A 57,440-nucleotide genomic window follows, 5' to 3' on the forward strand; every position below is an offset into this window, starting at 1 on the left:
CATGGCTGTACCGCGACGCCGCCGCGGCCGCGCAATAGGCTTTGCCAGTCACCGGAGAACGACCATGTCCACCGAACTGCTGCTCGCCTTCATCGCCTTCGCCTTCGTCACCTCGATAACGCCGGGGCCCAACAACATGATGCTGCTCGCCTCCGGGGTGAACTTCGGTGTGCGCCGCAGCATTCCGCACATGCTCGGCATCAGCCTCGGTTTCATGCTGCTGGTGGCCGCCGTGGGTCTGGGCCTCGGCCAGGTGTTCCAGCGCTTGCCGGTGCTGCACGATGTGCTGCGCTATGTCGGCGCCGCGTACCTGCTTTACCTGGCCTGGAAGATCGCCCAGTCCGGCGCGCCGCAAAGCCGTGAGAACCCCGAAGCCAAGCCGTTCACCTTCATACAGGCAGCGGCCTTTCAATGGGTCAATCCCAAGGCCTGGATCATGGCCATCGGCGCCATCACCACCTATACACCGCAGGATGGCTTCTTCAGCAACGTGCTGCTGATCGCCGCCCTGTTCGCACTGGTCAACTGCCCCAGCGTGGGTTTGTGGACCGTGGCCGGCAGTATGCTGCGCAAGTGGCTGAACAACCCACGTGCGCTGCGCGCCTTCAACATCGGCATGGCCCTGCTGCTGGTAGCCTCGCTCTATCCCATCATCGTCGACACTGGAATGTTCTGATGCAAGACGCCCTCCCTACTCGTCTGCGCCCACTGGCAGACACCTCGACCTCGGCCGTGGTCGCCGGCTTCATCGCCATGCTCACTGGCTACACCAGCTCCCTGGTGCTGATGTTCCAGGCTGGCCAGGCGGCCGGTCTCAGCAACGGGCAGATCTCCTCGTGGATCTGGGCACTGTCGATCGGCATGGCGCTGTGCTGCATCGTGCTCTCGCTGCGCTACCGCGCGCCGGTGATGATCGCCTGGTCCACCCCTGGCGCTGCGCTGCTGATCACCAGCCTGCCGCAGGTGTCCTACGGTGAGGCCATCGGCGCCTATATCCTGGCCTCTGGGCTGATCGTGCTGATCGGCCTGACCGGCACCTTCGACCGCCTGATGCGCCGCATCCCCGCCTCCATCGCCGCGGCTCTGCTGGCCGGCGTGCTGTTCAAGATCGGCCTGGAAATCTGCGTGGCGGCCGAGCAACAGCCGATTCTGGTGATAGCCATGCTGCTCGCCTACCTGCTCGGCAAGCGTCTGTGGCCGCGTTACGCAGTGCTCTGCGCGCTGATCGTCGGCAGCGTGCTGGCTGGCGCCTTCGGCCTGCTGGACTTCACCGGCTTCCAGCTGCAGCTGGCCACGCCTGAATGGACCACTCCCAGCTTCTCGCTGGCTGCTGCGATCAGCATCGGCATTCCGCTGTTCATCGTCGCCATGGCCTCGCAGAACCTGCCAGGCATGGCCGTGCTGCGCGCCAATGGCTACGACGTGCCCGCCTCACCGCTGCTGACCAGCACCGGCCTGATGTCGATCCTGATGGCGCCGTTCGGCAGTCACGGCATTCATATGGCTGCCATCAGCGCCGCCATCTGCGCCGGCCCGGAGGCCCATGAAGACCCACGCAAGCGCTACACCGCGGCAGTCTGGTGCGGAGTGTTCTACGCCATCGCCGGCATCTTCGGCGCCACCCTGGCCTCGCTGTTCTCGGCGTTACCGGCGGCGCTGATCCTGTCCATCGCTGCGCTGGCCCTGTTCGCCTCGATCATCGGCGGGCTGACTCAGGCCATGAGCGAGCCCAGCGAGCGCGAAGCGGCGCTGATCACCTTCCTGGTCACCGCCTCGGGCATGACCCTGGCCGGCGTGGGCTCGGCGTTCTGGGGCATCGTCGCCGGCCTGCTGACCCTGGCGATCCTCAACGCGGGCAAACGCACGGCCTGATTCCGAGGCTCATGAAAAAGGCGCCAGATGGCGCCTTTTTCATGTTCATGGCCGGTCGATCAGATCGCCGTGGCGCCACCATCTACCGCCAACGCCTGACCAGTGGTGAACGCCGCATGGTCGCTGCACAGATAGAGCACGGCAGCCGCGATCTCTTCGACCTTGCCGATGCGCCCTACCGGGTGCATCGCGGCAGCGAACTCGGCCTTCCTCGGATCGGCTTCGTAGGCACGGCGGAACATGTCGGTGTCGATCACGGCCGGGCACACCGCGTTCACCCGCACCTTCTTCTTCGCATACTCGACCGCCGCCGACTTGGTCAGGCCGATCACCGCGTGCTTGGAGGCTGCATAGATGCTCATCTTCGGCGCAGCCCCCAGGCCGGCTACCGAAGCGGTGTTGACGATGGCGCCGCCGCCCTGGGCCAGCAGCAACGGGATCTGGTGTTTCATGCACAGCCACACGCCCTTGACGTTGACACCGATGATGGCGTCGAACTCGGCCTCGCTGCCGTCGGCCAGCTTACCCTGCTCGATCTCGATACCGGCGTTGTTGAAGGCGTAGTCCAGGCGGCCGTACTGCGCCACGGTAGCGTCCATCAGCGCCTTGACCTCGGCATCGCGGGTCACGTCGCAACGCACGAAACAGGCCTCGCCACCGGCTGCGCGAATCAACTCGACGGTGGCTTCGCCAGCAGCCACATCGACATCGGAAACCACCACTTGGAGTCCTTCGCCAGCGAAGGCCAGGGCGGTGGCTCGGCCAATACCGGCGGCAGCGCCGGTGACCAGGGCGACCTGGCCGGAGAACGTCATGCTCATGTCTGCTTCCTCGCAGCGATTCTCGTTGAATTGGCGAGGAGTCTAGCCAGGCGACAGCGCGCAGAGCAGCACTATCAGACTCTGGAGTAGCAGGTCATGCAAAGCGCTGATGGCGCAGCGCTCTGCCTAACGGTAAATGGCTCAGCCTTGCAGTTCGGCAACCACTGCGGCCAGCGCCTGCGCCGGGTCGGCGGCCTGGCTGATCGGGCGGCCGATCACCAGATAATCGGAGCCGGCGTCCAGCGCCTGACGCGGGGTGAGGATGCGCTTCTGGTCGTCTGCACTGCTGCCGGCAGGACGAATGCCTGGCGTCACCAACTGCAGGCGCGGCTGCGCAACCTTCAGCGCGCGGGCTTCCTGCGCCGAACAGACCAGACCATCGAGCCCGGCATCGGCAGCCAGGCCAGCCAGGCGCAGCACCTGCTCCTGCGGCGGCACGTCCAGGCCGATACCGGCCAGATCCTGCTGCTCCATGCTGGTCAGCACCGTCACGCCGATCAGCAGCGGCTTGGCGCCAGCGAGCTTGTCCAGCTCGTTACGGCACGCCGCCATCATGCGCAGGCCGCCGGAGCAGTGCACGTTGACCATCCACACGCCCATTTCCGCTGCGGCCTTGACCGCCATCGCCGTGGTGTTGGGGATGTCGTGGAATTTCAGATCGAGGAACAGCTCGAAACCCTTGGCCTGCAAGGCCTCGACCACTTGCGGACCACTGCGGGTGAACAGCTCCTTGCCGACCTTGACCCGGCACAGCGCCGGATCGAGCTGATCGGCCAAAGCCAGAGCGGCATCACGGCTGGGAAAGTCGAGGGCGACGATGATCGGGGTTTGGCAGGCGGGCATGGGCGGGTCTCGAACAGGATGAAAAACGCCGCGCATTGTAGCGCAAAGCGTGCTGGCGCTGGTCGCGACTGAAGCCCGACTCCAGGCGGGTCTGTAGTCCGGATGCAATCAGGGCCTTTGGCTTCGGCACAAAGGCATCGCGGCATTGCGCTTCAGCCGCGAAAGATCAGGGCAGCCAGACGCTCAGGCGATCAAACGTTCACGCAGGCGCCCAAGCATGCCCATCAGGCTGCCCACCTTTTCCTGTTCACGTTCGTCACGGGGCACCTCGGCCAGGCGACTGACCATCTGCTGCGGCTGGGTACGCCAGAGCTGCGCCTGTTCGGCAGCGGCTTTCAGCCCCTTCTCGAACAAACCACGACGAATGGGCTTGGGCAGGTAGCGGAAAACCTGCGCCTCGTTGACCAGACGCAACAGCGCCTGGGTGTCCTGAAACGGCGTGACCACCAGGCTGAGCAGCCGTGGATGAGCCTGTGCCAGCGTCTTGAGCAACGGCGCGGTATCATCACCCGCCAGCTTGAGGTCACTGACCAGAATGTCCACGCTCTCGTTGTTGAGCTGCAGCATGGCCTCGGCCAGGTTGCGCGCGCGCAGCAGGCGGTGCCCGCCCGCGGCACAGAACTCGCCGACCACGTCGAGGGTGCCCTGCTCATCATCGAGCAGCAGGAGCGACAGCGGTGCACTCAACGCCTCGCTGGCCACGGCTGGCAACGGCAACGCCTGGCGTACCGCCAGTTCGGCGGCCTGACGCAGGGTGAAGGCCATCTCCTGCGGGTCCCAGGGTTTGGTCAGGTAGCGGAAGATGCCGCCATTGTTCAGCGCCTCCACCGCCGCATCCAGATCGGAATAGCCGGTCAACAGAATGCGCAGCGTGTTCGGCGCGATTTCGCGTGCTTCAGCCAGCAACTGTGCGCCACTCATCTGCGGCATGCGCTGATCGCTGACCAGCACATGAATCTGCTCCTCGCGCAGGCGCTGTAACGCGCGTAGCGGGTCGCTCTCGGTCAGGACCTCGTAATGGCGGCGAAACTGCATCGCAAGGCTACGCAGAATGCGCTCCTCGTCATCGACGAAGAGAATGCGAACGGGTGCAGACATCAGGCGCTCCTTTTCATGGCGACGGTAGCGGGCAGCGGCAGGCTGATCAGAAAACGCGTGCCACGCCCTGGTTCGGAGGCAACGCGAATCTGCCCGCCGTGGTCCTGGACGATCTTGTAGCTGATGGACAAACCAAGCCCGGTGCCCTGGCCGACCGGCTTGGTGGTGAAGAAGGGGTCGAAGATCTTCGCCATGACCTCGGACGGCATACCGCGTCCGTTGTCCTGCAGCGAGATATGGATGCCCTGCTCATCCGCCCAACTGCGAATCTGGATGCGCCCCAGGCCATCGATGGCCTGGGCGGCGTTGGTCAGCAGGTTGAGCAGTACCTGGTTGATCTGCGACGGCGCGCAGGCGATGCGTGGCAACTCGCCGAGCTGCTGCACCACCTCGACCTTGTCCTTGATGTGGTTACGGGCAATCAGCAGGGCGCTGCGGATGCAATCGTTGAGGTCGACCTCCTCGCTCATGGCGCGGTCGAGACGAGCGAAATCCTTGAGCCCTACCACCAGCTCGGCAATCTGCTCAAGGCCGTACAGGGTGTCACCATAGAGTTGCTGCAGATCCTCGGCCAGCAGCTCCGGCGCCGCGTGCTGGCGGGCCTGCTCGGCAACCTGCAGCGCCTGAGCGAGGCTCGCCTCGTCGCAATCGGGGTCGTTCAGGCACTGCCCCAGTCGCGCCTGCGCAGCGGCCAATTCGAACAGCGGCTCGCTCAGTTCACGCAGCAGTTGCACGTTGTTCTTCACATAACCCAGCGGCGTGTTCAGCTCGTGGGCGACGCCCGCGACCATCTGCCCGAGCGAGGCCATCTTCTCCGATTGCAGCAACTGCGCTTGGGACTCCTTGAGGTCCACCAGCGCCTGACGCAGCACGCGGTTGCGCTGGGCGACGCGCGCCTCCATGGCCTTGAGCAGGTCCAGCACCGTGCCCTGGCCGCAGTACCCGCCCTGAGCATCAATCAGGATGAAGTCTTCGGTGATCGGGTACTGCAACTGCGCGGTGACCTGTTTGGCAGCATCCTCGAGGCTGGTTTGCAGACTGACGATCAGCGGCGCTTCGTTCATCACCTCACCCACCGGATGACGACCACGCAGGTCGCGCCCGAAGCGCTGCATGAAGATGTCCTGCAGCGTGGCGCGGCTGACCAGACCAAGCGGCCGATTGTGCTCGTCCACCACCGGCAAAGAGAGAAAGGCGCGGTGTTCCGCCGCCAGGAACAGATCGGCGACTTCATTGATGCTCATCGATGCGGCGAGCGGCGTGACGGCTCGCATCAGCGATTGCAGCGCTCTGGCATGGGTCACGAACGGCCTCCCCGTGCTATTGGAAAGCCAATATTCAAGCAGTGCCAGGTTGCCATCATGTGACAGGCATCACAGGCCTCTGCGCCTGCAAGCCGTACAGCGCCGCGCTCGCAGCTGCAGATGCCGCAGCAGCCAGCCTGACAAGCAGGTTGCGAGCGGGTATGGTGGAAGTCCAACCCACGAGAGGAATCGATCATGCCCTGGTACGCCTGGCTCATCCTGATCCTGGCCTTGGGCTCCATTCTCGGCAGCATCTTGATGCTGCGTGACACGGCGAAGAAACTGCCGTTGACCGAGGAACAGCTCAAGCGCATCCACGAGCGCAATATCGAGCAGGACGCCAAGGATCGCCGCGAAGGCTGAGTGCCCTCTTCACGCCTGCCCCCAAACGGCCTGCTAGACTGCGCCTCCTTCCCCGAGGAGGCGCCATGCCCCTGCATCTGCGACTGCTGCTACCCGCTTTCACCCTGGCGCTGGGTCATGCGCTGGGCTTCATCGATCCCATCGGCCTGGTACTTGGCGCGGCCGCCAGCGCGCTGATTCTGCTCGGTGATCGGCGCCTGCCGGATGGCGCCTGGCGGATTCTGGTGCTGGCCAGCGGTATCGCACTGGCCGCACACCTGGTACCTGGTTTCAGCCCCTGGGCACTGTGGCAGCCACGCTCAATCAGCCCTGACGCACCGCCCTATGCCTTGCGCCTGTCCTGGGACAAACTGCTACTCGGTAGCGCCCTGCTGGCCTGGTGGCTGGGGCAACCGTCCAAGCCCGCGCGCTCCGTGCAAGGTGCGGCACTGAGCTGCCTCGTTACGCTGCTGGCGGTGCCAGTGCTGGCGATGCTGGTCGGTCTGCTGGCGTGGCAGCCGAAATGGCCGGAGGGCCTGCTGCTGTGGTTACTGGTGAACCTGGGGGTGGCCGTACTGGCCGAGGAGCTGTTGTTTCGCGGCGTGCTTCAGCCTGCGCTGGTCAACCGCCTGGGGACCTGGCCTGGCCTGTTGCTGACAGCAGCCCTGTTCGGTGCCGTGCACCTTCCCTTCAGCCCACTGTTCGCCTTGCTGGCAACCCTAGCTGGCCTCGGTTACGGCCTGGCCTTCCACTACAGCGGCCGCCTGAGCCTGGCGATCGCGCTGCATGGTGCCGTCAATCTTCTGCATCTGTTGCTATTGAGCTATCCGCTACGACTGCTTTGACCTCGATACGGTAAGGCGAAAAGATGCGCTGCAACTCGCCATCGGCGCGTAGTTTGTCGAGCAATGCGGCGAAGCGCTCAGGGCTGATCGGCGCGCCGCCGCGGATCATCGCATGATGGCGGTAGACCTGATCGACGCGCTCGGAAATCAGCAACTGGCGCGCATGCTCACGATTGCGCTTGATGAAGTCGTAGAGATTGGAGCGCGTCACCAGTGCGATATCGGCACGGCCCCGCACCACCATCAGCAGGTTGCTGTCGTGTGAATGCCCGAGATTGGCGTTGAAGGTACGGGTGAGGAAGTCCGGGTCACTGTTGAACTGGGCGAAGCCATAGTGATAACCGCGATACAGGGCCAGGCGCTTGCCTTCGAGTTGGTCGAAGTACTCCTGGCCACGCAGTTCCTCGTCGCGGGCAACGAACAGCTCGGCGTCTTCCAGGCCCATGTCGACAGCGGCGGCATCGATGCCCTGCCAGCCCCAATCCGGATTCTCGAAAATCGCCATGTCGATGCGTCCGCGCTGCAGGTCGTCGAAGCGACGCACGATAGCCGTGGGCACCATGGTGAACTGATAGTCGCCCTGAGCTCGGTTGAGCGATTCGAGCAGTTGCGGCAGAAGCCCGCTCGACTCCAGCGAATTGGACTTGATCACGTAGGGAGGAAAATACGCACCGCCCACCTTGACCACTTCGGCAGCACAAGCGTAACCCGCGAACAGGAAACCCAGGGCAATCCAACATCCATGAATCCAGTGCCGCAAGTGCCGCATGTCGAATCCCCAAAAATTCCTTCTTTTAGTGTGATGCAGCCTACTCCAGTCTCTCCTGACCGACCAGATGGTTTTTCGCTACACAGACACTTTGTTGCGCAATGCCAGACGATAACTCCCAAGTTCCCCGGGTAGCCCGCACTGGCCCGGGGTCAGCCCCGTGAACAGGCGGAATATCGCAGCAAATACCTGCCCGCCAGGCTGACGCAATGGTAAGGAGGCACAAGCGACTCAGGCGTCCTTGCACACCAGTGACAGCGCTTCTTCGGCCAGTTGATCCAGACTCATCGGCCCCTGCGGTCGGAACCAGGTGTTGGTCCAGCTCAGGGCGCCGGTGAGAAAACGCCGCTGAATGAACGGATCACCCTTGAAGTAACCCGCGTCGCGCGCCTCGCCAAGCACCTCCAGCCAGATCTGCTCATAGGTGTCACGCAACGCCAGCACCTGCGCCTGGCCCTCTTCCGACAGCGAACGCCATTCGTAAACCAGTACCGCCATGGCTTCACCGGTACCGCCCATGATCGACTGCAGCTCGCAGCGGATCAGCGCCAGCAAGCGCTCACGCGTGCCCCGCGCCGAGGCCAGCGCATCGCGCATCAGCGCGGTGTTGTAGACGATGGTTTCCTCCATCACCGAACGCAGGATTTCCTCCTTGCTCTTGAAGTGATGAAAGATGCTGCCCGACTGAATGCCGATGGCCGCGGCCAGATCACGCACGGTGGTGCGCTCGTAGCCCTTGCTGCGAAACAGATGGGCTGCCATCTGCAACAGCTTGCCGCGCGCGCTCTGCGGATCGGTCACCTGGCCACTTTCGACCAACTCCTGCATCACGGCCTGGGCTCTGTGTTCGTCCACGCTGACTGCTCCCCTTAGTTGCCCTGCTCGGCGATTGTTCTGATGAATTCTTCATGCTGCCGGCAAGTGCTTGTCTTGCTTGATGAAATGTATGCGGCGGCAGGCAACCAAGCAAGCGCTTGGGCGCATTTTTGGCCAGTTTGCCCTCTTCTGCCGCTTTTCAACCAAGCGCTTGCTTGGTAATGTCGGCTCACCTTCTCAATGTGTGCCGGGCCAATTCCAATGAGCAAAACCGTACGCATCGGCTGCGCCTCCGCATTCTGGGGCGACACCTCCACCGCCGCCGCCCAGTTGGTGCGCGGTACCGACCTGGGTTATCTGGTGTTCGACTACCTGGCCGAGATCACCATGTCGATCATGGCCGGCGCGCGCATGAAGAAGCCGGACGACGGCTACGCCCGCGATTTCGTCGAAGTGCTCACACCGCTGCTGGGCGAGCTGGCGGCGAAGAACATCCGCGTCATCAGCAATGCCGGCGGGGTCAACCCGATGGCCTGCGCGGCCGCCCTAAGCGCTGCGTGCGAACAGGCCGGGGTAAAGCTGAAGATAGCCGTGCTGCACGGCGACAACCTGCAGCCCCAGCTCGGCGAGTTGGTCAAGGCCGGCACCCGCGAGATGTTCACCGGCGCCGCACTGCCGCCTTTCTGCGTTTCGGTCAACGCCTACCTGGGCGCACCGGGCATCGTCGCCGCGCTGGAACTGGGCGCCGACATCGTCATCACCGGTCGCGTAGTCGACAGCGCCGTGGTCAGCGCCGCGCTGGTGCACGAATTCGGCTGGGCCTGGAATGATTACGACAAGCTGGCCCAAGCGGCACTGGCCGGGCACATCATCGAGTGCGGTGCGCAGTGCACCGGTGGCAACTTCACCGACTGGCGCGACGTGCCGGACTACGAGCACATCGGTTTCCCCGTCGTCGAAGTCGAAGACGACGGTCGCTTCGTCGTGACCAAGCCGGAGGGTTCCGGCGGCTTGGTCACGCCTTTTACCGTTGGCGAGCAGATGCTCTACGAGATCGGCGACCCACGCGCCTATCTGCTGCCGGATGTGATCTGCGATTTCACCCAGGTCGAGCTGAGCCAGGTCGGCGATAACCGCGTACAACTCCAGGGCGCACGCGGCCTGCCGCCCACCGATCAGTACAAGGTCAGCGCCACCCACCCGGACGGTTTCCGCTGCACCGCCAGCTTCCTGCTGGCCGGCATCGACGCCGTGGCCAAAGCCGAACGCGTCGCCCAGGCGATCATCAACAAGACCGATGAGCTGTTCGCTGAACGCGGCTGGGGCCGTTATCAGGAGGTCAGCGTCGAGCTGCTCGGCAGCGAAGCCACCTATGGCGCCCAAGGCCGGCGCCGGGATAGCCGCGAGGTGGTGGTGAAGATCGCCGCGCGCCACGCCAGGAAGGAAGCGCTGATACTCTTCTCCCGCGAGATCGCCCAGGCCGCCACCGGCATGGCGCCCGGTCTGACCGGCATCGTCGGCGGCCGCCCCACTGTCTACCCGGTGATCCGGCTGTTCAGCTTCCTGGTGGACAAGAGCGCCTGCAGCCTGGAAGTGGAGATTGACGGCGAGCGCCAGCCGGTCGCCCTGCCCCAGGTCGATGGCTTCGATCCGGCGCAGCTCCGTGCGCCCGCCGCGCTGCCCGTGCCGATGGGCGAAGCCGACGCCGCAGTGCCGCTGATCCGCCTGGCCGTGGCCCGCTCCGGCGACAAGGGCAACCACAGCAACATCGGCGTGATGGCGAGAAAGCCCGAATACCTGGCGTGGATAGCCGCTGCACTGACGCCTGAAGCCGTGGCCAACTGGATGGCGCATACCCTGGACGCCGAGCAGGGCCGCGTTAGCCGCTGGTACCTGCCAGGCAGCCACAGCCTCAACTTCCTGCTGGAGAACGCGCTGGGCGGTGGCGGCGTTGCCAGCCTGCGCATCGACCCGCAGGGCAAGGCTTTCGCCCAGCAACTGCTGGAATTTCCGGTGCCAGTGCCCAGCGCGCTGGCTGAAGCGCTGTAGGTGCTAATCGTAGGGTGGATGACGCTTCATCCATCCACCGGCTTCTGGTGGAAAACGCTTCGCGGTTTTCCACCCTACATGCTGTAGGAACCGAGAAGGACAATAAGAACCATGAGCTACGACTCCGTATTCAAACCTGGCCTGTTCGCTGACCAGACCATTCTGGTCACTGGCGGCGGCAGCGGCATTGGCCGCTGCGTAGCCCACGAACTGGCTCACCTCGGCGCCCACCTGGTGCTGGTCGGGCGCAAGCAGGACAAGCTGGAGAAAACCTGCGCCGAGATCATCGAGGACGGAGGTAGCGCCAGCTTTCAGGTCTGCGACATCCGCGACGAAGACGCGGTCAAGGCCATGGTCGCTACGGTGATTCAGGAACGCGGGCGCATCCATCAGCTGGTCAACAACGCAGGCGGTCAGTTCCCCGCGCCGCTGATCGGCATCAACCAGAAAGGCTTCGAGACCGTGGTGCGCACCAATCTGGTGGGCGGCTTTCTGGTCGCCAAGGAAGTCTTCCTGCAGAGCATGAGCAAGCACGGCGGCAGCATCGTCAACATGCTCGCCGACATGTGGGGCGGCATGCCCGGGATGGGGCACTCCGGCGCGGCCCGCGCGGGCATGGAGAACTTCACCAAGACTGCGGCCTACGAATGGGGCCACGCCGGTGTGCGAGTCAACGCCGTGGCGCCGGGCTGGATCGCCTCCAGTGGCATGGACACCTACCCCGAATCGATGAAGAACATGATCCGCAACCTCAAGGATCACGTACCGCTGCAGCGTATCGGTAGCGAGTCCGAGGTGGCCGCGGCCATCGTTTTCCTGCTCAGCCCCGGCGCCAATTTCATCAGCGGCAACACCATCCGCATCGATGGCGCCGCCAGTCAGGGCACCCGTGCCTGGACACTGGGCAAGGCGAAAAACAGCGAGTCCTACAACGGTTTCCATCGGGCCTACCTGCCCGACGTGCTGAAAGATCAGGAGTAAGGCGATGCCTGTGATCCAATCGGAAATCGATGTGCATGGCGCAGCCTTCGCGCAGAACCGCGAAGCCATGCTCGCGGCCATCGCGACCTTCCGCGATGTCGAACAGAAGGTGTTGGACAAGGCCCAGGAGGCCAAGGCCAAGTTCGACAAACGCGGCCAGTTGCTGCCGCGTGAACGCATCAGCCTGCTGCTCGATACCGGCGCGCCCTTTCTCGAACTGGCCTCGTTGGCCGGCTACAAGCTGCACGACGACAAGGATGGCAGCCAGGCCGGCGGCGGCCTGATCGCCGGTATCGGCTACATCGCCGGGGTGCGTTGCCTGGTGATCGCCAACAACAGCGCGATCAAGGGCGGCACCATCTCCCCCAGCGGCCTGAAGAAGTCGCTGCGCCTGCAGCAGATCGCCTTCGAGAACAAGCTGCCAGTGGTGACCCTGGCCGAGAGCGGCGGCGCCAACCTCAACTACGCCGCCGACATCTTCGTCGAAGGCGCGCGCGGCTTCGCCAACCAGGCGCGCATGTCGGCCATGGGCCTGCCGCAGATCACCGTAGTGCACGGCTCCAGCACCGCTGGCGGGGCTTACCAGCCGGGCCTGTCGGATTACGTGGTGGTGGTGCGCGGCAAGGCCAAGATGTTCCTTGCCGGCCCTCCTCTGCTTAAAGCAGCCACCGGCGAGATCGCCACCGACGAGCAACTCGGCGGCGCCGAGATGCATGCTCAGGTCGCCGGCACCGCCGAGTACCTGGCCGAGAACGACGCCGACGGCGTGCGCCTGGCACGCGAGATCATCGCCATGCTTCCTTGGAACCAGCAGTTGCCGGCGCGTCCGACGAAGACCTGGCGCGAGCCGCTGTACCCGACCGAGGAACTGCTCGGCCTGGTACCGGCCGACACCAAGAAGCCCTACGACGTGCGCGAGATCATCGCGCGCCTCGCCGATGGTTCGGAATTTCTCGACTTCAAGAACGAGTTCGACAGCCAGACCGTCTGCGGCCACCTGCAGATCGAAGGCCAGGCCTGCGGCCTGATCGGCAACAACGGCCCGATCACCTCGCAGGGCGCGGCCAAGGCAGCGCAGTTCATCCAACTGTGCGAGCAGAGCAACACGCCGATCCTGTTCTTCCACAACACCACCGGCTTCATGGTCGGCACCGAGTCCGAGCGCAGCGGCGTAATCAAGCACGGCTCGAAGATGATCCAGGCCGTGGCCAACGCCACCGTGCCCAAGCTGACCATCGTCGTCGGCGGCTCCTACGGCGCCGGCAACTACGCCATGTGCGGCAGAGGACTGGATCCGCGCTTTATCTTCGCCTGGCCCAACAGCAAGACCGCCGTGATGGGCGGCGCCCAGGCCGGCAAGGTGCTGCGCATCGTCACCGAGGAGAAACACGCCAAGGAAGGCAAGGAAGCCGATCCGAAAATGCTCGACATGCTGGAGACCGTGACCGCACAAAAGCTCGACAGCCAGTCCACTGCACTGTACGGCACCGCCAGCCTGTGGGACGACGGCCTGATCGACCCGCGCGACACGCGCAAGCTGCTGGGCTTTTTGCTGGACATCTGCGCCGAAGCCAACTTGCGACCGCTGAAGAAGAGCAGCTTCGGCGTCGCGCGTTTCTGACCTCAATACAAGATCCGGTGCGCACGGCGCACCCTACGGAGAACAACAATGATCTTTACCCAGGAACACGAGGAACTCCGCCGCACCGTGCGCAACTTCGTCGACAAGGAAATCAATCCGCATGTCGACGAGTGGGAAAAGGCAGGCCATTTCCCCATCCACGACATTTTCAGGAAGGCTGGCGAGCTGGGCCTGCTGGGCATCTCCAAGCCGGAGAAATTCGGCGGCATGGGCCTGGACTACAGCTACTCCATCGTCGCTGCCGAAGAGTTCGGCACCATTCATTGCGGTGGCATCCCCATGTCCATCGGCGTGCAGACCGACATGTGCACCCCGGCCTTGGCGCGCTTCGGCTCCGACGAGTTGCGCGACGAGTTCCTGCGCCCGGCCATCAGCGGTGAGATGGTCGGCTGCATCGGCGTCTCCGAAGTCGGTGCCGGCTCCGACGTGGCGGGCCTGAAGACCACCGCGCGCAAGGACGGTGACGACTACGTGATCAACGGCAGCAAGATGTGGATCACCAACTCGCCCTCCGCCGACTTCATCTGCCTGCTGGCCAACACCTCGGACGACAAGCCGCACGTCAACAAGTCGCTGATCATGGTGCCGATGAAGACGCCGGGCGTCAGCGTCAGCCCGCATCTGGACAAGCTCGGCATGCGCAGTTCGGAAACCGCCCAGGTGTTCTTCGACAACGTGCGCGTACCACAGCGCTACCGCATCGGCCACGAAGGCGCCGGCTTCATGATGCAGATGCTGCAGTTTCAGGAAGAGCGCCTGTTCGGCGCGGCCAACATGATCAAGGGCCTGGAGCACTGCGTCGACACCACCATCGACTACTGCAAGCAGCGCCACACCTTCGGCCAGCCACTGATCGACAATCAGGTCATTCACTTCCGCCTGGCCGAACTGCAGACCGAGATCGAGTGCCTGCGCGCGCTGGTGTACCAGGCCACCGAGCAGTACGTGAAGGGCCGCGACGTGACCAAGCTGGCGTCGATGGCCAAGCTCAAAGCCGGTCGCCTGGGCCGTGAGGTGTCCGACGCCTGCCTGCAGTATTGGGGTGGCATGGGCTTCATGTGGGACAACCCGGTGTCACGCGCCTACCGCGACGTGCGCCTGGTCAGCATTGGCGGCGGTGCCGACGAAATCATGCTCGGCATCATCTGCAAGCTGATGGGCATTCTGCCTGGGAAGAAAAAATAGTCGGGAACGATTTTTAACGTCGCGTAGCGACGGCCCGGAGGGTGGCCGCCAGGAACGGCAGGCCATAAAGAAAAGCTGAACGTAGGGTGGATCACGCTCTATCGATCCACCATGACGGTGGACGTAAAAGGCGACGTCCACCCTACGCAGCGTAGGTGCGGCCTGCGCCGCGAACCACCGAAATCAAGGGTGTATCCATGAGCGACCTGCCCCACTGCGAAACCCTGCTGCTCAACCTCGAAAATGGCGTGCTGCACATCACCCTTAACCGCCCGGACAGCCGCAATGCCATGAGCCTGGCCATGGTCGGCGAACTGCGCGCCACCCTGGAAGCGGTGCGCCATGAGCCGAACGTGCGCGCCCTCGTACTGCGCGGCGCCGGCGGCCACTTCTGCGCCGGTGGCGACATCAAGGACATGGCCGGCGCTCGTGCCAAGGGCGGCGACGCCTACCGCGAGCTGAACCGCGCCTTCGGTGCACTGCTGGAAGAGGCCCAGGCCGCACCGCAGGTAGTGGTTGCCGTGCTGGAAGGTGCTGTACTGGGTGGCGGCTTCGGCCTGGCCTGCGTATCCGATGTGGCCATCGCCGCCAGCGGCGCCAAATTCGGCCTGCCGGAAACCACGCTGGGCATCCTGCCGGCGCAGATCGCCCCCTTCGTCGTGCAGCGCATCGGCCTCACCCAGGCGCGCCGCCTGGCCCTGACCGCCGCCCGCTTCGATGGTGCCGAGGCCCTGCGCCTGGGCCTGGTGCACTACTGCGAGCACGATGACGCCGCCCTGCAACAGCGCCTGGCCGAAACCCTGGAACAGATTCGCCAGTGCGCGCCCCAGGCCAACGCCCAGACCAAAGCCCTGCTGCTGGCCAGCGAAAGCGAAGCCCTCGGCCCGCTGCTCGACCGCGCCGCCGAACAGTTCGCCGCCGCCGTCACCGGCGCCGAGGGGATCGAGGGCACCATGGCCTTCGTGCAGAAGCGCAAGCCCAAGTGGGCGCAGTAATAGCTCCCCTCTCCCAAAGGGGAGAGGGAACAAATAGACCGTAGCCCGGATGCAATCCGGGAACGCTCACCAAAATGATTCCCCGGATTACATCCGGGCTACGTAGAGCAGGAGCACGAAGATGCCCGCATTCAACAAGATCCTGATCGCCAACCGCGGCGAGATCGCCTGCCGGGTGATGCGCACCGCCGTCGAGCTCGGCTACCGCACCGTGGCGGTGTACTCCGAGGCCGATGCCGACGCCCGCCACGTACAGCTCGCCGACGAAGCCGTGTGCATCGGCCCGGCCCAGGTCAACCAGTCCTACCTGCGCATCGAGGCCATCATCGAGGCCGCGCGCAAGACCGGCGCCGACGCCATCCACCCCGGCTACGGCTTCCTCTCCGAGAACGCCGACTTCGCCCGCGCCTGTGAAGCAGCCGGCATCGTCTTTATCGGCCCGACCGCTTCCGCCATCCACCTGATGGGCAGCAAGCGCCTGTCGAAGATCGCCATGCTGGAAGCCGGTGTGCCCTGCATTCCCGGCTACGAAGGCGCCGCCCAGGACGACGAGACCCTGGCCAGCGAAGCCGAGCGCATCGGCTACCCGCTGATGATCAAGGCCAGCGCCGGTGGTGGCGGTCGCGGCATGCGCCTGGTAGAGGAATCCGCCGAACTGCTGGGGCAGATCCGTACCGCCCGCTCGGAGGCGCAGAATGCCTTCGGCTCCGGCGAGCTGATTCTCGAACGCGCGGTGATCCGCCCACGCCATGTCGAAATCCAGGTCTTCGGCGACCAGCACGGCAACATCGTCTACCTCGGCGAGCGCGACTGCTCGGTGCAGCGTCGCCACCAGAAAGTGGTCGAGGAAGCGCCCTGCCCGGTGATGACGCCCGAACTGCGCCGCGCCATGGGCGAGTCGGCGGTCAAGGCTGCAGCCTCGGTCAACTACGTCGGCGCCGGCACCGTGGAATTTCTGCTCGATCAGAGCGGTGAGTTCTTCTTCCTGGAAATGAACACCCGCCTGCAGGTCGAACATCCGGTCACCGAACTGATCACCGGGCAGGATCTGGTGGCCTGGCAGATTCGCGTAGCGGAAGGCCAGCCCCTACCGTTGCAGCAGGAAGAAATCTGCCTCAGCGGCCACGCCATGGAGGTGCGCCTGTACGCCGAGGACTCGGCCGCCGGCTTCCTGCCGCAAACCGGCCAGGTGCTGCGCTGGGAGCCCGAACTGCTGGCCGGTGTGCGCATCGATCACGGCCTGGTCGAAGGCCAGGCCGTCACCCCCTTCTACGACCCGATGCTGGCCAAGGTCATCGCCTATGGCGCAACCCGCGACGAAGCCCGGCGCAAGTTGGTACGCGCGGTCGAGCAGTGCGTGCTGCTGGGCGTGAACGGCAACCAGCGCTTTCTCGCCAACCTGCTCAAGCACCCGCAGTTCGCCGCTGGCAACGCCACCACGGCCTTTATCGCCGAGCATTTCGAAGGTGACACCAGCCTGCAGCCGCATAGGGCCAGCCTGGCTGAACTGGCCATCGCTGCCGCCCTGCTCTACCAGACCTCGGCCAACGCCCGCGCGCACCAGCCCGGCCTGTCCGGCTGGCGTAGCGCCGGCAGCGCGCCCTGGCGCTTCGTCCTCAAGCAGGGCGAGCACAAGCACGCCGTGGAACTGGACGTGATCACCAGCGGCCAGCAAGCGCAGCTGTGCGTGCGCCGGGGCGAGGAGCAAGTGTCCTTGCGCCTGCTGGCCAGCGATGGCCGCTGGCTGACCCTGGAACTGGACGGCGTGCGCCGCCGCCAGGCCTACCACATCGAAGACAAGCGCCTGTGGCTGTACGCTGAGCACGGCAACCTGGAACTGCTGGACGTCACCCACGAACCAGCCGGCGGGCAGAGCGCCGCCAGCAGCGGCGCAGTGAAGGCACCGATGGATGGCGCCATCGTCGAGGTGCTGATTGCCGAAGGCGCCAGCGTCAGCAAGGGGCAACTGCTGCTGGTGCTGGAAGCAATGAAGATGGAGCACCCGCTCAAGGCCGGCGTCGACGGTATCGTTCGACGCGTTGGTGTGAGCCAGGGCGACCAGGTGAAGAATCGCCAGCTGCTGGTGGAGATCGAAGCTGTAGAGGCTTGATATATCACTGTGGGAGGGGCTTTCGCCGCGAGCGTCGTTCATCGCGGCTAAAGCGGATCGCCGCCCGGCCCTTCCCACGCCCCCATAACAACAAGAAGGAGCACGCCCATGTCACTGTCCGGCAAAACCCTGTTCATCACCGGCGCCAGCCGTGGCATCGGCCGCGAGATTGCACTCAAGGCCGCCGCCGATGGCGCCAATATCGTCATCGCGGCCAAGAGCGCCGAACCGCACCCGAAACTCGAAGGCACCATCTTCAGCGTCGCCGCCGAGGTCGAAGCCGCTGGCGGCAAGGCCCTGGCGCTGCAGCTGGATGTGCGTGACGAAAAGGCCGTGGCGGCGGCCATGGCCCAGGCCGCCGAGCATTTCGGCGGCATCGATGCGCTGATCAACAATGCCGGAGCGATCAAGCTGGTGGGCGTGGAGAAGCTCGAAGCCAAACGCTTCGACCTGATGTACCAAATCAACACCCGTGCGGTGATGGTCTGCAGCCAGGCGGCCCTGCCTTATCTTAAAAAAAGCGCGGGCGGGCATATCCTCAACCTCTCCCCGCCGCTCAACCTCGACGCCAAGTGGTTCGCCCAGCACGGCCCCTACACCGTCACCAAGTACGGCATGAGCATGCTCACCCTGGGCATGAGCGAGGAGTTCAAGAAGTACGGTATCAGCGTCAATTCGCTGTGGCCGAAGACCATGATTGCCACCGCCGCCATCGAATTCGAGCTGGGCAGCCGCGATGCCTTCAAGCGCGCGCGTACCCCGGCGATCATGGCCGACGCGGCTCACGCGATCCTGGCCAGCGAAGGTCGTAGCATCAGCGGGCGCCTGCTGGTCGACGAGGACATCCTGCGCGAACAGGGTCTCAGCGACTTCGAGCAGTACCGCTTCGATCCCGCAGGCGGCAGCCTGGTGCCCGATCTTTTTATCGATTGAGCACTGCTGCCCCCCTTCGTAGCCCGGATGCAATCAGGGGATTGGCTTTCTCGATCCCCTGATTGCATCTGGGCTACGCCTTAGTGGGCGCGGCCTATTTGCCGATCTGCCCTCGCCCGCATGCGCCAGGGCCATGGCTGCGCCCAGCCAGGCTGACTAGAGTCAGGGCTCGCCTCCAATTCATGACACCAAGTGCGAGCCCCATGAGCCAAGCCGATCTGATTTCGCCCTTCCGCTTCCTGGCCCATCTACCGCAGCACCTGCCGCGTGTGCCGCGCATGCTGCGTGGCCTCTACTACGCCGGCATCCGCAACCGCGAGAAGAACCTGTCACTGGCCTGGGCCCTGCAGCGCGCCGCCGAACGCTACCCCGAACGCCCGGCGCTGATGGATGAAAACCGCCAGCTCAGTTACCGCGCCTTCAATGCCTGGGCCAACCGCCTGGCCTGGACATTCAAGGCCGAGGGTGTCGGCCATGGCGACGTCGTCGCGGTGATGCTGGAAAACCGCCTGGAACTGCTGGCGATCCTCGCTGCGCTGAGCAAGCTCGGCGCGGTCGGCGCCCTGATCAACACCACCCAGCGCGGCAAGGTGCTGGCGCATAGCTTCAACCTGGTCAAACCCGGCTTTCTGGTGATCGGCGACGAACTGCGCAGCGACTTCGAGGAAATAGCGGCGCAGCTACACGAACAGCAGGCTCGCCGCTACTGGATCGCCGACCAGGACTGCCTGCACGACCCGGGCCAGGCGCCAGACGGCTGGTTCAACCTCATGCAGATCGCCAGTGGACAGGCCGAGGGCAACCCGCCGGACAGCCTGCGCGTACGCATGAAGGACGCCTGTTTCCTGATCTACACCTCCGGCACCACCGGCCTGCCCAAGGCCTCGATCATGAGCCACGGCAAGTGGATCAAGGCCTACGGCGGCTTCGGCCATTCCGGCCTGACCCTGAGCGAACGCGACGTGCTCTACCTCACCCTGCCCTGCTACCACAACAACGCCGTCACGGTGTGCTGGAGCGCAGTGCTGGCCGGGGGCGCGGCCATCGCTTTGCGCCGCCGCTTCTCCGCCAGCGCCTTCTGGAGCGACGTGGCGCGCTATAACGCCACCTGCTTCGGCTATATCGGCGAATTGTGCCGGTACCTGCTCAACCAGCCCGTGCACCCGGCAGAACGGGGCAACAGCCTGCGCTGCATGATCGGCAACGGTCTGCGCCCGTCGATCTGGGCCGAGTTCAAGCAGCGCTTCGGCGTCGAGCAGATCACCGAGTTCTACGCCTCCAGCGAAGGCAACATCGGTTTCACCAACGTCTTCAACTTCGACAACACGGTGGGCTACACCCCGGCCACCTACGCCATCGTCCGCTACGACCTGGAAAACGACCGACCCCTGCGCGGCAGCAACGGCTTTCTGCAGAAGGCCGACAAGGGTGAAGCCGGTCTGTTGATCAGCGAGATCAGCGCCAAATGGCCGTTCGACGGCTACACCGATCCGGCCAAGAGCGAGTCGGTGATCCTGCGTAACGTGTTCAAGAAGGGCGACGCCTGGTTCAACACCGGCGACCTGATGCGCGACATCGGCTGCAAGCACGCGCAATTCGTCGACCGCCTCGGCGACACCTTCCGCTGGAAAGGCGAGAACGTTTCCACCACCGAGGTGGAAAACGTGCTCGGTGCCTTCCCCGGCGTGGAGGATGCGGTGGTCTATGGCGTGGAGATTCCCGGCACCAACGGCCGCTGTGGCATGGCCGCGCTGCGCCTGGCGCCCGGCTGCGAACTGGACGGCACGGCACTGGCCAGCCATCTCGACGCGGAGCTGCCGGCCTACGCCGCGCCGCTGTTCATCCGCCTGCTCGGCGAGGTGGAAACCACCGGCACCTTCAAGTACAAGAAAACCGATCTCAAGCAGGCCGGCTACGCCCCGAGCCAGGTCGACGGGCCGCTCTACGTGCGCCTGCCAAGCTCGGCGAGCTTCCAGCCGCTGGATGCCGACACGCATACGGCCATCGAACTGCAAGTGCATCGGTTCTGACGCGAGAGTACGCAAGGCGCAGAAGAAACGCCGTGCCTCGGCGCCCTACTGCTTGAACTCGAACTGCAGCTCGGCGCCCTCGATGGAATCCCAGTAATCGTCCACTCGCGCGTTGTTGATCAACTTGCCGCTGATCTGGAACGGGCTGACATCCTCGGGTTTCTCACCGAACAACGGTGGCAGCAATGGCGAGATTTCTTCCTGGGTTTCGCTTTCCAGCGCCTGCTCGAACAGCTCCTGCGGGACGCTCAGATCCAGCGCCAGCTTCGACTCGGGCAGCGCCGGTTTGGAGGACGGCGTAGCAGCGGGCTTGGGCCTGGCAGCGACGCTCGGTTTGGCGGGCGATGCTGCGGGCTTCTCATCGACCACCTTGAGCGCTGGCACGGGCTCGGCCTTGGCAGGCTCAGCGGCCGCTTGCGGTGCTGGTACGGACTGCTGCGCAACAGGTTCAGGTGTACGCTCGCAAGCGCTCAAGCAACCCAGACACAGCAACAGGAAAATGGTTTTACGTATCATCGGACTAAAGCAGTTTGATCAGTAACGCGCCCATGCTCCTCCGCCTGGGCGCGCCTGACAAGCCGACTTACACGACTTTTACCTCTTGCTTCCTGCATCGGGCTGCTCGGCCGCCAGGTGGGCGAGTTCGGCCTCGACATCCAATTGCGGATAGTCGGCCTTGAGCTGCTCCAGCAGCCGCTGCGCCTGCTCCTGCTCGCCCGCCCTGCGCAGCTCCAGCAACCGTAGCAACGCCTCGCGCGGCTCGCTCTGCATCACCAGCTCGGCCATGGGCGCAAGCGCGGCAGCACTGGCCATCGGAGCATCGGCCATCGCAGCCTGCGGCGCCGAGCGTGCCATTTCCTCACTCCTCATGCGCGCCTGCGGTACGGCCATACGCGCTACCGATTCGCTCTCGGCAGCGCGCTTGGCTGCCATCGGCGCGGGCGCCGGTGCAACGGGGCTCATCACCACGCTGGGCGGCACGGCATCGAAGGCATCTGGCGTCTGCTCCAGTGTGCGCCAGGTCAGGCTGATGCCGATACCGACACAGGCCAGCCCGGCTATGGCCACCGACCAGCGCTGACGGCCGCTGCCGAACAGCCAATGGTGCAGACGCTGCGCCCAAACAGCTTCCGCACTGTCGGGTCGATGCGCGTTGCCAGCCGCCGCGCTGGCAGCCGCCAGGATGCGTGCATCGAGCTCAGCCGAGGGCTCGCCGCTGCCATGGGCACGGAAATGCGCCAGCAGCGCCTGTTCGTGATCCAGTGGTTCTCGTTCATGGGTCATGCGGACAACTCCTCGGTGGCCAGCAGCCGGCGCAGCTTCTGCAAGGCATAGCGCAAACGGCTCTTGACCGTCTCGGCCGGCGTGCGGGTCAACTCGGCAATCTCGTTCAATTCCAGGTCGCCATGGGCGCGCAGCAGGAACACTTCGCGCTGGTCTTCCGGCAGGTCGGCCAGCGCCGCCTGCAGCCGCTCCCTCTCGCGACTCAGGCTCCAGTGCTGCTCGGGGCCCGGCTGCGAGTCGGCCTGGGCATGCAGGCCCTCATCGTATGGGTCATGCCCAGCCTGATGGCGGCCCGCCTTGCGCCAGTGGTCGATCAGGCGGTTACGCGCAATCTGGTACAGCCAGGTCTTGAACAGCACCGCCTCGCGCTGCTCGCTCTGACTGCGTACCAGGCTCATCCAGGTCTCCTGGAACACTTCCTCGGCCAAGGCGTGATCGCCGCACAGGCCGAGCAGAAAGCGAAACAGGCCCAGTCGGTGGCGCTGGTAAAGCAGGTTGAAGGCCGCGGCATCGCCGCGGCGGTAACGCCGCAGCAAGGCGGCGTCGTCATCCGTGAAAGGTGCGTTCACTGCTGAACTCGTGCGGGAGTGGAAGGCGGAGTGTGCAGGCTCTGGGCGATTTCGGCCAGTTGGATGAACTCGCCACGCAGCCCGAAGCGATCCTCGCCCTTGGCCGAGCGCGCCAGCTCGATGCTCTGCGCCAGGTCGAAGTCGCCGGTGTAGCGCCCGTCCTTGAGCTGCTGGGCGAAGGCCGCGACCGCCGCCGCAAAGCGCAGGTCCTCACTGGCAGACGCCACTGGTTTGGCCTCGGCACGCGCGATAGGCCGCTCCAGCAGGCGGCTGGCCGCCTCGCCCGGGGCCTTGTAACGAATCCGCAGCCAGGCCAGTTCGCCGCTCTTGCGCGCGGGCTGAGCGCTCACCTGATAGCGCAGCGGCTCCAGCCAGCCCTTGCCGCCAGCCGGGACGATCTCGTAGAGCGCGGTGACGGTATGCCCGGCGCCAATGTCGCCTGCATCGACCTTGTCGTTGCTGAAGTCCTCGCGCTTGAGCGCACGGTTCTCGTAACCCAGCAGGCGGTACTCGCTGACCTCGGCCGGGTTGAATTCCAGCTGCAGCTTCACGTCGCTGGCCACCGTGGCCAGGGTCGAGCCAAGCTGATCGACCAACACCTTGCGCGCCTCACGCAGGTTGTCGATGTAGGCGTAGTTGCCGTTGCCGGCATCGGCCAACTGCTCCATCAGGCGTTCGTTGTAGTTGTCCACGCCGAAACCCAGGGTGGTCAGCGAGACGCCGCTCTTGCGCTTGTCGGCCGCCAGTTGCTTGAGGCTGTCGAAGTCGCTGATGCCAACGTTGAAGTCACCATCGGTGGCCAGCAGGATGCGATTGATGCCGCCGTCGATCATATGCTTGCTCGCCTGCTGGTAAGCCAGCTGAATGCCGGACTCGCCCGCCGTCGAACCGCCGGCGCTGAGCTGATCGATGGCCGCACGAATCTTCGCTTTGTCGCTGCCGGGCGCGGAATCCAGCACCACCTGACTGTCACCGGCATAGGTGACCAACGACACGCGATCCTGCGCGCGCAATTGATCGACCAGCAGCTTCAGGGTGCCCTGCACCATTGGCAGCCCTTCACGACGATGCATCGAACCGGACACGTCGACCAGGAACACCAGGTTGGCCGGCGGCAACTCCTCGACGCTGCGATCCGACGCCTTGATGGCGATACGCAGCAGGCGCGTCTGCGGGTTCCATGGCGTCACCGCCAACTCGGTGCTGACACCAAAGGGCACATCACCTTGCGGCAGCGGGTAGTCGTAGGGGAAGTAGTTGACCAACTCTTCCAGGCGCACGGCGTCCTTCGGCGGTAGCTGCCCGCCATTGAGGAAGCGCCGCACATTGGCGTAGCTGCCGGTGTCGACGTCGATGCTGAAGGTGGACACCGGCGTCTCGGCGACGGCGAATACCGGGTTGTCGGCATAGGCCTGGTACTGCTCGCGCGACTCGTCACGGTAGCCTGGCGGCAAGGTGTCGGCGATGGGCGCGGGGGCATAGGCCATCGACGCCATGCGCTTGTGACTGGCCTCGGCAGTTACGGGCGCGGCCACGCGTTCACGCAGCAGAGAGGTCGCCGGCGACACGCTGGTCTTGGCCTCAGGTTCCGGACCCGAGGCACTGCAGGCGGCGAGCAGCAGCAAGGCACCAGCCGAGAAACCGGCGGCGAACGGACGAACGAATAGCGGGCAATGAGCGAACATGGTGCAGCTCCTGAGCAATGGTACGAAACCTTCGCTCAGGTAGACGCAACCCTGTGCCGAAGCGGGTTAAACCGCGACGCTTTTTTCTCAGCCTTCCCAGGCAGTGCCCGTCTCCTGGCACAACTGCGTGGCCAGCATGCCCAGGGTCATCAGCGCCCTTTCGGCCTCACGGTTCCAGGGGATACCGCAGTTGAGCCGCACACAATGGTTGAACTGCTCGGTATTGCTGAAGATCAGCCCCGGTGCGATGGAAATGCCCTGCTGCAAGGCGCGAACGTGCAGATCCTTGGTGTTGACCCGCGCCGGCAGGCTGACCCAGAGGATGAAACCGCCCTTGGGCCGGGTCATCTGCGTGCCGACCGGGAAATACTGCTGCACCGCCAGCTGGAACGCGCTGAGATTCTTGCGGTACTCCTGACGGATATGCCGCAGGTGGCGGTCATAGCCACCATTTTCCAGATACGCCGCCACCGCCATCTGGGTAACGCTGCACGCCGAATGGGTGGAAAAGGTCTGCAGGCGCTGAATCTCGTCCTGGTACTTGCCGGCGACGATCCAGCCGATACGCACACCCGGCGACAGCGTCTTGGAAAAACTCGAGCAGTAGATCACCCGACTGTCGCGGTCATGGGACTTCAACGACTTGGTCGGGCCCTGTTCGAACATCAGCTCGCCGTAGATATCGTCCTCGACGATCTGGAAATCGTAATCGCCAGCCAGTCGCAACAACTGACGCTGACGCTCCTCGGGGATGGTTCCGCCCAGTGGGTTGGACAGCCGCGCCGTCAGTACCAAGGCCTTGATCGGCCACTGGTTGGCCGCCAGTTGCAGGGCCTCCAGGCTGATGCCGGTAGTCGGGTCGCAGGGGATCTCGATGACCTTGAGTTCCAGCAGATCGGCCAACTGCAGCAGGCCATAGTAGGTCGGCGACTCCACCGCAATCAGATCGCCCGGCTTGGTCAGCACGCGCAGGCTCATCTGCAGCGCATCGACGCAGCCGTGGGTGATCACCACCTCGGACGGATCGACCACCACGCCGGCATCGCGCATGCGGATCGCCACCTGGCGACGCAGCGGCTCGAAACCGGGGCTGAACATGTAGCTGAACGCACGCGGGCTGTGAAAGCGGGTGACCTTGGCCAGTTGCTGATGCAGCGCACGCACCGGCAGGTAGTCGACATGCGGCACCGCAGCGCCCAGCGGGAACACCCCCTCGCGACGCGATTCGGTGAGCACCTGGTTGATGATGCTGGCGCGAGTGACCAGCCCCGGGCGCTCCACCCTGGCGATATCCGGCGTCGGCGCGGTCAGTGCGGGGGTCTGATGCACGTAGAAACCGGACTGCGGCCGGGCGCGGATCAGGCCCTGGTCTTCGAGATTGGCATAGGCCTGCAACACCGTGGCGTGGCTGACGTTGAGCTGCGCACTCATCTTGCGCACCGAGGGCACCCGCTCACCCGGCTGGTAGACACCACGACGAATATCCTCGGCCAACTGTTGGGCGATGCGTTGGTAAAGCAACAGATTGGTCATGGCCGGGTCCTCGGGTTCACTGAACCATAACAGTAATCTATTGCTACATAATTGTACCGGCACAGATAAAACAATTTTTCGCCCGCAGCACTGTGCCGGATGGCGACGTCCTCACGCCGCCCCCATCGCCCCTCGATTCAGAGCACAAAAAAGCCCCGGACCATGCCGGGGCTTCTTATGCGGCGGACATTCAGCGTTCGGCGCCGAGCTGGCCTCGCTCGTCGGAGAAGACGATCTCCACCCGCCGATTCTGCGCCCTCCCACGGGCGGACGCATTTTCCGCGACTGGGAAGTCGACGCCGTAACCGGCCACCTGAATACGCTTGGCATCCACGCCCAGGTCGACCAGCAGGTCGGCCACGGCCTGAGCCCGCGCGCGGGACAGCTCGAGATTCTCGGTAGCATCGCCAGTGTTGTCGGTGTAGCCCTCGATCCGCACCCGGCGCTGCGGGTTGATCTGCAGGAACTGCACGAGCTTGAGCACCGTGCGGTTGGCTGCCGGTTGCAGATCAGCGCGGCCGGCATCGAACAGCATGTCGCCCAGGGTCATCACCAGGCCGCGCTCGGTCTCGCTGGTGGCAAGACTGACCATCTGTTCTTCCAGCCAACCATTGTGCTGCTGCACGCTCATCAGCTTGGCCTCGCGCAACGTCAGTTGCAGACGCTGGCGCTCCAGCTCGAGCTTCGCCGCGCGCTCCTGATTGAGACTGATATCGCTGTGCTGCCGGGCAATCGCGGCATAGCGCTGACTGAGGTAAGCGTAATGACGCACATCGTCGCCACTGCCCCAGTAGCTGGACAGTCGCTCGGCACGGGCCAGCGATTCGCCTGCGCGAATCACGTCCTTGGGCGCTGCACGCAGGACGCTGGGGTCTTCCTTGACCGACTGGAAGCTCAGACGCGCCTCTTCCAGCGCCTGCTCACTCGCCACCTGATTGGCCGCACAACCACTGAGCAAGACACCGATCAGCGCCAGGCTGCCCAGGTTACCGAAAACCTTCATCACATGGCCCCCAGCTGCTGGCGCAGGCGGCCGATACGCAGATTGAGTTCGTTCAACTGCTCCCGCCCCTTGGCGTTGAGGTGCTCGGCCTCGGCCAGGCGCGCGTCCAGTTCGGCCTGTTCGGCGAGCTGGCGCGCCTGCTTGTTTTCATCGTCCTGCATGGCGGCCTGGGCCTGCACGAACTTGTCCTCAGCCTGGCGCAATGACTCGGATTGCTCGCTGACCACACCAAGGGACTTGGTCTGCGCCAAGGCCTGTTCGGTCAGCCGCAGCTGTTCGGTAGGCGCGGGGTCGCTGGCGCAGGCCGTCAAGCCCAGCGCCAGCAGCAAGGGAAGGGTTCGATTGATCACGAAAATTTCCTACTGAGTGACGTCGCCAACCGGGTCGGGCTGCATCTGCTGTGCCTTCCAAAGCTCGAGATTGCTTTGCAGGAGTTGCTCAGGCAGGCCGGCGGAGACCATTTCTGTCATCTTGCGAGCGAGCTGTCCGCGCAACCAGGGTTCGTTGCAGGCCGAGTTGTGCGACAGGGTGAGGTAGAGACCTTCACTCGAGATCGGCGGATCCAGCACCTCGAGGTCATCGTCCATACCCAGCGTTTCGGCTAGCGCCAGGCCGGGATAGTGCTCATAAAGCACATAGTCGGTGCGGCCGAGCAGCAGCTTCTGGAACGCCTGAGTCAGGCTGGAAACGCCCTCCAATGTCAGGTTTTCCTTGGCAAAACTGTCGAACTGCTGACCGAAGCTGTTGCCCACCAGGGTATCGCCCTTGTGCCCCTGCAAGTCGATCCAGCTGCCATAGGGGAAGGCTTCGTCCTTGCGCACCCAGACCACGCTGGGGGTGAAGAAGAAAGCCGGATGCACGTAATCCATGTGCTCCAGACGCGGCAGGGTGACAAAGGCGCCGGCGAGCAGGTCGACACGGCCGGTGCGTACTTCGTCCTGCGCCCTTGACCAGGGGCCGGTGTAAATCACGTCGATCACGACACCAAGCTCCTTGGCCAGGTGCTTGAGCAGGTCGGCGTTGGCCCCGATCAGTTGCTGCGGGTTCTGCGGGTCACGCCACAGGTAAGGCGGATACTCCGGGTTACCGGTCGCCACCAGGCGCTCGCATTTACCAGCGGCGAAGCCAACCGCCGGCATCAGGACCAAAGAGCCCCACAGCAACAACGACTTAAACGGACAACGCTTAGGCATCGGCTACTCTCGGTTCATGCGTTGATCGGCAGGATGACGAAGCACCCCGGAAACCTTCTGTGTTCATGCTAGCTTAATGGCGCTGCCATAATAATTAGCGATAAGGACGCGCCATGAAAAAACTGCTGCTCTCGCTACTGGTGCTGCTACTGGCCAGCAGCGCAATCCTTTACTTCGCTCCCGCGACTCAGCTCACGGCCCTGCGCCTTCTGGAGCAGGAGCGCGCCGGCCTGAGCCACGAGCAGCTACGTGTCGGCGATCTTAACATTCATTACTACCGGGGAGGACCGAGCACGGCCGAAACCCTGGTACTGATCCATGGCTTTGCAGCAGACAAGGATAACTGGCTGCGCTTTTCGCGCCACCTGAGCAACGACTACCAGGTGATCGCGCTGGATCTGCCAGGCTTCGGCGACAGCGACCATCCGACCGGCAGTTATGACGTCGGCACCCAGGCCGAGCGCCTGGCCAGCATCCTCGAAGCGATGGGCATCGACAAAGCCCACGTGCTGGGCAATTCAATGGGCGGGCATATCGCCGCACTCTACGCGGCCCGTTATCCGCAGCGTGTCAGTTCGCTGGCCCTGTTCGACAATGCCGGCATCGACGCCCCCCACAAGAGCGAACTGTTCCAGCGGCTGGAGAGCGGCGCTGCCAACCCGCTGGTCGTGCGCAGCCCGCAAGACTTTCAGCGCCTGCTGCAGTTCGTCTTCGTCGAGCCACCCTATCTGCCGGAGTCGCTCAAGCAGTATTTGGCCGAGCAGAGCATGGCCAACGCAGCGCACTACGATCAGGTTTTCCAGCAACTGGTCGAACGCTACATTCCCCTCGAGCCCGAGCTGCCCAAGATCCAGGCACCCACCTTGCTGCTGTGGGGCAGGCAGGATCGCGTGCTGGATGTATCGAGCATCGACGTCATGCAGTCGCTACTAGCCAAGCCCAGCGTGGTGATCATGGATAACGTCGGTCACGCACCGATGCTCGAACGCCCCGAAGAAAGTGCCCTGCTCTACCGCCGTTTTCTCGACGGCCTGAAGTAACGGATTCGCAGGCAATAAAAAACCCGCTCACCAGAGCGGGTTTTTCTGTAGCGGGAAAAGCGGTTTAGACCAGCTTTTCCAGCTCCGGTACGGCTTCGAACAGGTCAGCAACCAGACCGTAGTCTGCCACCTGGAAGATCGGAGCCTCTTCGTCCTTGTTGATCGCAACGATCACCTTGGAGTCCTTCATACCGGCCAGGTGCTGGATCGCGCCGGAAATACCGACGGCGATGTACAGCTGCGGCGCGACGATCTTGCCGGTCTGACCGACCTGCATGTCGTTCGGTACGAAGCCGGCGTCGACCGCAGCACGAGAAGCGCCGACAGCTGCGCCCAGCTTGTCAGCCAGGGCATAAAGGTGCTTGAAGTTGTCGCCATTGCCCATGCCACGGCCGCCGGAAACGACGATCTTGGCAGCGGTCAGTTCCGGACGATCGGACTTGGCCAGTTCTTCACCGACGAAGGACGACTTGCCGGCATCGGCCGGGCCGGAGACAGCCTCGACAGCAGCGGAGCCACCTTCGGCAGCAGCGGCATCGAAACCGGTGCTACGTACGGTGATCACCTTGATAGCAGCACTGGACTGCACGGTAGCGATGGCGTTACCGGCATAGATCGGACGCTTGAAGGTGTCGGCGCTCTCGACCGAGATGATCTCGGAGATCTGGTCGACATCCAGCGCAGCAGCGACGCGCGGCAGGATGTTCTTGCCGTTGCTGGTAGCAGCAGCCAGGATGTGGCTGTAGCTCTTGCCCAGCTCGGCTACCAGCGGCGCGACGTTTTCCGGCAGCTGGTGCTCGTAGGCAGCGTTGTCGGCAACCAGAACCTTGGCCACGCCAGCGATCTTGGCAGCAGCTTCGGCAGCAGCGCCAGCATTGGCACCGGCTACCAGAACGTGAATGTCGCCACCGATCTTCTGCGCCGCAGCAACGGTGTTCAGGGTAGCGGCAGCCAGAGCGGCATTGGTGTGTTCAGCGATAACCAGGATAGTCATTTAGATTACCTTCGCCTCGTTCTTCAGTTTCTCGACCAGTTCAGCCACGGACTTGACCTTGATGCCAGCGCTGCGGGCAGCCGGCGCTTCGACTTTCAGGGTCTTGACGGTGGAGGCGGTGGAAACGCCCAGAGCATCCGGGGTAACGGTTTCCAGCGGCTTCTTCTTGGCCTTCATGATGTTCGGCAGCGACGCGTAACGCGGCTCGTTCAGGCGCAGGTCGGTGGTGACGATCGCCGGCAGGTTCAGCGCAACGGTCTGCAGACCGCCATCGATCTCACGGGTGACGTTGACCTTGTCGCCGGCCACCTCGACCTTGGACGCGAAGGTGCCTTGGCCGAAGCCAGTCAGGGCGCCCAGCATCTGGCCGGTCTGGTTGTTGTCGCTGTCGATGGCCTGCTTGCCCATGATGACCAGCTGCGGCTGTTCCTTGTCGACCACTGCCTTGAGCAGCTTGGCCACGGCCAGGGAATTCAGCTCGTCAGCGGACTCGACCAGAATGGCGCGGTCGGCACCCAGAGCCAGCGCGGTGCGCAGTTGCTCCTGAGCGGTAGCCGGGCCGATGGTGACGACAACGATCTCGCTCGCCACGCCCTTCTCCTTCAGGCGTACGGCTTCTTCCACGGCGATTTCGCAGAAGGGGTTCATGGACATCTTGACGTTGGCGAGGTCGACGCCGCTGTTGTCCGCCTTGACGCGAACCTTGACGTTGTAGTCAACCACTCGTTTGACAGCTACAAGAACCTTCATGGATTCCTCGTTACTCTCCGGTGAATAAGAATGTCGCCCAGGCGAGCCTGGCCAGTGATGCAAAATTGGCCGCAACCAACCTTTCAGCTCAGACGGCGAGCGCAAAACCGCCCGTATCTTGACCCCGCGGCCTGGCCCGGTCAATACAGCGAACCGGCCGGTCATCCGCGATGTAGTACGATTCTAACAGGCCTACAGAAAATTCAAACAAACGTTTGTATTGGCCCGCTGAGAGGGTGTAGATATAATGCCCACGCCGTGCTTAGGGAGCGAGCCGCGCCCTCCCCTATAAAACATCGAAGAGCCTTGAGTAGGAGATAGCCTGTGGAACGCGAATTTATGGAGTTCGACGTCGTCATCGTCGGCGCCGGCCCATCCGGACTGTCCGCCGCCTGCCGACTGAAGCAGAAAGCCGCTGACGCGGGCCAGGAGATCAGCGTCTGCGTGGTCGAGAAAGGCTCCGAAGTTGGCGCTCACATCCTCTCCGGTGCGGTCTTCGAGCCGCGCGCCCTGAACGAACTCTTCCCCAACTGGAAAGAGCTTGGCGCCCCGCTGAACACCCCAGTCAAGCGCGATGACATCTATCTGCTGCGCGACGCTGACAAGGCTACCCGAATTCCTGACTTCTTTGTGCCGAAAACCATGCACAACGAAGGCAATTACATCATTTCCCTGGGCAACCTGTGCCGCTGGCTGGCCCAGCAAGCCGAAAATCTGGGCGTGGAAATCTACCCGGGTTTCGCCGCTCAGGAAGCACTGATCGACGAGAACGGCGTAGTGCGCGGCATCGTCACCGGCGACCTGGGTGTCGACCGCGAAGGCAATCCCAAAGAGGGCTACTACACCCCCGGCATGGAACTGCGTGCCAAGTACACCCTGTTCGCCGAGGGCTGCCGTGGCCATATCGGCAAGCAGCTGATCAACAAGTACAACCTCGACAGCGAAGCCGATGCCCAGCACTACGGCATCGGCATCAAGGAAATCTGGGACATCGATCCGGCCAAGCACGACCAGGGTCTGGTGGTACACACCGCCGGTTGGCCGATGGACATCATGGGCACCGAGAACACCGGCGGCTCCTTCCTTTATCACCTGGAGAACAACCAGGTGGTGGTCGGCCTGATCATCGACCTGTCCTACGCCAACCCGCACCTGTCGCCGTTCGACGAGTTCCAGCGCTACAAGCACCACCCGGTGATTGCCAAGTACCTGGAAGGCGGCAAACGCGTTGCCTACGGTGCTCGCGCCATCTGCAAGGGCGGCCTGAACTCGCTGCCGAAGATGGTCTTCCCCGGTGGCGCGCTGGTCGGTTGCGACCTGGGCACCCTGAACTTCGCCAAGATCAAGGGCAGCCACACTGCGATGAAGTCCGGCATGCTCGCCGCCGACGCCATCGCCGAAGCGCTGGCAGCCGGCCGTGAAGGCGGCGACGAACTGACCAACTACGTCGATGGCTTCAAGGCCAGCTGGCTGTACGACGAACTGTTCCGCAGCCGCAACTTCGGTGCAGCCATCCACAAGTACGGCGCCATCGTCGGTGGCGGCATCAACTGGCTGGACCAGAACATCTTCGGCGGCAAGGCGCCCTTCACCCTGCACGACAACAAGCCGGATTACGCCTGCCTGAAGCCGGCCGCAGAGTGCACGAAGATCGCCTACCCGAAACCGGACGGTAAACTGAGCTTCGACAAACTGAGTTCGGTGTTCCTTTCCAACACCAACCACGAAGAAGAACAGCCCTGCCACCTGAAGCTCACCGATCCGAGCATTCCGCTGGCGAAGAACCTGCCACTGTACGACGAACCGGCGCAGCGCTACTGCCCGGCTGGCGTGTATGAGGTGGTGACTCAGGAAGACGGCGAGAAGAAGTTCCAGATCAACGCGCAGAACTGCGTGCACTGCAAGACCTGCGACATCAAGGATCCGGCGCAGAACATCACCTGGATCGCCCCGGAAGGCACTGGCGGCCCGAACTACCCCAACATGTAATTCGGCGCGGCATGAAAAAGGCTCCTTCGGGAGCCTTTTTCTTTATGGCAACTGCAGCCGCAGCTGCCGGTGTCGAGCCGCCACGCTCAATCCTGATAGATCATCTTGCGGCTCATGCCGCCATCGATGACGAACTCCTGGCCGGTGACGAAACCGGCCGCATCGGAGAGCAACCAGGCCACCTGTGCCGCGACATCCTCCACGGTACCGACACGACCGACCGGGTGCTGCGCATGATCGAACACCGACAGCGGCTCCAGGCGCTGCTGCGACGGATCACGGGCATCGATCCAGCCCGGACTGACGCAATTGACCCGCACCTCCGGCCCCAGGCTGACCGCCAAGGCATGAGTGAGCGCCACCAGGCCGCCCTTGCTCGCGGCGTAGGCCTCGCAATCGGCTTCGGACTGACGGGCACGCGTCGAGGCAATGTTGACGATGGCGCCGCGATGACCGCGCAGGTAAGGCGCGCAATGTTTGGCCAACAGCATCGCGCCGGTCAGGTTGACCGCCAGCATGCGGTTCCAGCGCTTGAGATCGAGCGACTCCAGCGGTGGCGTGTGGGGATCGGAGAGCGCCGCATTGCATACCAGCGCATCGAGACGACCGAACTGACCGAGCACCTCGGCGACACCGACACTGACCTGATCTTCCTTGGCCACGTCCATGGCCACGAACCAGGCATTATCACCCAGCGCACGCGCCACCCTGGAACCACGCTCACGGTCGACGTCAGCCAGCACCACCTGCCAGCCCTCGGTGATCAGCCAGGCACTGATGCCCAGACCAATGCCACGTGCAGCGCCGCTGACCAGTGCAACGCGCCCATTATTGGGCGTGTCGTCGTTACCCCACTCGAACATGCTCAGAGTGCAGCCAAGCCGCGCGCCAGATCCGCCTTGAGGTCTTCCAGCTCCTCCAGGCCCACGGCAACGCGAATCAGGCTGTCGCTGATCCCGGCATTGGCACGCTCCTGCGGAGTCAGCCGGCCATGCGATGTGGTGGCCGGGTGAGCGATGGTGGTCTTGGTATCGCCCAGATTGGTGGTGATCGAGATGACACGGGTGCCATCGATGACCTTCCAGGCCGCCTCGCGCCCGCCCTTGACCTCGAAACTGACCACCGCACCAAAGGCGCTTTGCTGCTGCTTCGCCAGTTCGTGCTGCGGATGACTGGGCAGGCCAGCGTAGTAGACACGCTCGACCTGCGGCTGCTGTTCCAGCCACAGCGCCAACTGCAGCGCGCTCTCGCTCTGCGCACGCATGCGGATACGCAGCGTTTCCAGGCCCTTGACGAACATCCAGGCGTTGAACGGGCTCAGGGTCGGCCCAGCGGTCCGCAGGAAACCGACCACTTCCTTCATCTGCTCGCTGCGACCTGCTACCACTCCGCCCAGGCCGCGGCCCTGGCCATCGATGTACTTGGTCGCCGAATGCATGACGATGTCGGCGCCGAGCTTCAACGGCTGTTGCAGCGCGGGCGTGCAGAAGCAGTTGTCCACCGCCAGCAACGCACCCTGCGCATGGGCTATTTCAGCCAGGGCAGCAATATCCACCAACTCGGCCAATGGATTGGACGGCGACTCGACGAACAGCAGCTTGGTATTGGGTTTGACTGCAGCCTGCCAAGCCTGCAGATCGGCCAGCGGCACATAATCGACTGCGATGCCGAAACGCTTGAGGTACTTCTCGAACAGGCTGATGGTCGAGCCAAATACGCTGCGCGACACCAGCACATGGTCGCCGCCACTGCACAGGCTCATGACGATGGCGAGGATCGCCGACATGCCCGAAGCGGTGGCCACCGCCTGTTCGGCGCCTTCCAGTGCCGCGATGCGCTCCTCGAACGTGCGCACGGTGGGGTTGGTGTAGCGCGAATAGACGTTGCCCGGCACTTCACCGGCAAAACGTGCGGCGGCATCAGCCGCCGTGCGGAATACATAACTGGACGTCAGATACAGGGCTTCGCCATGCTCCCCTTCCGGCGACCGGCGCTGGCCGGCGCGAACCGCCAGAGTGTCGAAGCCGACGCCATCCAGATCGCTGTCGAGCCGGCCCGCTTCCCATTCCAGTGTCATCTCTCTACCTCACGAATAAGTAGCCCGGACGCAATCCGGGAACTTCAGTGTGACATTCCCCCGGATTGCATCCGGGCTACGACCGAGGGCAGGCGTCCCCTGCCCCCGTGCATCAGTTGTTGTACAGATCGATGATCGCGCTGACCGCCTGCGACTTGGCCTTGCTGGCATCGTTGCGCGCCTGCTCGATCCTGTCCAGGTAGGCCTCGTCGACGTCACCGGTCACGTACTTGCCGTCGAACACGGCACAGTCGAAGTTGTCGATCTTGATCTTCTTGCTGCCGCTGACCGCTTCGATCAGGTCAGACAGATCCTGATAGACCAGCCAGTCGGCACCGATCAGCTCACAGACCTGTTCGGTGGTCCGACCGTGCGCGATCAACTCATGCGCGCTGGGCATGTCGATGCCGTAGACGTTCGGGTAGCGCACTGCCGGAGCGGCCGAGCAGAAGTAGACGTTCTTCGCACCCGCCTCGCGAGCCATCTGGATGATCTGCTTGCAGGTGGTGCCGCGCACGATCGAGTCGTCCACCAGCATCACGTTCTTGCCGCGGAACTCCAGCTCGATGGCATTGAGTTTCTGCCGCACGGATTTCTTGCGCGCGGCCTGGCCAGGCATGATGAAGGTACGGCCGATGTAGCGGTTCTTGACGAACCCCTCGCGGAATTTCACGCCGAGGTGGTTGGCCAGCTCCAGCGCTGCGGTGCGGCTGGTGTCGGGAATCGGGATGACCACGTCGATGTCGTGATCCGGACGCTCGCGCAGGATCTTGTCGGCCAGCTTCTCGCCCATGCGCAGACGCGCCTTGTACACCGAGATACCGTCCATGATCGAGTCCGGGCGCGCCAGGTAGACGTGCTCGAAGATGCACGGCGCGTACTTCGGGTCGGTCGCGCACTGACGGGTGTACAGCTTGCCTTCTTCGGTGATGTAGACCGCCTCGCCCGGGGCCAGGTCGCGAATCAGGGTGAAGCCCAGTACGTCCAGCGACACGCTTTCCGACGCGATCATGTACTCCACGCCCTCGTCGGTGTGGCGCTGACCGAATACGATCGGGCGAATGCCGTTGGGGTCGCGGAAGCCGACGATGCCGTAGCCGGTGATCATCGCCACCACGGCGTAACCACCCAGACAGCGCTCATGCACGTGGGTGACGGCGGCGAACACGTCTTCCTCGGTTGGCTGCAGCTTGCCGCGCTGGGCCAGCTCGTGGGCAAACACGTTGAGCAGCACCTCCGAGTCGGAGTTGGTGTTCACATGGCGCAGGTCGGACTCGTAGATCTCCTTGGCCAACTGCTCGACGTTGGTCAGGTTGCCGTTGTGCGCCAGGGTGATGCCGTAGGGCGAGTTGACGTAGAACGGCTGCGCCTCGGCCGAGCTGGAGCTGCCAGCCGTCGGATAGCGCACGTGGCCGATGCCCATGTGGCCGACCAGGCGCTGCATGTGGCGCTGCTGGAAGACATCGCGCACCAGGCCGTTGTCCTTGCGCAGGAACAGGCGACCATCATGGCTGGTGACAATACCGGCAGCATCCTGGCCGCGGTGCTGGAGGACGGTCAGCCCGTCATACAGCGCCTGATTGACATTCGATTTACCGACGATACCGACGATGCCACACATGTGCCACGACCCCTGCTAGATAATTCAGGCTAATTCAGCGACCGACGCAGCGGTTAATCCGCATCGGCCACTCTTTTAAAGCAGATCGGCTGGGTGAGCCGCTCCACCGCTAAACCACTGATCGGACCACCCCAGAATGAGGTTCTTCGACCAGTCGGCGACCATCAGAAAATGCGGCACCAGTTGCGACTGCTGCCACCATGTATCTTGTTCAACCGGCGCCAGGCTGATCAGGCCGACCAGCAGCACGACCAGCAAGCCACCGCGTGCGGCGCCGAATACCATGCCGAGAAAACGGTCGGTACCGGACAAGCCTGTCACACGGATCAGTTCGCCAATCAGGAAATTGACCAGGGCGCCCACCAGCAAGGTGGCGATGAAGAGAATGGCACAGGCCGCAATCACCCGTGCAGAAGGCGTTTCGATAAATTCGACGAGATGCTGGGCCAAGGCGCCACCGAACATCCAGGCGACCACACCCGCGATGATCCAGGTCAGCAGCGACAGTGCTTCTTTGACGAAGCCGCGCTTGAGACTGATCAAACTAGAAATGGCGATGACGGCGACGATCGCCCAATCGACCCAGGTGAATACCACGGTGCGGCCTACCAGCGGAAAAGGCGGAGCATTTTAGCAGAGCCCGGCGGTTGGAGTAACCGGGCTTTGCAAAGTCCTACGTTCAACCCGCTTCAGGCTGAAAGCGCACCACAAAACCGCTGAGCTTGTGCTGACGATTGAGCTGATCACGCAGGCGCTCGGCCTCGGCGCGCTCGATCAGCGGGCCGACGAACACGCGATTCATGCCATCGAAGGTACGGATATAGGCGTTGTAGCCCTGGCTGCGCAGGGTTTTCTGCAGATTCTCGGCACCACTACGGCTGGACAGACTGGCCAGCTGCACCGACCAGCTGATCGGCAGGCTGTTGGCATCCAGACGTGCGTCAGGCTTGGCCGGCGTCGCGCTGGCTACTTGCTCGGTCTTGGCCGGCTCGGGCTTGCTCGGCTGAGCAGCAGGCGGCGGAGTTGCCTTAGGCTGCTCAGGGACTTCGACGACCTGAGGCTCGATCTCATCGACCGGCACAGGCTCCTGCGGCAATGCTTCGGGCTCGACCACATCGGCAGGCTCGACGACGATTTCGGCAGCGACCGGCGCCTGCGGCATTGCCGGAGCGTCCACCACCACGCGCCGCATCTCGTCCTCGCGCGACAGCAGCATCGGCACGAATATTACCGCCAGCGCGACCAGCACCAGAGCACCGACCATGCGCTGCTTGAGCCCCTTGTCCAGCATTGCCATCCCCCAATCCCCTTATCAAGCCGGGCGGGCCAGCCAATCCAGAGCCTCGGCCACGCAGAAAAACGATCCGAACAACAGTATTTCGTCACCCGCAGCAGCCAGCTCGCACTGCGCCTCCAGCGCGCTACGCACGCTCGCGTGCAGCACCACCTGCGCGCCCTGCCCTCGCAGATGCTCGGCCACCTCGGTGGCGTCGCGTGAGCGCGGTGTATCGAGCGGCGCCACGGCCCAGCCAGCGACCTGACTCAACAACGGTGCCACGACACCAGGCAGATCCTTGTCGACCAGCAAGCCGAACACCGCCCAGCGCTTTCCGCTCAATGGACGACTCTCCAGACGCTGCGCCAGGTAGTCGGCCGCATGGGGATTATGCCCAACATCGAGCAACAGCGTGAGCGACTTGCCTCGCCAGTTCAGCGTGCGGCGATCCAGCCGACCCACCACGCGAGTGGCGAGCAGGGCCTGAACGATCTGCTGGTGATCCCAGGGCAGCGGCAGCAGTGCGTAAGCCTGCAACGCCAGAGCGGCGTTTTCCATCGGCAGGTCGAGAAGCGGTAGCTGCTGCAATCGCAGCATGCAACCGCGCTCGTCGAGCCCATGCCAGGACCAGTCCTGCGCGCCCACGCTCAGGTCATAGTCGCGCCCACGCAGGAACAGAGGTGTGTCCAACGTCGCCGCCTGCCCCAGCAATGGCTGCGGAGGGTCGAGATCACCACACAACGCCGGCTTGCCGAAGCGCATGATCCCGGCTTTTTCGAAGGCGACCGACTCACGGGTATCGCCCAGCCAGTCAGCGTGGTCCAGACCAATACTGGTGATCAGTGCCAGATCGGCATCGACCAGGTTCACCGCATCCAGGCGCCCACCCAGGCCGACTTCGAGCACCACGGCGTCGAGCTGAGCACGCTCGAACAACCAGAAGGCCGCCAGCGTGCCCATCTCGAAATAGGTCAGGGAAATCTCGCCACGCGCAGCCTCGACCGCGGCAAAGGCCTGGCACAGCTCTTCGTCGCTGGCTTCACAGCCATCCACGAGCACGCGCTCGTTATAGCGCAGCAGATGAGGAGAACTGTAAACGCCGACGCGCTGCCCCTGGGCAGCGATCAGGCTGGCGAGAAAGGCACATGTAGAACCCTTGCCGTTGGTGCCGGTGACCGTGACCACCAGCGGCGCAGGCTTGCCCAGCCCCAGGCGCCGCGCCACCTCGCGCGAGCGCTCCAGGCCCATTTCAATGGCCGTGGGATGCAACTGCTCGAGGTAGGCGAGCCACTCGCCCAGGCTACGTGCGGTCATGCAGTGGCCGGCAGGAAAACCGGAGAGGGGCGGTTCATCATCTGCGCGAGCAGACGCGCCAGGCGCGGACGCAGCTCGCTGCGCGAGATGATCATGTCGATCGCGCCATGCTCCAGCAGGAACTCGCTGCGCTGGAAGCCTTCCGGCAGCTTCTCGCGCACGGTCTGCTCGATCACGCGCGGACCTGCGAAACCGATCAGCGCCTTCGGCTCGGCGACGATGACGTCACCGAGCATTGCCAGACTGGCGGAAACGCCGCCATATACAGGGTCGGTCAGCACGGAGATGAACGGCAGGCCTTCTTCACGCAAACGCGCCAGAGCGGCGGAAGTCTTGGCCATCTGCATCAGGGAAATCAGCGCTTCCTGCATGCGCGCACCGCCAGAAGCGGAGAAGCACACCAGTGGGCAACGCTTCTCCAGTGCGACGTTGGCCGCCTGGACGAAACGCTCGCCGACGATGGCGCCCATGGAGCCACCCATGAAGGAGAACTCGAACGCGCAAACCGCGATCGGCATGCCCTCGAGGGTACCGCTCATGGAGATCAGCGCGTCCTTCTCGCCGGTCTGCTTCTGCGCACCAGCCAGGCGATCCTTGTACTTCTTGCTGTCGCGGAACTTCAGGCGATCAACCGGCTCCAGGTCGGCGCCAATCTCCTCACGACCATCGGCATCGAGGAACAGGTCGATGCGAGCGCGAGCACCGATACGCATGTGGTGATTGCACTTGGGGCAGACGTCGAGCGTCTTTTCCAGCTCAGGACGATAGAGCACAGCATCACAGGACGGACATTTGTGCCACAGGCCCTCGGGTACAGAGCTCTTCTTCGCCTCGGAACGCATGATCGAGGGAATGAGTTTGTCTACCAACCAGTTGCTCATGCTGTCATTTCTCCATAACCGTTGGTTCGGATGAACGCCTCGTCATGAAACGTCCATCTCCAGCAATTTTTCTCTGCCGCATCCAGCACCCGTCGCAGCGGGCCATGGCGGCGTGACAGGCTAATTGACGGCCCCGCCTCAATCGCCGTCACATTGCGTGTCACGCACCGCCTGCACGAATGCGTGAATCTTGTCTGCATCCTTTATGCCTTTACTGGCCTCGACCCCGCCGCTGACGTCGACAGCATAAGGTCTGACCTGGCGAATCGCCGCCGCGACATTGCCGGCATCGAGACCACCGGCCAGAACGATGGGCCTGCCAGAGTCCTGCGGCACCAGCGACCAGTCGAAAGCGGCGCCAGTGCCACCAGGCACGCCTTCCACGAAAGTGTCGAGCAAGATGCCTCGTGCACCAGCGTAGGGCGCCATCAGGGTCGCCACGTCCTCACCGGGGCGCACACGCAGCGCCTTGATATAGGGACGGGCGTAGCCTTCGCAATCAGCGGGCGACTCGTCACCATGGAACTGCAGGAGATCCAGCGGCACCTGCTGCAACACAGCCCGCAGGGCTTCACGCGGCATGTCGACGAACAGACCGACGCAGGTCACGAACGGCGGCAGGGCCCGAACGATCGCAAGGGCCTGCTCGACGCTGACGGCACGCGGGCTCTTGGCGTAGAACACCAGGCCGATGGCGTCGGCGCCCGCCTCTACAGCGGCCAGCGCGTCCCCTACCCGGGTAATGCCGCAAATCTTGCTGCGCACGCGCATTCGTTTCACACCCTTGTATGTCGAGCGCCGGATGGTAACAAAGGCTCAGCCCCGCCGCACATCCGCGAGACCGGAGAGAAAATGCGGGCCGAGATAACGTGACGGCAGGTCGAACTCCTCCGGGTACTCCACCTGCACCAGATAGAGCCCATAAGGATGAGCGGTCACGCCACCACTGCGGCGCTCCGCGCGCGCCAGCACTTCGCCGATCCACTCAACTGGCCGTTCGCCCGCGCCAATGGCCATCAACACACCGGCGATGTTGCGCACCATGTGGTGCAGGAAGGCGTTGGCGCGAATATCCAGCACGATGAAACAACCGTGCTCGATCACTTCCAGGTGGTGCACGGTTTTGATCGGCGACTTGGCCTGGCACTGACCGGCGCGGAACGAGCTGAAATCATGGGTGCCGACCAGCGCTCGGGCTGCTTCACGCATGCGCGCCACATCCAGCGGCCGATGATTCCAGGTCACCTCTTCGGCCATGTGCGCCGGGCGAATCGGATCACTGTAGATCACGTAGCGATAGCGCCGGGCCATGGCACTGAAGCGCGCATGAAAATGCGCCGGCATCACCTTGGCCCAGGTCACGCTGATGTCCTTGGGCAGGTTCAGATTGGCCCCCATGATCCAGGCATGTAGCGGCCGCTCTACGCAGGTGTCGAAATGCACCACCTGGCCACTGGCATGCACCGATGAATCGGTTCTCCCCGCACAGTGGATATTGACTGGCGCCCCACCCGCCACCTTGGACAGCGCGTCCTCCAGGCAACCCTGAATAGACGCGACATTGCCACGCTGACGCTGAAAGCCGCAATAACGCGCACCCCGGTATTCAAGACCAAGGGCAACTCTGGAAAAGCCAGCGGCCGCCATTTCGGCGGCCGCTACAGGTACTGCTTCAGACATGGAATCGATCAAACCAACTTGGAAATCATCTCGCGAGCTTCTTGCTGCTGCATGTCGCTACCCTCGGCCATGACCTCATCGAGAATATCGCGTGCGCCCTCGGTATCACCCATGTCGATGTAGGCACGCGCCAGGTCGAGCTTGGTCGCGGTCTCATCGGTGCCGGAGAGGAAGTCGAAGTCATCGTCACCTTCGAGCTCGCTGGACAGACCATCGACCGGCGCCAGCGGAGCGCTCTGCGGCTCCTCGAAGTCAGTCGACAGCTGATCCAGCTCGGCGCTCACTTCATCCAGCTGCGCGGCGAAGCTGCCTGGCTCTACATCCGCCTGCGCCGGGGCTTCGTCTTCGAGCGACAGGTCGAAGTCAGCCGGCAGATCAAGATCGGCAGCCGGGGTTTCTTCCGGCAGATCAAGGCCCAGATCGGACAGGTCATTGGCGGGCGGGCTCAGCGGCGCCTCATCGTCGAGGCTCAGCAGGAAGTCATCGGCTTCGTCGCTGGAAGTCGCAGCCGGCTCATCCAGATCCAGGCTGAACGCGGACAGGTCATCGGCAGGCTGCGACAACTCGACCTTGTCATCATCCAGCGCCAGATCGAAGCTCAGATCGTCATCGGAGGCAGCGGCCGGAGCAGCGGGCTCGTCGACCAGGCCAAAGTCCAGATCATCTTCCAGCGAAAGAGGCGCTTCTTCAGCCTTGGCAGACTGAAGATCACTCTCCAGGTCGGCCTCGAGATCATCAAGGCTGAGGTCGAAGGCGTCATCCAGGTCACCATCATTGGACGCAGGCGCTTCGGCTGCAGGCTCATCCAGACTGAGATCATCCAGGCTGAACTCGCTCATGTCGTCATCGGCGGCCGCAGCGGCAGCTACGGCGCCAGCACCACCGGCAAAGGCGGCAATAGCCGGGTACTTGGATTTCAGCTGCTCGGCCTCGGCATTCACACCACCGATTTCACGCAGCTCATTGTCCTGACGTGCGAAGCCTTCGCGATCACCCAGCTCGGCGTAGACTTCCATCAGCTTCAGACGCAGATCAGCACGATGCGGTTCGTCGTTGATCGCGTTCTGCAGCAGTTCCGCAGCCTGATTGAAGCGACCGTAGGCGATGTAGATGTCCGCCTCGCCCAGCGCGTCTCCCGTCTGCGCCGTAACGCGTTCTTCACCGGCAGTCTGAGCGGCATGGGCTGGCTCATCATCGAGGCCGGCGAAGCTGTCTTCAGGCATGTCCAGATCGGAAGCGAACGCCTGATCCTGCGACAGATCATCGGCCAGCTCATCTTGCAGCTCGGCCTCCTTCATGGCGTTGCGACGCGACAGCGCCATCAGCCCCACCAGCAGCAACAGAAGCACGCCACCGCCAGCCAACCCCAGAGTCATGGGATTGGCCATCAGATCATCGATAAAGCTCTGCGGGGCTGGAGCCGGCGCTGGTGCCGGGGCAGCAGGCTTGGTTTCTTCAGCTGGCTTGGCCGGGGCAGCAGGCTCAACGGCAGCAGCCGGCTCACTGGCCGGCTGTTCGGTGGCGGCGGCGCTGTCTTCGACAGGCGCAGCCGGTTCCTCGGAATAATTGTAATCAGGCGCCGCCTCCTCAGGCGGCGTAGTGGGCGGCGTTGCCGCCTCCGTCGCAGGCGGCGCAACCTCAGGTGCCGCTGCCGGAGCTTGCTCCGCGGGAGTTTCCGCTGCGGGCTCTTCAGCTGGCGTTGCCGCTGGAGCCGCGGACAGATCCGCCTGCAACTTAGCCATCTGGCTATCTTTCAGCTCAACCAGTCGCTGCAGCTTGTCCAGCTGACTTTGCAGATCACTGACGCGGCTTTGCAATTCGGCATTTTCGCGGCGCGTCGAATCCAGGCTTTCCTGAGTGACTGCGAGCTTGTCTGCCAGCGCCTTGCTGTTGGTCGAACCAGTATCGCTACCGCGTGTGGATTGACCCGCCTCGGCGGCAACCAGCTTGAGGCTGTCACCCGCCTCGGCGGTCGCAGGTGCGGCGCCGGCCGCAGTGCGGCGAGTGGCATCCAGCTGACGCGAAGCGACGGCACGACCTTCGCGCCAAGCGGCGTTCTGTTCGGCAACCTGAGCGATGGCTTCAGCGTTGCTGCGGCTACGAACCTGCTGTTCATCCGGCAGGCGCAGCACCTGACCGCTCTTCATGCGGTTGATGTTTCCCCCGATGAAGGCATCAGGATTCAGGTCCTGAATGGCCAGCATGGTCTGATTGATCGAACCGCCGCCGACGCGCTGAGCGATCTCCCACAGCGTGTCGTTGGCAGTGGTTTTGTACTCGTTACCGGAAATGGCGCGCGATGCCGGTGCCGGAGCGACCGGGCGCGGTGCGGCGGCTGGTGCAGCACTGCGTGGCGCTGCCGGAGCTGCAGAGGGGCGCGGCGCAGGCGCGGCGATCGGCAACTGCGGCGCAGCGGCAACGGTAGTTTGCGGAGAATAAAGCGGCGGATCGAGCAGCAGCGTGTACTCACGCAGCAACCGTCCATTCGGCCAGAGCACTTCCACCAGGAAGTTGAGGTAGGGTTCGCGGACAGCCTTGCTCGAGGTGACGCGAATCACGCTCTTGCCGTTGGGCTTCAGGACGGGAGTGAACTTGAGGTCGGTCAGGAAGTACTGGCGATCTACACCAGCTTTGACGAACTCTTCAGGAGACGCGAGACTCGGAATCACCTCATTCGAGGCCAGGTCACGCACCTCCAGCAATTCGATTTCCGCTACCAACGGCTGATTCAGCGACGATTGCAGGGTAACTTCACCCAACCCCAGCGCATGCGCCATACCGGAAGACAGCGCGGAAGCAGCTGCGATTGCCAGCACCAGTTTGCGAACCCGAACCATAGCGTTATCCCTTGTTTTATCTTTTTTCTCGGCATGCGAGAAGGTCTTGATAACTGCTGCCTGCCTCCGCTCCAAGAGCGGCTCCCCATTCAGCAATCAACTCAGCCAGTATTGCCAAGCTAGAAAGATTCTTCAAATTTCTAGGTAAGTATCTTTTACAGATAGTGTTTTATCAATAACTCCGCTATTTGCACAGCATTCAAGGCAGCGCCTTTTCTTACATTATCAGACGCAATCCACAAATTGAGTTGCTTTGAATCGCTCACGCCACGACGAACACGCCCAACATAGACCTGATCCTGACCCACTGCATCGCCAACTGCCGTCGGGTAGTCACCCGCCTCGACCAGCTCGATGCCCTGCGCCGCTTCGAGCAACTTGCGTACCGCGAGCAAATCGATATCCGCATCGCCCTGTACGGCAACTGCCAGGCTGTCACCGAAGAACACCGGCACCAATGCGCAGGTTGCCGCCACCGAAAGCTCAGGCAAACCCAACAATTGCTGTAACTCGGCCGCCAGACGCTTCTCCAGTTGGGCATGCCCCTGATCGTCAACCTCACCGACCTGCGCCAGCAGGTTGAAGGCAATCTGCCGATCTACCGTTTTCGGCTCCAGCGGGCGAGCATTGAGCAGCTCTGCAGTTTGCCGCGCCAACTCCTGTACACCAATGCGCCCCAGGGTGGAGATCGACAACATGGCGGTTACCTGCAATTGCTGCGGCCGCAGCGCAGGCTTCAGTGTCGCCAACACCAACGCGCAGGCAACCGCAGAAGGCGTAGGTGCACTGACGCACCAGGGCTTGCTCAATGCCGGCAGCCCTTCAACACCAAGCTCGGGCATCACACAAGGCGCCTGATCCAGTGACAAGGCGCCGCTCAGATCGACAAGGCAGCACCCTGCAGCAAGCGCCCGCTCACGATAAGTGCGCGTGACCTCGCCCCCTGCGGCGAAGAACGCCAATTGCACCTGGGCAAAATCGAATGCATCCAGCGAGCGAACCCGTACCTGGCGCCCCCGAAACGACAGGCTCTGACCTGCCGACTCGCTGCTCGCAAGCAGGTGCAGGTCCTTGAGTGGAAACTCGCGCTCTTCTAGCAGTTCGACCAGCGCTTCACCGACGCTACCGGTAGCGCCGATCAGGGCAACATTGATGGACTGACTCATGGAGGGCACCTGTGACGCAGAAGGAGCGGCACTGTAACCGCGCCCCCTCGCCCAGGCAATCGACTTGGATACCCCAGAAAAGACAAAGCCCCTCTACCGAAGTAGAAGGGCTTGGCTTGACTCGGGATGCGACCGCCGCGCTTAGCGCTCCAGCAGAATCCGCAGCATACGGCGCAGCGGCTCGGCAGCGCCCCACAGCAGCTGGTCACCCACGGTGAACGCGCCCAGGTACTGCGAACCCATGTTGAGCTTGCGCAGACGGCCGACCGGAACGCTGAGGGTGCCGGTCACGGCAGTCGGGCCAAGATCGCGGATGGAATCTTCGCGATGGTTCGGCACCAGCTTGACCCAGGGATTGTGCTGACTGATCAGGCCTTCGATATCGGCCATCGGCACATCCTTGTTCAGCTTGATGGTCAGTGCCTGGCTGTGGCAACGCATGGCGCCGATGCGCACGCAGATACCATCGACCGGGATCGGGCTCTTGAAGCGACCGAGGATCTTGTTGGTCTCGGCCTGGGCCTTCCACTCTTCGCGGCTCTGCCCGTTCGGCAGCTCCTTGTCGATGTAGGGGATCAGACTGCCGGCCAGCGGCACGCCGAAGTTGTCCACCGGGAAGCTTTCGCCACGCATGGCTTCGGCGACCTTACGATCGATGTCGAGGATGGCACTGGCCGGGTCGGCCAGCTCATCAGCGACGACGCCATTGATCGCGCCCATCTGCTTGATCAGTTCGCGCATGTTCTGCGCACCAGCGCCAGAAGCGGCCTGGTAGGTCATGGCACTCATCCACTCCACCAGCCCGGCTTCGTACAGACCGCCAAGGGCCATCAGCATCAGGCTGACGGTGCAGTTGCCGCCGATGTAGTTCTTGGTACCGGCGTCCAGCGCCTGATCGATCACCTTGCGGTTGACCGGATCGAGCACGATCACCGACTCGTCATCCATGCGCAGGCTGGAGGCAGCATCGATCCAGTAGCCCTGCCAACCGGCTTCACGCAGCTTGGGGAAGACTTCATTGGTGTAGTCGCCACCCTGGCAGGTCAGGATCACATCCAGACCTTTCAGGTCATCAATGCTGTAGGCATCTTTCAGCGCAGCGATGTCCTTGCCAATGGCCGGGCCTTGGCCGCCGACATTGGAGGTGGTGAAGAACACCGGCTCGATCAGGTCGAAGTCCCGCTCTTCCAGCATGCGCTGCATGAGCACGGAACCGACCATGCCACGCCAACCGATCAGACCTACACGTTTCATAACGACTACACCTATATAAACAGCCCGCCGGAACCACCCCGGCGGGGCTGGGAAGATTACAGACTACGCAGTGCTTCGACTACTGCATCACCCATGGCAGCGGTACCGACGCGGCTCTTGCCTTCGGACCAGATATCACCAGTACGCAGCCCCTGATCCAGCACCAGGCTCACGGCTTTCTCGATGGCATAGGCAGCGGCCACCTGGCCGAAGCTGTAACGCAGCATCATGGATACCGAGAGAATGGTGGCCAGCGGGTTGGCGATGCCCTTGCCGGCGATGTCCGGCGCAGAGCCATGACACGGCTCGTACATGCCCTTGTTGTTGGCGTCCAAGGATGCCGACGGCAGCATGCCGATGGAACCGGTCAGCATCGACGCTTCGTCGGATAAAATGTCACCAAACATGTTGTCGGTGACCATCACGTCGAATTGCTTGGGTGCGCGCACCAGTTGCATGGCGGCGTTATCGACGTACATGTGGCTCAGTTCGACGTCCGGATAGTCCTTGGCGACCTCTTCGACCACGGCGCGCCACAGCTGACTGGATGCCAGCACGTTGGCCTTGTCCACCGAGCACAGCTTCTTGCCGCGCACGCGGGCCATGTCGAAACCGACCTTGGCGATACGGCGAATTTCGCTCTCGCTGTACGGCAGGGTGTCGTAGGCCATGCGCTCGCCGTTTTCCAGCACCTTGCTCTCGCGCGGCTGACCGAAGTAGATACCACCAGTCAGCTCGCGGACGATGAGGATGTCCAGGCCGGCGACCACTTCCGGCTTGAGGCTGGAGGCCTCGGCCAGTTGCGGATAGAGGATGGCCGGACGCAGGTTGCCGAACAGGCCCAGCTGCGAGCGGATCTTCAGCAGCCCGCGCTCGGGGCGGATGGCCGGATCGATGGTGTCCCACTTCGGCCCGCCAACGGCACCCAGCAGTACGGCATCGGCAGCCTTGGCGCGGGCCAGGGTCTCGTCGGCCAGCGGCACGCCATAGCGATCGATGGCGGCGCCACCCAGATCATCGAAGCTCAGCTCGAAACCCAGGGCGTACTTGTCGTTGGCCAGGTTCAGCACCTTGACCGCCTCGGCCATGATTTCCGGGCCGATACCATCACCTGGGAGAACCAGAATCTGCTTGCTCATTGCATTCCTCAATCTATCCGCAGGGTGGATGACGCTATTTTCATCCACCGCAACCCGGCACACTGGATGGATAAAGCACCCTCCAGCCTACCCTGATGTATTACTTGATCGCGCCGAACAGCCAGGGGCTGCTCTGCTGGTATTGGGCCTCGAAGGACTTGATCGCTTCCTGATCCTGCAGGGTCAGACCGATGTCGTCCAGACCATTGAGCAGACAGTGCTTGCGGAAGGCATCGACCTCGAAGCTGTACTGCACGCCATCGGGGCGAGTCACGGTCTGCGCCTCGAGGTCGACGGTCAGCTGGTAACCCTCGGTGGCCTCGGCCTGCTCGAACAGCGCATCGACCTCTTCATCCTTGAGGATGATCGGCAGCAGGCCGTTCTTGAAGCTGTTGTTGTAGAAGATGTCGGCGAAGCTCGGTGCGATCACGGTACGGAAGCCGTACTCGTCCAGCGCCCACGGTGCGTGCTCGCGCGAGGAGCCACAGCCGAAATTCTCACGGGCCAGCAGCACACTGGCGCCCTGATAGCGCGGGAAATTCAGCACGAAATCCTGGTTGATCGGACGCTTGGAGTTGTCCTGGTTCGGCTGACCGACATCCAGGTAGCGCCACTCATCGAACAGGTTGGGGCCGAAGCCGGTGCGCTTGATCGATTTCAAGAACTGCTTGGGAATGATCTGGTCGGTGTCGACGTTGGCGCGATCGAGCGGGCAGACCACGCCGGTGTGTTGGGTGAAAGCTTTCATGTGCGGTCTCCTCAGGCCTGGATCAATTCGCGAACGTCGATGAAACGACCGGTCACCGCAGCAGCGGCAGCCATGGCCGGGCTCACCAGGTGGGTGCGACCACCGGCGCCCTGACGGCCTTCGAAGTTGCGGTTGGAGGTCGAGGCGCAATGCTCGCCACTGCCGAGCTTGTCCGGGTTCATCGCCAGGCACATGGAGCAGCCCGGCTCACGCCATTCGAAACCGGCCTCGATAAAGATCTTGTCCAGCCCTTCGGCCTCGGCCTGCGCCTTGACCAGACCGGAGCCTGGCACCACCAGCGCCTGCTTGACGGTCGCGGCGACCTTGCGGCCCTTGGCCACCTCGGCAGCAGCGCGCAGGTCTTCGATGCGCGAGTTGGTGCACGAGCCGATGAACACGCGATCCAGCTGGATATCGGTGATCGGCTGGTTGGCGGAGAGGCCCATGTACTTCAGCGCACGGGTGATCGAGTCCTTCTTCACCGGGTCGGCTTCTACGGCCGGATCCGGCACGTTCTGGTCAACGGCCAGCACCATCTCCGGCGAGGTGCCCCAGCTGACCTGCGGCTTGATGTCTTCGGCCTTGAGCTCGACCACGGTGTCGAACAGCGCATCGGCGTCGGACACCAGGTTCTGCCACTGCGCCACGGCCTTGTCCCAGTCGCTGCCCTTGGGCGCGAACGGGCGATCCTTGACGTAGGCGATGGTTTTCTCGTCCACCGCCACCAGGCCCACACGGGCACCGGCCTCGATGGACATGTTGCAGATGGTCATGCGCCCTTCCAGCGACAGGTCGCGGATTGCGCTGCCGGCGAATTCCAGCGCATGACCGTTACCACCGGCGGTGCCGATCTTGCCGATCACGGCCAGGACGATGTCCTTGGCGGTGACGCCGAATGGCAACTTGCCTTCGACACGCACCTGCATGTTCTTCATCTTCTTGGCCACCAGGCACTGGGTAGCGAGCACGTGCTCGACTTCCGAGGTGCCGATGCCATGGGCCAGCGCACCGAAGGCGCCATGGGTGGAGGTGTGCGAGTCGCCACAGACCACGGTCATGCCCGGCAGCGTGGCGCCCTGCTCCGGGCCGACCACGTGAACGATGCCCTGGCGCACGTCGTTCATCTTGAACTCGAGGATGCCGAAGTCGTCGCAGTTCTCGTCGAGGGTCTGCACCTGGATACGCGAGACCTCGTCGGCGATGGCTTCGAGGCCACCCTGACGCTCGGCCTTGGTGGTCGGCACGTTATGATCGGGAGTGGCGATGTTGGCGTCGATGCGCCACGGCTTACGCCCGGCCAGACGCAGCCCTTCGAATGCCTGCGGCGAGGTCACTTCATGGAGGATGTGACGATCGATGTAGATCAACGAGGAACCGTCGTCACGACGTTTCACTTCGTGCATTTCCCAGAGCTTGTCGTAGAGCGTCTTGCCAGTCATCAGCCTTACCTCATCAGCGCCTTTTGAGCACCTCTGGAAACTGCCTGCGTTATCACCGCGCGGCGTCAGAAGTGCGCTTTTCTATGCCTGGGCGAAAAAATGGCCCTTCGGCTTATGGGGAGAATGCTATGGCCGGGCACGAAATAACTCAAATTCATATTTTTTATTCAAAGGATTCCACGGAGGAATGTATGCTCGGTGCATCATCCCTTACCCGGAGCGCCCCATGGATCTGGCCAACCTCAATGCCTTCATCGCTATCGCCGAGACGGGCAGCTTTTCCGAAGCGGGCGAGCGCCTGCATCTGACCCAGCCCGCCGTCAGCAAGCGCATCGCCGGCCTGGAACAGCAGCTGGGTGTACGCCTGTTCGACCGCCTCGGTCGGGAGATCGGCCTGACCCAAGCCGGCCGCGCCCTGCTGCCACGCGCCTACCAGATCCTCAATGTACTGGACGACACCCGCCGCGCGCTGACCAACCTGTCCGGCGAGGTCAGCGGCCGCCTGACCCTGGCGACCAGCCACCATATCGGCCTGCACCGCCTGCCTGCCCTGCTGCGTGCCTTCACCCGCGCTCACCCGCAGGTGGCGCTGGACATCCAGTTTCTCGACTCGGAGGTGGCGTATGAAGAAGTGCTGCATGGCCGCGCCGAACTGGCGGTAATCACCCTCGCCCCGGAAACCCGTGACCCCATTCGCGCCACCGCGGTATGGGACGACCCGCTGGATTTCGTCGCCGCACCGGAACATCCGCTGGCGCGTAGCCAGGCAATCAGCCTGGCCGATGTCGCACAGCACCCGGCCGTCTTCCCCGGCGGCAACACCTTCACCCACCACATCGTCCAGCGCCTGTTCGAAGCCCAGGGCCTGACGCCCAACATCGCCATGAGCACCAACTACCTGGAAACCATCAAGATGATGGTGTCCATCGGCCTGGCCTGGAGCGTGCTGCCGCGCACCATGCTCGACGAGCAGGTCGCCCGCCTGCCGATACCGGGCATCCAGCTGACCCGCCAGCTGGGCTACATCCTGCATACCGAGCGCACGCTCTCGAATGCCGCACGCGCATTCATGGATCTGCTCGATAGCCAGCGGGACGATCTTGCATAGGCGACCAACCTGCGACTAACGTGGCGTTACAACGATAAGAAAATGTCTACATGCCATTAATGCCCGCCCCGCGCACCGCGCACTCCTGAGGAAGGTTCGGCCATGTCCAGATCGACTGACCAGACCCCACCCCTACCACATATACCGGCGATGGATCCCGCCGAATTCGAGCAGACCTGGCAGGACGCGCCGCGTCTGCTAGCGGCACTGAATGGCGCCCAGCTCGGCACCTGGTACTGGGACATTCGCAGCGGCCAGGTCAGCTGGTCTCGCGGCGCCCAGGCCCTGTTCGGGCTGGACCCCAATCGCCCGATGACGCGCGAACTGCATTACATCGAACTGATCCCCGAAGAGGAACGCGCCGAGGTTCTGGCCAAATTCAACGCCATCCTCAAGGGCGAGCAGATCGCCAACGCCCTGCGCCATCGCATCCGCTGGCCGGATGGTAGCCTGCACTGGCTGGAGATCACCGGCAGCCTGCAACGCGAGGCCGACGGCCGCCCGCGCATGTTCGGCGTGATCCGCGACATCAGCGCCCAGCAGGAACGTGCCGACGCCCTGCGCGCCTCCGAGGAGCGCTTCGCCAGCCTGTTCCGCCTGAGCCCCGACATCATGATGCTGGTACGTTACGACGACAGCGAGATCATCGAGGTCAACCAGCACTTCACCCAGGCCTTCGGCTGGACGGCCAGCGAAATTCTCGGCCGCCCTACCCTCGATCTGAACCTCTGGGTGCACACCAGCCAGCGCAACCAGTTGCGCGAGCAGGCGCCGCAGAGCCGCGAACCGGTGATCCAGGAAGTCCAGCTACGCACACGCAGCGGGGTGATTCTCGACGGCATCCTGTCGAGCCAGTACATCGAACTGCAGGGTGATCGCCTGATGCTCTGCACCTTCCTCGACACCAGCGAGCGCAAGCGGGCAGAAAACGCGCTGCGCGCCAGTGAGGAAAAATTCGCCAAGGCCTTCATGCACACCCCTGACGCGATATCCATCACCGACCGTGTGACGGGCCGCTTCATTGAGGTCAACCCCAGTTTCGAACAGCAATTTGGCTGGAGCAGCGCCGAAGCCGTGGGCCGCACCTCCCTCGAGCTGGGCGTCTGGGCGGACCCGAATGACCGCCAGCGCATGCTCGAAGCGCTGCAGAGCGGACGCCTGAACAACCTCGAAGTACGCCTGTTCAGTCGCGACGGCAGGGTCACCACCAACCTGTTGTTCGGAGGCGAGATCGAACTGAACGGCACCAGCTACCTGGTACTCACCGTGCGCAACATCACCGAGCAACGCGCGCAGGAGCAGGCGCTCAGTGAGAGCAAGCAGCGCCTGCGCCTGGCCCTGGAGTCCGCCGACCTGGGCACCTGGGACTGGCACATTCCCAGTAACCGACTGTTCGCCAGTGCTCGGGCGTCACAGCTGCAGGGCCTGGAGTCGCTACCATTCGAGGGTGCCTTTCTCGACTTCTTCCGCCAGGTGCCGATGGACGATCGGCGCGGCCTGCGCCAGAGCTACCAACAATTGGTCGAGCAGCGCCGCAGCCACTATCAGGTGACCTATCGGGTCCTGCGGGAAGATGGCGGCCTGCGTTTTCTCGAGAGCACCGCCAAGCTGCAACTCGACGATGCCGGCCAGCCGCTGCGCATGGTCGGTACGCTGGTCGATATCAGCGAGCGGGTGCTGCGCGAACAGCGCCTGCAGGCCTCGGAAGAGAAGTTCGCCAAAGCCTTCCACTCCAGCCCCGATGCCATCACCATCACCGAGCGTGATAGCGGCCGCTATATCGAGATCAACGAAGGCTTTACCCGGATTACCGGCTATCAGAGCGCGGAGGTAATCGGCCGCACGGTGCACGAGCTGAACATCTGGGCCTACCCTGAAGAGCGCATACGCATGATCGAGCACCTGACCCAGCAGGGCCAGGTGCTGCACATGGAAATGCACGGTCAGCACCGCGATGGCGAGGTGCGCCTGGTCGAAGTCTCGGTGCAACCTATCGAACTCAATGGCGTGCCTTGCCTGCTGCTCACTGCGCGCGACATCAGCGAGCTCAAGCAAGCCCAGGCACAGGTCCAGCACCTGGCCTACCATGATGCGCTGACCAACCTGCCCAACCGCGCCCTGCTGATGGATCGCCTGACTCAGCAGATCGCCCTGCTCAAGCGCCACGACCTGCGCGGCGCCCTGCTCTTCCTCGATCTCGATCACTTCAAGCACATCAACGATTCGCTCGGCCACCCGGTCGGCGACTCCGTGTTGCGCCTGGTCACCGCACGCCTGGAAGCCAGCGTACGCCTGGAGGACACCGTGGCACGCCTGGGTGGCGACGAATTCGTCGTGCTGCTCTCCGGTCTGGAGGGCAAACGCTCGGAAGTCACCCGCCAAGTACGCCAGGTCGCCGAAAAGCTGCGCCATCTGCTGGCCGAACCGATGCTGCTGGACGGCCACCGCCTGCAGGTCACCCCGAGCATCGGCGTCGCCCTGATTCCCGACCATGGCAACACCCCGGCAGATCTGCTCAAGCGCGCCGATATCGCCCTGTACCGCGCCAAGGACTCCGGGCGTAATGCCATCCAGCTGTTTCGCAGCACCATGCAGGACGCCGCCAGCGCCCGCCTGCGCCTGGAAAACGATCTGCGCCTGGCCCTGGCGCGCGGCGAATTCGAGCTGCACTTCCAGCCCCAGGTCGATGCCCGCGATGGCAAGGTGGTCGGCGCCGAAGCCCTGCTGCGCTGGCAGCATCCGCAACTGGGTCCGCAGTCGCCCGCGCAGTTCATCCAGGTTCTCGAGGAAAGCGGGCTGATCGTCGAAGTCGGTGGCTGGGTGCTGGTCGAGGCCTGCCACTTCTGCTCGCGACTGCTGGCTGACAACCTGATCGATGGCGAGCGCTTCAGCCTGTGCGTCAACATCAGTCCCCGGCAGTTCCGCCAGCACGACTTCGTCGAACGAGTCGCAGGCAGTCTGCGCGACAGCCAGCTGCCCAACGCCATGCTCAAACTGGAAATCACCGAAGGCATCGTCATCCAGAACATCGACGACACCGTCGGCAAGATGCTGCGACTGAAGAAGCATGGCGTCAGCTTCGCCATGGACGACTTCGGCACCGGCTACAGCTCGCTGACCTACCTCAAGCGCCTGCCGGTGGACATGCTGAAGATCGACCAGTCATTCGTGCGCGACGCCACCAGCGACCCCAATGATGCCGAGATCATTCGCGCCATCGTGGCCATGGCCCGCAGCCTGGGCCTGGCACTGATCGCCGAGGGCGTCGAGCAGCAGGACCAGCTGGACTTCCTGCAAACGCAGGGTTGCCACCTCTATCAGGGCTACCTGTTCAGCAAACCGCTACCGCAGGATATTTTTCGCGAGCTGCTGGGCAACCAGAAAGCCCAATGAAAAAAAGGCGCCCCGCAGGGCGCCTTTCTCGTCAGCTATCGGCTCAGTTTTCCAGCGCCGGACGCTGGCTGCCGATAGGAATGCGCTTGGCCTTGGCCTCTTCCGGCACGATGCGCTCCAGCTCGACATGGAGCAGACCGTTGACCAGGTCAGCCCCCTTGACCTCGATATGGTCGGCCAGGCGGAACGACAGCTTGAAAGCGCGCTGGGCAATGCCCTGATGCAGGTAGCTGATGCTCTCGGCGCTGCGGTCACGCTTGTTGCCGATCACGGTGAGTACGCCCCGCTCGACCTGCAGTTCCAGGTCACTCTCTTCGAAGCCGGCAGCCGCAACCACGATGCGGTAGTGGTCCTCGCCATGCTTCTCGACGTTGTAGGGCGGGTAGGAGCTGCCGGCATCGTTGCTACGCAGGGCAGACTCGAAAAGATCGTTGAAACGGTCGAAACCGACGGACTGGCGAAACAGAGGGGCCAGGGACAGTACGTTGCTCATGAGTAATCTCCTGAAAATTTCAGCAAGTGTCATATCGCGGAACCCGACTTCGGCATCCCGCAGTCACTTATCTGAGGTCGCTCGGAAATTTTTCAAGAGCCAGGAAATCGCACCCTACGTAGGCAGCGCCAGCAACTGATCGATACGCTGACAATCCTGCTCGCGGCGAACCTCGGCGAACAACGCGACAGCCTGCGGATAGGTGCGCGTGAGCATCGCCAGCCATTGCTTCAGGCGCCCCGGCGCATAGCGCGGCACCAACTTGCGCCGCGCCTGCTGCCAGAAGTCGAGCAGCAGCGGCTGCAGTTCGGCCCAATTCATTTCCTCCGGCTCGCCACCGGCCCTGACGGCAGCGATCTGCCGCGCCAGCCCGGGGCGGGAAACCAGCCCTCGCCCCAGCATGATGTCGTCCACACCACTGATCTCGCGGCAACGGCGCCAGTCGTCCAGCGTCCACACTTCACCATTGGCGAATACCGGCACGCCGACCACATCCTGCACGCGCGCCACCCACTCCCAGTGAGCCGGCGGCTTGTAGCCCTCGACCTTGGTCCTGGCATGCACGACGATCTGACTGGCGCCGCCCTCGGCAAGCGCTCGTGCGCAGTCCAGCGCCCCCTCCTTACCCTCGAAGCCCAGGCGCATCTTCGCAGTGACCGGAATCGCCGCCGGCACCGTGCGCCGCACCTCACGGACGATGGCATGCAGCAACTCCGGCTCCTTGAGCAACACCGCGCCACCTCGCGACTTGTTCACCGTCTTGGCCGGGCAACCGAAGTTGAGATCGATCACTGGCGCGCCGAGCGTGCAGGCGAAGGCGGCGTTGTCCGCCAGACACTGCGGATCAGAACCAAGAAACTGCACGCGCATCGGCGTACCGGCCTGCGTGCGCGAGCCATTGAACAACTCGGGTGCCAGCTTGTGATAGGTGGCAGCCGGCAACAGCCGTTCGCTGACGCGAATGAACTCGGTGACGCACCAGTCGATGCCGCCGATGCGGGTCAGCACGTCGCGCAGAATCTCGTCGACCAGCCCTTCCATGGGCGCCAGGGCGATTTGCATGAGGTTGTCCGGAAAAATGGGGCGCACAGTTTAAGGGGTCGCGCACGACGCGCAAGATGGGCCACACTGGTTCATCGTCAAACAGGAAAACTCACCATGCGTTATCTCGCGCTGATCGTCCTGGGTATCTGTTGTCTGGACGCGCAGGCCAACGATGGGTTGCCAGGCAACATCGCCCCCATGCCAGCCGATCCGGTTGCCGATGCGCCGGCCCGTCTGATACTCAGCCGCGACATGAATGCACCGAATGCCTGCGACGTGGAGATCTACGTCAACCGGCAGGTGGTGGCGAAACTTGGCCCCGGCGAGCACACCAGCCTGGACCTGCCCAGCGGCGAGTTGAGCGTCGCCGTGGCCATGTCGCCAGATGGCTATTGCGGCGGCCTCGGGCCGGACGTGGCGCAGTCCGTCATCCTGCAGCCCGGCGAAACCCGCCAGTTGGCCGTCATGGTCGAAGCCGAGCAGGTGTTTCTCGCCCCGCTCAATGACTGAGCGGCCTTACAGCTCCAGCGGATAAGGCGGCATCAGCGCCTTGCCATAGCCCTCGACGAATTCCGCCGGCATGCGTTTGGGGCGCCCACTGGACAGCTCGATGCAGACGAAGGTGGTCTTCGCGCGCAGCAAGGTCAGGCCATCCTCCGGGCGCACCAGCTGAAAACGTCGATCCATCTTCAGACGCTGATCGGACTCGACGATCCAGGTTGCCATCTGCAGATGCTGACCTTCGTAGGCGCTGGCCAGGTAGTCGATCTCATGACGCACCACCGCCATGGCGCGGTCCAGACGGCGATACTCCACCAGGTCCAGCCCGAGAAACTGCGAGTGCCGCCAGGCGCAACGCTCCAGCCAGCTGACGTACACCGCGTTGTTGGCATGGCCAAGGCCGTCGATGTCCTCCGCGCTCACTTCGATATCGATGACGAAGGGGTTGGGCAACTCCCAATTCATGACTGTACCTCCAGGTTTGCAGCCTGCACGCAGCAAGCTGAGCGATCCGGTTTCTGGCGTGACCGCGCATCCTCGGCGGCGTTCGATCAGATGCCGCATGATACGCGGCGCAGCCTCTCCCTGCAGTGCGAGCTTTCATCGCACCATCGTCGCGCGCCATAATGCAGCGCACTCGCCCGCGAGCCCGAGAACGAGCAATTGACTGCCATCCTGCGCCTATTGATGCTTCTGCTAGTGCCAGCGCTGACCTGGGCGCAAAGCATGCCGTTGCCGATCGGCCAGACGCCGGCGCTGCCCGGCCCCTACATGGAGTACTGGGAAGACTCTGG

Annotated in this window: 52 protein-coding genes (1 of these 52 cut by a window edge); 18 read left to right on the forward strand and 34 right to left on the reverse strand. The window is 63.5% G+C overall.

Annotation, left to right across the window (positions count from 1 at the left end; all coding sequences use genetic code 11):
* The first annotated feature begins 64 nt into the window (after positions 1–64).
* The gene (locus tag ACN8M7_RS09785) at positions 65–676 is read left to right on the forward strand and encodes a LysE family translocator (RefSeq protein WP_490260613.1); all 612 of its coding nucleotides are present in this window, start codon (positions 65–67) and stop codon (positions 674–676) included.
* Positions 676–1,872 carry a benzoate/H(+) symporter BenE family transporter gene (locus ACN8M7_RS09790; protein ID WP_490260614.1) on the forward strand — a complete coding sequence of 399 codons (1,197 nt, stop codon included), beginning with the start codon at positions 676–678 and terminating at the stop codon, positions 1,870–1,872. The genes ACN8M7_RS09785 and ACN8M7_RS09790 overlap by 1 nt, the downstream gene beginning before the upstream one ends.
* Positions 1,873–1,931: 59 nt before the next feature.
* Here ACN8M7_RS09790 and ACN8M7_RS09795 read toward each other — a convergent pair whose 3' ends face one another.
* The 4 genes from ACN8M7_RS09795 to ACN8M7_RS09810 all read right to left on the reverse strand — a co-directional run bounded on the left by ACN8M7_RS09795 (position 1,932) and on the right by ACN8M7_RS09810 (position 5,938).
* Positions 1,932–2,693 (reverse strand): SDR family oxidoreductase, encoded by a 762-nt coding sequence (locus ACN8M7_RS09795; protein WP_490260615.1) that lies wholly within the window; start codon positions 2,691–2,693, stop codon positions 1,932–1,934.
* Positions 2,694–2,834: 141 nt separating this feature from the next.
* Entirely contained in the window at positions 2,835–3,536 is a 702-nt protein-coding gene (gene pyrF / locus ACN8M7_RS09800) for an orotidine-5'-phosphate decarboxylase (protein ID WP_061239049.1), read from the reverse strand.
* A 183-nt stretch (positions 3,537–3,719) separates the two neighbouring features.
* On the reverse strand, positions 3,720–4,637 hold the full coding sequence (locus ACN8M7_RS09805) for a response regulator (RefSeq protein WP_490260748.1): 918 nt from the start codon (positions 4,635–4,637) through the stop codon (positions 3,720–3,722).
* Positions 4,634–5,938, reverse strand: coding sequence for a sensor histidine kinase (locus tag ACN8M7_RS09810; protein WP_490260616.1), 1,305 nt, complete (start codon positions 5,936–5,938; stop codon positions 4,634–4,636). The genes ACN8M7_RS09805 and ACN8M7_RS09810 overlap by 4 nt, the downstream gene beginning before the upstream one ends.
* A gap of 195 nt (positions 5,939–6,133) precedes the next feature.
* Between ACN8M7_RS09810 and ACN8M7_RS09815 the strand changes: the two genes are divergently transcribed.
* Entirely contained in the window at positions 6,134–6,301 is a 168-nt protein-coding gene (locus ACN8M7_RS09815) for a DUF2897 family protein (protein WP_082768048.1), read from the forward strand.
* A 65-nt stretch (positions 6,302–6,366) separates the two neighbouring features.
* Positions 6,367–7,125: a CPBP family intramembrane glutamic endopeptidase gene (locus ACN8M7_RS09820; protein WP_490260617.1), complete on the forward strand. Its 759-nt coding sequence runs from the start codon at positions 6,367–6,369 to the stop codon at positions 7,123–7,125.
* Here the strand turns inward: ACN8M7_RS09820 and ACN8M7_RS09825 are convergent.
* Complete coding sequence (locus tag ACN8M7_RS09825) at positions 7,076–7,894, reverse strand: substrate-binding periplasmic protein (protein ID WP_490260618.1); 819 nt, start codon at positions 7,892–7,894, stop codon at positions 7,076–7,078. The genes ACN8M7_RS09820 and ACN8M7_RS09825 overlap by 50 nt on opposite strands.
* Before the next feature lie 231 nt (positions 7,895–8,125).
* Positions 8,126–8,749, reverse strand: a complete 624-nt coding sequence (locus tag ACN8M7_RS09830; RefSeq protein WP_490260619.1) for a TetR/AcrR family transcriptional regulator — start codon at positions 8,747–8,749, stop codon at positions 8,126–8,128.
* Positions 8,750–8,971: 222 nt separating this feature from the next.
* On the opposite strand from ACN8M7_RS09830, the gene ACN8M7_RS09835 reads away from it, so the two are divergent.
* From ACN8M7_RS09835 to ACN8M7_RS09870, 8 genes are all read left to right on the forward strand, one after another.
* Positions 8,972–10,759: an acyclic terpene utilization AtuA family protein gene (locus ACN8M7_RS09835; protein WP_490260620.1), complete on the forward strand. Its 1,788-nt coding sequence runs from the start codon at positions 8,972–8,974 to the stop codon at positions 10,757–10,759.
* A 111-nt stretch (positions 10,760–10,870) separates the two neighbouring features.
* A complete protein-coding gene (locus ACN8M7_RS09840; RefSeq protein WP_490260621.1) occupies positions 10,871–11,740 on the forward strand; it encodes an SDR family oxidoreductase in 870 nt (289 codons plus the stop codon).
* 4 nt (positions 11,741–11,744) lie between these two features.
* A complete protein-coding gene (gene atuC / locus ACN8M7_RS09845; RefSeq protein WP_490260622.1) occupies positions 11,745–13,361 on the forward strand; it encodes a geranyl-CoA carboxylase subunit beta in 1,617 nt (538 codons plus the stop codon).
* Positions 13,362–13,409: 48 nt separating this feature from the next.
* The gene (gene atuD / locus ACN8M7_RS09850; protein WP_490260623.1) at positions 13,410–14,567 is read left to right on the forward strand and encodes a citronellyl-CoA dehydrogenase; all 1,158 of its coding nucleotides are present in this window, start codon (positions 13,410–13,412) and stop codon (positions 14,565–14,567) included.
* Positions 14,568–14,764: 197 nt separating this feature from the next.
* A complete protein-coding gene (gene atuE, locus ACN8M7_RS09855; protein WP_490260624.1) occupies positions 14,765–15,562 on the forward strand; it encodes an isohexenylglutaconyl-CoA hydratase in 798 nt (265 codons plus the stop codon).
* Positions 15,563–15,683: 121 nt separating this feature from the next.
* Complete coding sequence (locus ACN8M7_RS09860; RefSeq protein ID WP_490260625.1) at positions 15,684–17,672, forward strand: acetyl/propionyl/methylcrotonyl-CoA carboxylase subunit alpha; 1,989 nt, start codon at positions 15,684–15,686, stop codon at positions 17,670–17,672.
* 108 nt (positions 17,673–17,780) lie between these two features.
* Positions 17,781–18,605, forward strand: coding sequence for an SDR family oxidoreductase (locus tag ACN8M7_RS09865; RefSeq protein WP_490260626.1), 825 nt, complete (start codon positions 17,781–17,783; stop codon positions 18,603–18,605).
* 203 nt (positions 18,606–18,808) lie between these two features.
* Positions 18,809–20,635, forward strand: coding sequence for a long-chain-acyl-CoA synthetase (locus ACN8M7_RS09870; RefSeq protein WP_490260627.1), 1,827 nt, complete (start codon positions 18,809–18,811; stop codon positions 20,633–20,635).
* 45 nt (positions 20,636–20,680) lie between these two features.
* Here ACN8M7_RS09870 and ACN8M7_RS09875 read toward each other — a convergent pair whose 3' ends face one another.
* From ACN8M7_RS09875 to ACN8M7_RS09910, 8 genes are all read right to left on the reverse strand, one after another.
* The gene (locus ACN8M7_RS09875; RefSeq protein ID WP_490260628.1) at positions 20,681–21,019 is read right to left on the reverse strand and encodes a hypothetical protein; all 339 of its coding nucleotides are present in this window, start codon (positions 21,017–21,019) and stop codon (positions 20,681–20,683) included.
* Positions 21,020–21,229: 210 nt separating this feature from the next.
* Positions 21,230–21,919 (reverse strand): hypothetical protein, encoded by a 690-nt coding sequence (locus tag ACN8M7_RS09880; protein ID WP_490260629.1) that lies wholly within the window; start codon positions 21,917–21,919, stop codon positions 21,230–21,232.
* Positions 21,916–22,488 carry an RNA polymerase sigma factor gene (locus ACN8M7_RS09885; protein ID WP_061239034.1) on the reverse strand — a complete coding sequence of 191 codons (573 nt, stop codon included), beginning with the start codon at positions 22,486–22,488 and terminating at the stop codon, positions 21,916–21,918. Before ACN8M7_RS09885 ends, ACN8M7_RS09880 begins: the two co-directional genes overlap by 4 nt.
* Entirely contained in the window at positions 22,485–24,173 is a 1,689-nt protein-coding gene (locus ACN8M7_RS09890) for a vWA domain-containing protein (RefSeq protein WP_490260630.1), read from the reverse strand. Before ACN8M7_RS09890 ends, ACN8M7_RS09885 begins: the two co-directional genes overlap by 4 nt.
* A gap of 87 nt (positions 24,174–24,260) precedes the next feature.
* Positions 24,261–25,706, reverse strand: a complete 1,446-nt coding sequence (locus tag ACN8M7_RS09895; protein ID WP_061239032.1) for an aminotransferase-like domain-containing protein — start codon at positions 25,704–25,706, stop codon at positions 24,261–24,263.
* Between the two features lie 190 nt (positions 25,707–25,896).
* Positions 25,897–26,709, reverse strand: coding sequence for an OmpA family protein (locus ACN8M7_RS09900; protein WP_490260631.1), 813 nt, complete (start codon positions 26,707–26,709; stop codon positions 25,897–25,899).
* Entirely contained in the window at positions 26,709–27,059 is a 351-nt protein-coding gene (locus ACN8M7_RS09905; RefSeq protein WP_490260632.1) for a DUF4398 domain-containing protein, read from the reverse strand. The genes ACN8M7_RS09900 and ACN8M7_RS09905 overlap by 1 nt, the downstream gene beginning before the upstream one ends.
* Positions 27,060–27,068: 9 nt before the next feature.
* Positions 27,069–27,902, reverse strand: coding sequence for a substrate-binding periplasmic protein (locus ACN8M7_RS09910; RefSeq protein ID WP_061239029.1), 834 nt, complete (start codon positions 27,900–27,902; stop codon positions 27,069–27,071).
* A 113-nt stretch (positions 27,903–28,015) separates the two neighbouring features.
* On the opposite strand from ACN8M7_RS09910, the gene ACN8M7_RS09915 reads away from it, so the two are divergent.
* Entirely contained in the window at positions 28,016–28,942 is a 927-nt protein-coding gene (locus tag ACN8M7_RS09915) for an alpha/beta fold hydrolase (protein WP_490260633.1), read from the forward strand.
* Positions 28,943–29,006: 64 nt separating this feature from the next.
* Here ACN8M7_RS09915 and ACN8M7_RS09920 read toward each other — a convergent pair whose 3' ends face one another.
* Positions 29,007–29,936 carry an electron transfer flavoprotein subunit alpha/FixB family protein gene (locus ACN8M7_RS09920; protein ID WP_061239027.1) on the reverse strand — a complete coding sequence of 310 codons (930 nt, stop codon included), beginning with the start codon at positions 29,934–29,936 and terminating at the stop codon, positions 29,007–29,009.
* Complete coding sequence (locus tag ACN8M7_RS09925) at positions 29,937–30,686, reverse strand: electron transfer flavoprotein subunit beta/FixA family protein (protein WP_061239026.1); 750 nt, start codon at positions 30,684–30,686, stop codon at positions 29,937–29,939.
* Between the two features lie 324 nt (positions 30,687–31,010).
* On the opposite strand from ACN8M7_RS09925, the gene ACN8M7_RS09930 reads away from it, so the two are divergent.
* Positions 31,011–32,675, forward strand: a complete 1,665-nt coding sequence (locus ACN8M7_RS09930) for an electron transfer flavoprotein-ubiquinone oxidoreductase (RefSeq protein ID WP_490260634.1) — start codon at positions 31,011–31,013, stop codon at positions 32,673–32,675.
* 86 nt (positions 32,676–32,761) lie between these two features.
* On the opposite strand, the gene ACN8M7_RS09935 is transcribed toward ACN8M7_RS09930, so the two are convergent.
* The 15 genes from ACN8M7_RS09935 to leuC form a co-directional block, all read right to left on the reverse strand.
* Positions 32,762–33,538, reverse strand: a complete 777-nt coding sequence (locus ACN8M7_RS09935; RefSeq protein WP_490260635.1) for an SDR family oxidoreductase — start codon at positions 33,536–33,538, stop codon at positions 32,762–32,764.
* Between the two features lie 2 nt (positions 33,539–33,540).
* On the reverse strand, positions 33,541–34,752 hold the full coding sequence (locus ACN8M7_RS09940; RefSeq protein WP_061239023.1) for an O-succinylhomoserine sulfhydrylase: 1,212 nt from the start codon (positions 34,750–34,752) through the stop codon (positions 33,541–33,543).
* A 112-nt stretch (positions 34,753–34,864) separates the two neighbouring features.
* The gene (gene purF / locus ACN8M7_RS09945) at positions 34,865–36,373 is read right to left on the reverse strand and encodes an amidophosphoribosyltransferase (protein ID WP_061239022.1); all 1,509 of its coding nucleotides are present in this window, start codon (positions 36,371–36,373) and stop codon (positions 34,865–34,867) included.
* Between the two features lie 75 nt (positions 36,374–36,448).
* The gene (locus tag ACN8M7_RS09950; RefSeq protein WP_490260636.1) at positions 36,449–36,970 is read right to left on the reverse strand and encodes a CvpA family protein; all 522 of its coding nucleotides are present in this window, start codon (positions 36,968–36,970) and stop codon (positions 36,449–36,451) included.
* Positions 36,971–37,052: 82 nt separating this feature from the next.
* Positions 37,053–37,670: an SPOR domain-containing protein gene (locus tag ACN8M7_RS09955; RefSeq protein ID WP_061239020.1), complete on the reverse strand. Its 618-nt coding sequence runs from the start codon at positions 37,668–37,670 to the stop codon at positions 37,053–37,055.
* A gap of 15 nt (positions 37,671–37,685) precedes the next feature.
* Positions 37,686–38,963 (reverse strand): bifunctional tetrahydrofolate synthase/dihydrofolate synthase, encoded by a 1,278-nt coding sequence (gene folC, locus ACN8M7_RS09960; protein ID WP_490260637.1) that lies wholly within the window; start codon positions 38,961–38,963, stop codon positions 37,686–37,688.
* The gene (accD, locus tag ACN8M7_RS09965; RefSeq protein ID WP_490260638.1) at positions 38,960–39,844 is read right to left on the reverse strand and encodes an acetyl-CoA carboxylase, carboxyltransferase subunit beta; all 885 of its coding nucleotides are present in this window, start codon (positions 39,842–39,844) and stop codon (positions 38,960–38,962) included. The genes folC and accD overlap by 4 nt, the downstream gene beginning before the upstream one ends.
* 138 nt (positions 39,845–39,982) lie before the next feature.
* Complete coding sequence (locus ACN8M7_RS09970; RefSeq protein ID WP_490260639.1) at positions 39,983–40,615, reverse strand: phosphoribosylanthranilate isomerase; 633 nt, start codon at positions 40,613–40,615, stop codon at positions 39,983–39,985.
* Between the two features lie 45 nt (positions 40,616–40,660).
* Positions 40,661–41,524, reverse strand: coding sequence for a tRNA pseudouridine(38-40) synthase TruA (gene truA / locus ACN8M7_RS09975; protein WP_490260640.1), 864 nt, complete (start codon positions 41,522–41,524; stop codon positions 40,661–40,663).
* An 8-nt stretch (positions 41,525–41,532) separates the two neighbouring features.
* Entirely contained in the window at positions 41,533–44,361 is a 2,829-nt protein-coding gene (locus ACN8M7_RS09980) for a motility hub landmark protein FimV (RefSeq protein ID WP_490260641.1), read from the reverse strand.
* A gap of 155 nt (positions 44,362–44,516) precedes the next feature.
* Positions 44,517–45,527 (reverse strand): aspartate-semialdehyde dehydrogenase, encoded by a 1,011-nt coding sequence (locus tag ACN8M7_RS09985; protein ID WP_490260642.1) that lies wholly within the window; start codon positions 45,525–45,527, stop codon positions 44,517–44,519.
* A gap of 141 nt (positions 45,528–45,668) precedes the next feature.
* The gene (gene asd / locus ACN8M7_RS09990; RefSeq protein ID WP_490260643.1) at positions 45,669–46,781 is read right to left on the reverse strand and encodes an aspartate-semialdehyde dehydrogenase; all 1,113 of its coding nucleotides are present in this window, start codon (positions 46,779–46,781) and stop codon (positions 45,669–45,671) included.
* A 56-nt stretch (positions 46,782–46,837) separates the two neighbouring features.
* The gene (gene leuB, locus ACN8M7_RS09995) at positions 46,838–47,920 is read right to left on the reverse strand and encodes a 3-isopropylmalate dehydrogenase (protein ID WP_490260644.1); all 1,083 of its coding nucleotides are present in this window, start codon (positions 47,918–47,920) and stop codon (positions 46,838–46,840) included.
* A gap of 100 nt (positions 47,921–48,020) precedes the next feature.
* Positions 48,021–48,668 (reverse strand): 3-isopropylmalate dehydratase small subunit, encoded by a 648-nt coding sequence (gene leuD / locus ACN8M7_RS10000; protein ID WP_490260645.1) that lies wholly within the window; start codon positions 48,666–48,668, stop codon positions 48,021–48,023.
* A gap of 11 nt (positions 48,669–48,679) precedes the next feature.
* Complete coding sequence (gene leuC, locus ACN8M7_RS10005) at positions 48,680–50,107, reverse strand: 3-isopropylmalate dehydratase large subunit (protein ID WP_490260646.1); 1,428 nt, start codon at positions 50,105–50,107, stop codon at positions 48,680–48,682.
* Between the two features lie 226 nt (positions 50,108–50,333).
* Between leuC and ACN8M7_RS10010 the strand changes: the two genes are divergently transcribed.
* Together ACN8M7_RS10010 and ACN8M7_RS10015 are read left to right on the forward strand one after the other, a co-directional pair.
* Positions 50,334–51,215 (forward strand): LysR family transcriptional regulator, encoded by an 882-nt coding sequence (locus ACN8M7_RS10010; RefSeq protein WP_061239010.1) that lies wholly within the window; start codon positions 50,334–50,336, stop codon positions 51,213–51,215.
* Between the two features lie 102 nt (positions 51,216–51,317).
* Positions 51,318–54,608 carry a sensor domain-containing protein gene (locus ACN8M7_RS10015; protein WP_490260647.1) on the forward strand — a complete coding sequence of 1,097 codons (3,291 nt, stop codon included), beginning with the start codon at positions 51,318–51,320 and terminating at the stop codon, positions 54,606–54,608.
* Positions 54,609–54,651: 43 nt separating this feature from the next.
* On the opposite strand, the gene ACN8M7_RS10020 is transcribed toward ACN8M7_RS10015, so the two are convergent.
* Complete coding sequence (locus ACN8M7_RS10020; protein ID WP_061239008.1) at positions 54,652–55,101, reverse strand: Hsp20 family protein; 450 nt, start codon at positions 55,099–55,101, stop codon at positions 54,652–54,654.
* A gap of 114 nt (positions 55,102–55,215) precedes the next feature.
* Entirely contained in the window at positions 55,216–56,163 is a 948-nt protein-coding gene (locus ACN8M7_RS10025) for a tRNA dihydrouridine synthase (RefSeq protein WP_490260648.1), read from the reverse strand.
* Between the two features lie 96 nt (positions 56,164–56,259).
* Here ACN8M7_RS10025 and ACN8M7_RS10030 point away from each other — a divergent pair, with 96 nt between their 5' ends.
* Entirely contained in the window at positions 56,260–56,655 is a 396-nt protein-coding gene (locus ACN8M7_RS10030) for a hypothetical protein (RefSeq protein ID WP_490260649.1), read from the forward strand.
* A 6-nt stretch (positions 56,656–56,661) separates the two neighbouring features.
* On the opposite strand, the gene ACN8M7_RS10035 is transcribed toward ACN8M7_RS10030, so the two are convergent.
* On the reverse strand, positions 56,662–57,111 hold the full coding sequence (locus ACN8M7_RS10035; RefSeq protein WP_490260650.1) for an acyl-CoA thioesterase: 450 nt from the start codon (positions 57,109–57,111) through the stop codon (positions 56,662–56,664).
* Positions 57,112–57,333: 222 nt separating this feature from the next.
* On the opposite strand from ACN8M7_RS10035, the gene ACN8M7_RS10040 reads away from it, so the two are divergent.
* Positions 57,334–57,440: the 5' portion of a sensor domain-containing diguanylate cyclase gene (locus ACN8M7_RS10040; RefSeq protein ID WP_490260651.1), read on the forward strand. 1,732 nt of this gene lie beyond the right edge of the window; the window shows 107 of its 1,839 coding nt (coding positions 1–107); the start codon lies at positions 57,334–57,336; its stop codon lies beyond the right edge, outside the window.

This window comes from Pseudomonas spartinae (assembly GCF_965197125.1).
In the GTDB taxonomy this organism is placed as follows: domain Bacteria; phylum Pseudomonadota; class Gammaproteobacteria; order Pseudomonadales; family Pseudomonadaceae; genus Aquipseudomonas; species Aquipseudomonas composti_A.

Coding starts and splice junctions, on each gene's coding strand:
- ACN8M7_RS09785 (WP_490260613.1), top strand. CDS start 65: ATGTCCACCGAACTGCTGCTCGCCTTCATCGCCTTCGCCTTCGTCACC.
- ACN8M7_RS09790 (WP_490260614.1), top strand. CDS start 676: ATGCAAGACGCCCTCCCTACTCGTCTGCGCCCACTGGCAGACACCTCG.
- ACN8M7_RS09795 (WP_490260615.1), bottom strand. CDS start 2,693: ATGAGCATGACGTTCTCCGGCCAGGTCGCCCTGGTCACCGGCGCTGCC.
- pyrF (WP_061239049.1), bottom strand. CDS start 3,536: ATGCCCGCCTGCCAAACCCCGATCATCGTCGCCCTCGACTTTCCCAGC.
- ACN8M7_RS09815 (WP_082768048.1), top strand. CDS start 6,134: ATGCCCTGGTACGCCTGGCTCATCCTGATCCTGGCCTTGGGCTCCATT.
- ACN8M7_RS09820 (WP_490260617.1), top strand. CDS start 6,367: ATGCCCCTGCATCTGCGACTGCTGCTACCCGCTTTCACCCTGGCGCTG.
- ACN8M7_RS09825 (WP_490260618.1), bottom strand. CDS start 7,894: ATGCGGCACTTGCGGCACTGGATTCATGGATGTTGGATTGCCCTGGGT.
- ACN8M7_RS09835 (WP_490260620.1), top strand. CDS start 8,972: ATGAGCAAAACCGTACGCATCGGCTGCGCCTCCGCATTCTGGGGCGAC.
- ACN8M7_RS09840 (WP_490260621.1), top strand. CDS start 10,871: ATGAGCTACGACTCCGTATTCAAACCTGGCCTGTTCGCTGACCAGACC.
- atuC (WP_490260622.1), top strand. CDS start 11,745: ATGCCTGTGATCCAATCGGAAATCGATGTGCATGGCGCAGCCTTCGCG.
- atuD (WP_490260623.1), top strand. CDS start 13,410: ATGATCTTTACCCAGGAACACGAGGAACTCCGCCGCACCGTGCGCAAC.
- atuE (WP_490260624.1), top strand. CDS start 14,765: ATGAGCGACCTGCCCCACTGCGAAACCCTGCTGCTCAACCTCGAAAAT.
- ACN8M7_RS09860 (WP_490260625.1), top strand. CDS start 15,684: ATGCCCGCATTCAACAAGATCCTGATCGCCAACCGCGGCGAGATCGCC.
- ACN8M7_RS09865 (WP_490260626.1), top strand. CDS start 17,781: ATGTCACTGTCCGGCAAAACCCTGTTCATCACCGGCGCCAGCCGTGGC.
- ACN8M7_RS09870 (WP_490260627.1), top strand. CDS start 18,809: ATGAGCCAAGCCGATCTGATTTCGCCCTTCCGCTTCCTGGCCCATCTA.
- ACN8M7_RS09880 (WP_490260629.1), bottom strand. CDS start 21,919: ATGACCCATGAACGAGAACCACTGGATCACGAACAGGCGCTGCTGGCG.
- ACN8M7_RS09890 (WP_490260630.1), bottom strand. CDS start 24,173: ATGTTCGCTCATTGCCCGCTATTCGTTCGTCCGTTCGCCGCCGGTTTC.
- ACN8M7_RS09895 (WP_061239032.1), bottom strand. CDS start 25,706: ATGACCAATCTGTTGCTTTACCAACGCATCGCCCAACAGTTGGCCGAG.
- ACN8M7_RS09900 (WP_490260631.1), bottom strand. CDS start 26,709: ATGAAGGTTTTCGGTAACCTGGGCAGCCTGGCGCTGATCGGTGTCTTG.
- ACN8M7_RS09910 (WP_061239029.1), bottom strand. CDS start 27,902: ATGCCTAAGCGTTGTCCGTTTAAGTCGTTGTTGCTGTGGGGCTCTTTG.
- ACN8M7_RS09915 (WP_490260633.1), top strand. CDS start 28,016: ATGAAAAAACTGCTGCTCTCGCTACTGGTGCTGCTACTGGCCAGCAGC.
- ACN8M7_RS09920 (WP_061239027.1), bottom strand. CDS start 29,936: ATGACTATCCTGGTTATCGCTGAACACACCAATGCCGCTCTGGCTGCC.
- ACN8M7_RS09925 (WP_061239026.1), bottom strand. CDS start 30,686: ATGAAGGTTCTTGTAGCTGTCAAACGAGTGGTTGACTACAACGTCAAG.
- ACN8M7_RS09935 (WP_490260635.1), bottom strand. CDS start 33,538: ATGTTCGAGTGGGGTAACGACGACACGCCCAATAATGGGCGCGTTGCA.
- ACN8M7_RS09940 (WP_061239023.1), bottom strand. CDS start 34,752: ATGACACTGGAATGGGAAGCGGGCCGGCTCGACAGCGATCTGGATGGC.
- purF (WP_061239022.1), bottom strand. CDS start 36,373: ATGTGTGGCATCGTCGGTATCGTCGGTAAATCGAATGTCAATCAGGCG.
- ACN8M7_RS09955 (WP_061239020.1), bottom strand. CDS start 37,670: ATGGCAATGCTGGACAAGGGGCTCAAGCAGCGCATGGTCGGTGCTCTG.
- folC (WP_490260637.1), bottom strand. CDS start 38,963: ATGACCGCACGTAGCCTGGGCGAGTGGCTCGCCTACCTCGAGCAGTTG.
- accD (WP_490260638.1), bottom strand. CDS start 39,844: ATGAGCAACTGGTTGGTAGACAAACTCATTCCCTCGATCATGCGTTCC.
- ACN8M7_RS09970 (WP_490260639.1), bottom strand. CDS start 40,615: ATGCGCGTGCGCAGCAAGATTTGCGGCATTACCCGGGTAGGGGACGCG.
- truA (WP_490260640.1), bottom strand. CDS start 41,524: ATGTCTGAAGCAGTACCTGTAGCGGCCGCCGAAATGGCGGCCGCTGGC.
- ACN8M7_RS09980 (WP_490260641.1), bottom strand. CDS start 44,361: ATGGTTCGGGTTCGCAAACTGGTGCTGGCAATCGCAGCTGCTTCCGCG.
- ACN8M7_RS09985 (WP_490260642.1), bottom strand. CDS start 45,527: ATGAGTCAGTCCATCAATGTTGCCCTGATCGGCGCTACCGGTAGCGTC.
- asd (WP_490260643.1), bottom strand. CDS start 46,781: ATGAAACGTGTAGGTCTGATCGGTTGGCGTGGCATGGTCGGTTCCGTG.
- leuB (WP_490260644.1), bottom strand. CDS start 47,920: ATGAGCAAGCAGATTCTGGTTCTCCCAGGTGATGGTATCGGCCCGGAA.
- leuD (WP_490260645.1), bottom strand. CDS start 48,668: ATGAAAGCTTTCACCCAACACACCGGCGTGGTCTGCCCGCTCGATCGC.
- leuC (WP_490260646.1), bottom strand. CDS start 50,107: ATGACTGGCAAGACGCTCTACGACAAGCTCTGGGAAATGCACGAAGTG.
- ACN8M7_RS10010 (WP_061239010.1), top strand. CDS start 50,334: ATGGATCTGGCCAACCTCAATGCCTTCATCGCTATCGCCGAGACGGGC.
- ACN8M7_RS10015 (WP_490260647.1), top strand. CDS start 51,318: ATGTCCAGATCGACTGACCAGACCCCACCCCTACCACATATACCGGCG.
- ACN8M7_RS10020 (WP_061239008.1), bottom strand. CDS start 55,101: ATGAGCAACGTACTGTCCCTGGCCCCTCTGTTTCGCCAGTCCGTCGGT.
- ACN8M7_RS10025 (WP_490260648.1), bottom strand. CDS start 56,163: ATGCAAATCGCCCTGGCGCCCATGGAAGGGCTGGTCGACGAGATTCTG.
- ACN8M7_RS10030 (WP_490260649.1), top strand. CDS start 56,260: ATGCGTTATCTCGCGCTGATCGTCCTGGGTATCTGTTGTCTGGACGCG.
- ACN8M7_RS10035 (WP_490260650.1), bottom strand. CDS start 57,111: ATGAATTGGGAGTTGCCCAACCCCTTCGTCATCGATATCGAAGTGAGC.